We start from the raw sequence: 49,901 nt of genomic DNA on the forward strand, positions 1-49,901 counted from the left end.
GATCAGGCCCGCGGGACTGAGACCGACAGCGGGCGAGATCTCAGCCAACGTCCACGGCTGCAGTTGTTGCCGCTCGCTCAGCGTCGCCGCGATGCGGTCGACGAGAACATCCTGTTCCTCACGTCGTGGTCGTGCCACCTAGTTAGTAAACCATGATTCGCTAACCTGGGTTGGTCCGACGGTGTCAGGACGGACCTGGCCGGCCGCCGAGCACTCGCATTGGCGTCATTGCGCCAGGAACCCGGTGTCCGCACCGTCGCTGATCCCCACGTACAGCCGTCGCCACGGATCGGTGCCGACGAGCCGCCACTGGTGCCCGGTGCCGACGGTGTCCTCGGCGACGAGCACCACGCCGGGTTCGAGACGGAATCCCTCGCCGTCGCGGGTGACGAAATCGAGGACCCCCGACAGCGTGATCACGTACTGGCGACGAGGTGCGGTGTGCCAGTCGAGCGAGCCCCCCGAACCGGTCTCCTGGAATGCCGCGGAGGTGGTGTCGACTGCCGCCGACCGGGTGCCCCCGTCAGCCCACTCGATGCGGCCCTGCTCGACATGCGAGCGGCCGTCGTCGTCGCTGAAGAGTCGTATCGCCGAGATCATCATCCGACCCTAACGTGACGACGACGTGAACAGGTTGCTAGCGTGAGGCCCATGTGCCGTTGGCTCGCCTACTGTGGCTCACCCATCCACCTCGAAGACCTCCTCACCCGGCCGTCGCATTCCCTGGTCGACCAGAGCTTCGAGGCCCGGCAGCTCTATCTGCCGGGCGCCCCGATGACGTCGATGTTCCGCAACCACGCCTGGCCCACCAACGGCGACGGCTTCGGCGTCGGGTGGTACGGCGACCGCAGTTTTCCCGGCCAGTACCGCGACATGATGCCCGCATGGAGCAACCACAACCTGCAGCGTCTCGCCGAACAGATCTCCTCGCCGATGTTCCTGGCCCACGTGCGTGCCGCGCTCGGTGGCACCATCGACCGCGTCAACTGTCACCCCTTCCAGTATGGCCGCTGGCTGTTCCAGTACAACGGCGAGATCGAAGGTTTCAGCAAGCTCAAACGCGACCTCACCTTCGACGTCGATCCCGGGCTCTACCCGTTCATCGAGGGCAACGCCGACACCGAACTGTGCTTCTACCTCGCGCTGACCTACGGCCTCGACACCGACCCGAAGGGGGCGCTGGCAAAGATGGTGGGACGCGTGGAGCAGGCCCGTACCGACCACAACATCGACGATCCGTTCACCGCCACCATCTGCGCGGCCAACGGCGACGAGATCTACGCGGTGCGCTACTCGAGTAACCGACAGTCCAACACCCTGTACCACTCGTCGGGCCTGATGCGGTTGAGCGCCGGGGACGGTACCGGCCACATCGAACTGCCCGCCGACGGACGCATCGTGGTGTCCGAACCACTCGAACTGGAGTACTCCGACACCCACTGGGTCGAGATCCCCGAGTGGTCGATCGTGACCGTTCGTCCGGGCTCCGAACCGGTCGTCGAGGACTTCGTGCCGACGGTCCGGCCGCACTGAACCGCTGCGAGGCGACGGGCGATTATCACCCCCGCAGCCGCGGCCAATAGGATGGTGACCTGTGACTCCCGCCGACCTCGCCGCATTGCTGAGCGCCGTGACCCGGGCCGTCGTCTCCGACCACGGCCTCGATGACTCCCTGGTGCCCGATTCGATCGTCGTCGAGCGCCCCCGCAACGCCGACCACGGCGATTATGCGACCAACATCGCGCTGCAACTCGGCAAGCGCCTCGGGGTGGCCCCGCGCGAACTCGCCGGCTGGCTCGCCGACGCCTTCGCCGGTGCCGACGGCATCACCAAAGCCGAGGTCGCCGGTCCCGGATTCGTCAACATCTGGCTGGCCGCCGCGGCACAGAACACGGTGGTGGCCACCGTCCTGGAGCAGACCGGCGAGTTCGGGCGCGGCGGCGAACTGTCCGACAAGGTGATCAACCTCGAATTCGTGTCGGCCAACCCCACCGGCCCGATCCACCTCGGTGGCACCCGCTGGGCCGCCGTCGGCGACGCGCTCGCCCGGGTGCTGTCCGCCCGCGGCGCTGCGGTCACCCGCGAGTACTACTTCAACGATCACGGCGCCCAGATCGACCGCTTCGCCCGATCGCTGGAGGCCTCGGCGCTGGGTCGCCCCACCCCCGAGGACGGCTACGCCGGCGAGTACATCGTCGACATCGCCCGCGACGTCGTCGACCGGGTGCCCGGGGTACTCGACCAGCCCGAGGAGCAGCGCGTCGAGACGTTCCGGGCCGTCGGCGTGGAGTTGATGTTCGACCACATCAAGCAGAGCCTGCACGAATTCGGCACCGACTTCGACGTCTTCACCCACGAGAACAGCATGTTCACCTCCGGCCTGGTCGAGGAGTGCATCGCCGAGTTGCGGGCCAACGGCAACCTCTACGAATCCGACGGCGCGTGGTGGCTGCGCACCACCAAGTTCGGCGACGACAAGGACCGTGTGGTCATCAAGAGCGACGGCGAGGCCGCCTACATCGCCGGCGACATCGCCTACTACCGCGACAAGCGCAACCGCGGTTTCAACCTGTGCATGTACATGCTCGGCGCCGACCATCACGGCTACATCACCCGGCTCAAGGCGGCCGCCGCCTCGCTCGGCGACGACCCCGACACCGTCGAGGTCCTCATCGGACAGATGGTGAACCTGGTCCGCGACGGCAAACCGGTGCGGATGAGCAAACGGGCGGGCACCGTCATCACCCTCGACGACCTCGTCGAGGCCGTCGGCGTGGATGCCGCCCGCTACGCTCTGATCCGGTCGTCGCTCGACGTCAACATCGACATCGACCTCGACCTGCTGACCACGCAGTCCAACGACAACCCGGTGTACTACGTGCAGTACGCGCATGCGCGGCTGGCCGCGATCGGGCGCAACGCCGCCGAACTCGGGCTCTCGCCGCACATCGAGCACCTCGACCTGCTCGATGATCCGGCCGAAGGCGACCTGATCCGCACGATCGGCGACTTCGACGAGGTGGTGGCCACCGCGGCCGATCTGCGTGAACCGCACCGCATCTGCCGGTACCTGGAGACCCTGGCCGGTACCTATCACCGCTTCTACGCGCGGTGCCGGGTGCTGCCGCAGGGCGACGAGGAACCCGCCGACATTCACCGCGCGCGGCTCGCGCTGTGCGCGGCGACCCGCCAGGTCATCGAGAACGGCCTCGACCTGGTCGGCGTGAGCGCCCCGGAGCGGATGTGAACGCACACCCGGCCGGCCCGCGGCACGCCGAGATCCTCGCCGCGCCCCACCTGGCGCAACGTCCCAACGACCCCGCCGTCCTCGCCGCCATCCCGGCGCATGTGTGGCCGCGCAACGCCGCTCGCGACGACACCGGCGAACTGACGGTGGCCGGGGTCGGCGTGGGCGAACTCGCCGAGCGTTTCGGCACCCCGCTGTTCGTGCTCGACGAGGCCGACTTCCGCTCGCGCTGCGCAGACATGATGTCCGCGTTCGGCCCGTACGGCACGGTGCACTACGCGTCGAAAGCGTTCCTGTGTACCGAAGTCGCCCGTTGGGTGGAGCAGGAGGGCTTGTCGCTGGACGTGTGTTCGGGCGGTGAACTCGCCGTCGCACTGCACGCGGGCTTTCCCGCCGAGCGAATCGCGTTGCACGGCAACAACAAGAGCGCCGACGAGCTCGCCGCGGCGGTCGACGCCGGGGTGGGTCACATCGTGCTGGACTCGATGATCGAGATCGATCGTCTCGACGAGATCGCCGGTGCCCGTGGCGTGGTGGCCGACGTACTGATCCGGGTGACGGTCGGCGTGGAGGCGCACACGCACGAGTTCATCGCCACCGCGCACGAGGACCAGAAGTTCGGATTCGCGCTCAGCGGTGGCGTGGCCATGGACGCGGTGCGCCGGGTGTTCGCCACCGACAACCTGCGTCTGGTGGGCTTGCACAGTCACATCGGCTCGCAGATCTTCGACATGGACGGGTTCGAACTGGCCGCACACCGCGTGCTGGGTCTGCTGCACGACGTGGTCGCCGAGTTCGGAGTGGCCAAGACCTCGCAGATGTCGATCGTGGATCTCGGTGGGGGACTGGGTATCTCCTACCTCCCGGAGGAGGATCCGCTGCCCGTAGACGAGGTGGCGCAGACGCTCGCGGGCATCGTGCGCCGCGAGTCGGCCGCGGTGGGCTTGCCGATGCCGACGATCTCGGTGGAACCCGGGCGTGCGATCGCCGGGCCCGGCACCATCACGCTCTACCGGGTGGGCACCATCAAGGACGTCGCACTCGGCGGCGACGCGGTGCGCCGCTACGTGTCCGTCGACGGCGGCATGAGCGACAACATCCGCACCGTGCTCTATCAGGCCGACTACGACGTGCGGCTGGTCTCGCGCATCTCGCACGCCGACGCCGTGGTCAGTCGCGTCGTCGGAAAGCATTGTGAGAGCGGCGACATCGTGATCCGGGACTGCTGGCTGCCCGCAGACCTGACACCCGGCGACCTCATCGCGGTGGCCGCCACCGGCGCCTACTGCTACTCCATGAGCAGCCGTTACAACATGATCATGCGGCCCGCCGTGGTGGCCGTCGCCGACGGCGATGCCCGCGTGATCCTGCGACGTGAGACCATCGACGACTTCCTCAGGCTGGAGATGAGCTGAATGAGCGACAACCCCGACAACACCGACGGCGCAACGCCCGCCGCTCGGAGCATCGGCATCGCGGTGCTGGGCATGGGCAACGTGGGTGCCGAGGTGGTGCGGATCATCGAGGACAACGCCGACGACCTGCGTGCCCGCGTGGGCGCCCCGGTCGAATTGCGCGGCGTCGCGGTGCGGGATCTGACCCGACCGCGCAAGATCGCCCAGGAACTGCTCACCGACGACCCGGCCGAACTGGTGGCGCGCGACGACGTCGACATCGTCGTCGAACTCATCGGCGGAATCGACCCCGCGCGCGAATTGATCCGCACCGCACTGCAATCGGGCAAATCGGTGGTCACGGCGAACAAGGCGTTGCTCGCCGAGTACACCGGCGAACTCGCCACCGCCGCCGCCGGGGCCAAGGTGGACCTGTACTTCGAGGCCGCGGTGGCCGGAGCGATCCCCGTGGTGCGGCCGCTCACCCAGTCGCTGGCCGGGGACACGGTGGACCGGGTCGCCGGAATCGTCAACGGCACCACCAACTTCATCCTGTCGGCGATGGCCGAGACCGGCGCCGATTACGCCGACACCCTCGCCGAGGCCGGTCGGCTCGGCTACGCCGAGGCCGATCCCACCGCCGACGTGGAGGGCTACGACGCCGCCGCGAAGGCCGCCATCCTCGCCTCGATCGCCTTCCACACCAGGGTGACCGCCGCCGACGTGCACCGCGAGGGCATCACCTCGGTGACCGCGGCCGACCTGGTGGCCGCGAAGAAGTTCGACTGCACCATCAAGCTGCTCTCGATCTGCGAACGCGTCCGCGGCGAGGACGGATCGCAGCGGGTGTCCGCCCGCGTCTACCCGGCCCTGATCCCGCTGACCCATCCGCTGGCCACCGTCAACGGTGCCTTCAACGCCGTGGTGGTGGAGGCGGAGAACGCCGGACGGCTGATGTTCTACGGACAGGGTGCCGGCGGAGCGCCCACCGCGTCGGCCGTTCTCGGCGACATGGTGATGGCCGCGCGCAACAAGGTGCACGGTGGTCGCGGTCCGCTGGAGTCGACCTACGCCTCGTTGCCGATCGCCACGATCGACGACGTCCCCACCCGCTACTACGTGTCGATGCGTGTGGCCGACAAACCGGGTGTGCTCGCCCAGGTGGCCAACGAGTTCTCCAAACGGTCGGTGAGCATCGCCGCGGTGCGCCAGGAGGGCGCGGGAGACGACGCCCGGCTGATCGTGGTGACCCACCGCGCGCCGGACCGGGCACAATCGGAATGCGTTGCAGCACTGGAAGACATGGACGCCGTGATCAAGGTGTCGAGCGTCTTGCGATTGGAAGGAACCGATGACTGACGCCACCCCCGCGCCCACCTACGCGCCGGTGCACGCCGGCTGGCCGGGCCTGATCGAGGCCTACCGCTCCCGGCTCCCGGTCGGCGACGACTGGAAGGTGGTGACCTTGCTCGAGGGCGCCACCCCGCTGGTGTCGGCGCCCCACCTCTCGGAATTGACCGGCTGCGAGGTGTATTTGAAGGTCGAAGGCCTCAACCCGACCGGGTCGTTCAAGGACCGCGGCATGACGATGGCGGTGAGCAACGCCGTGAACAACGGCAAGACCGCCGTGCTGTGTGCCTCCACCGGCAACACGTCGGCGTCGGCCGCCGCCTACGCCACCCGCGCCGGAATCACCTGTGCCGTCCTGATTCCCGAGGGCAAGATCGCGATGGGCAAACTCGCCCAGGCGGTGATGCACGGCGCCAAGATCATTCAGGTGCGCGGCAACTTCGACGACTGCCTGGAACTGGCCCGCAAGGCCACCGCCGAGTTCACCGAGATCGAACTGGTGAATTCGGTCAATCCGGCCCGGATCGAGGGACAGAAGACCGCGGCCTTCGAGATCGTCGACGTGCTGGGGCGGGCTCCCGACGTGCACGCGTTGCCGGTGGGCAACGCCGGCAACATCACCGCCTACTGGAAGGGCTACCGCGAGTATCACGCCGACGGCGTGAGCTCCACCCTGCCGCGGATGCTGGGCGTGCAGGCCGCAGGCGCCGCCCCGCTGGTGAGCGGTGAGCCGGTGAGCAACCCCGAGACCATCGCCACCGCCATCCGCATCGGCAACCCGGCGAGCTGGCATCAGGCGGTGGCCGCCCGCGACGAGTCGAACGGTCAGTTCCGTGCCGCGACCGACGAGAAGCTGCTCGAGGCCTACCGGCTGGTCGCGGGCAAGGAGGGCGTGTTCGTGGAGCCCGCCTCGGCCGCCAGTGTGGCCGGACTGCTCGCCGCCCACGCCGACGGGTGGATCACCCCGGGACAGACCGTGGTGTGCACCGTCACCGGAAACGGACTCAAGGACCCCGACACCGCCTTGTCGGGAATGCCCGAGGTGGAGGCAATCGACGTCGACCCGATCGCGGTGGCCCATGCGCTCGGCGTGGCCTGAGTCATCGGCGGACGGCGTGATGGTCACCCCCGACACTGTGTATCGGCAACTGCCCGAGGGTATCTCGGCCCACGTGCGGGTGCCCGCGTCGAGTGCCAACCTGGGCCCGGGATTCGATTCGCTGGGCCTTGCTCTCGGCATCCACGACGAGGTGTCCGTCGAGACCACCGCGTCCGGCATTCTCGTCGAGGCCACCGGAGAGGGTGCCGTTCAGGTACCCACCGACGCCAACCATCTCGTTGCGCGGGCGTTGATGGCGGGGCTGGCCCACGCGGGCCTGTCGGCGCCCGGGCTGCACCTTCGCTGCATCAACGCGATCCCGCACTCGCGCGGACTGGGATCCTCCGCGTCGGCGGCGGTGTCGGGGCTTGCCGCCGCATCGGCGCTCATCGCCGCGTCGGGTCTCGCCGACCGGCTGAGCACCGACGAACTGGTGCAACTGTCCGGGGAGTTCGAGGGTCATCCCGACAACGCCGCGGCCAGCGTCCTGGGATCGGCGGTGGTCACCTGGTCGGAGGCGGGGGAGCTTCCCCGGTACGGCGCGCGTCGACTGACGCTGCATCCCGACATCCGGGCCACCGTGTTCGTGCCCGCCACCGAATCGTCGACGTCGGTGACCCGCGGGTTGCTGCCCGCGGAGGTGCCGCGCGCCGACGCGGTGTTCAACGTGAGCCGAGCCGCGCTGGCCGTGGTGGCGCTCACCACCGATCCGGGCTGCCTGTTCGTCGCCACCGAGGACCGGCTGCATCAGAAGTACCGGGCCGTGGCCATGCCCGAGACCATCGAACTCGTCGACGCCCTGCGTGGCCTCGGGCTTGCGGCGACGGTGTCGGGTGCGGGCCCGAGCGTGCTCGTGCTCGGTTGCGACCCGGTGGATGGTCGGGCGCGCGAGCACGCCGCGAATCTCGGATTCAGTGCCAGGGCGGTCGAAATCGCCGGTGGCGTGGAGATCGGATGATCCGGTGATGCGGCCGTGGCGTGTTGCCCGTATCATGCGAACGGGTTACGATAGTCTGGTCTAGCCGCGCAGGCTCGTTCCGCCGTGCTTCTCACCGATCACTGATCTGCCCATCCGGTCGGCCCCGGATGTCCGCTCAGTAGTCACAGATCTGAGGCATGACGCAGCATTCGAGCAGGCAGATTTCTGACGACCTTCCAGTTCAGGAGTAGTACACCGCAGCCGGACGACACGATCTTTTCTGCCGGTCCACCACGGACGGCAGATATCCCTCTGCAGGACACCGCCTGTCGAGCAGAATTCGACGGTGCACTCGTGCAGAAGGTGACACCACACCCTCGTGCAGCACTGTGGCTGTAGAGGAACGAAAGGACATCCGTGACCGATACGGACCTGATCACCGCACCACCCGCCGAGCGTGAGACCGGCAACGACGGTTCCACGGCGGCCACCACGACGAAGGCACGCACCGGACTGTCCGGCATGGTGCTCACCGAGCTCCGGTCGCTGGCCGGAGAACTCGGCATCAAGGGCACGTCGGGTATGCGCAAGGGCGACCTGATCGCCGCCATCAAGGAACGCCAGGCCGGCAACACCCCTGCGGCCGCCGCACCCGCACGTGCCACCACGCGTCGCACCAAGAGTGACAAGGCCGAATCGCCCGCGCCCGAACAGTCGGCCCCTGAGCAGACGGCCCCCGAACAGACCGCCACCGCCACCGCGCCCGCGCAGACCACGCCGGCACCCAGCGCTTCCGAGCCCGCCGCGGATGCCTCCACGGCCGAGCGTTCGCCGCGCACCGATCGTCGCGACGGTGACGAGGGACGCGACAACCAGCAGGGCGGTCAGGGCAACCAGCGCAACCGCACCCGTGGCCGCAACCAGTCGGGCCAGAACACGAACGGCCAGCAGAACAACCACGGCGGCCAGGGCTCGAACAACAACCAGGGCTCGAACAACAACCAGGGCTCGAACAACAACCAGGGCTCGAACAACAACCAGGGCTCGAACAACAACCAGGGTTCCAACAACAACCAGAACAACCGCGACGACGACAACGACGGCGGGGGTCGCGGTCGCCGCGGACGTCGCTTCCGTGAGCGTCGTCGCGGACGTGATCGCGAGTCCACGTCGGGCGAGCCGCAGATCTCCGAGGACGACGTCGTGGCGCCGGTGGCCGGCATCCTCGACGTCCTCGACAATTACGCGTTCGTGCGTACCTCCGGCTACCTCGCCGGGCCAAACGACGTGTACGTGTCGATGAACATGGTCCGCAAGAACGGACTGCGTCGCGGCGACGCCATCACCGGTGCGGTCAAGGTGCCACGTGAGGGTGAACAGCAGAATCAGCGCCAGAAGTTCAATCCGCTGGTCCGGCTGGACACGGTGAATGGTGGCGACATCGAGACCGCCCGCAAGCGTCCCGAATTCGGCAAGCTCACCCCGCTCTACCCCAATCAGCGGTTGCGCCTGGAGACCACCCCGGATCGCCTCGATACGCGCGTGATCGACCTGATCATGCCGATCGGCAAGGGGCAGCGCGCGCTGATCGTGTCGCCGCCGAAGGCCGGTAAGACCACGATCCTGCAGGACCTCGCGAACGCGATCACCACCAACAACCCCGAATGCCACCTGATGGTGGTGCTCGTCGACGAACGACCCGAAGAGGTCACCGACATGCAGCGCTCGGTGAAGGGTGAGGTCATCGCCTCCACCTTCGACCGTCCGCCGTCAGACCACACCTCGGTGGCCGAACTGGCCATCGAGCGGGCCAAGCGCCTCGTCGAGGCCGGCAAGGACGTGGTGGTGCTGCTCGACTCCATCACCCGCCTCGGTCGCGCCTACAACAACGCGTCGCCCGCGTCGGGCCGCATCCTGTCCGGTGGTGTGGACTCCACGGCGCTCTACCCACCCAAGCGATTCCTCGGCGCGGCGCGCAACATCGAGAACGGCGGCTCCCTGACGATCATCGCCTCCGCGCTGGTCGAGACCGGTTCCACCGGCGACACGGTGATCTTCGAGGAGTTCAAGGGCACCGGCAACGCCGAGCTCAAACTCGACCGCAAGATCGCCGACCGTCGCGTGTTCCCGGCGGTCGACGTCAACCAGTCGAGCACCCGCAAGGACGAACTGCTGATGTCGCCCGAGGAGTTCGCGATCGTGCACAAGCTGCGTCGTGTGCTGTCCGGGCTGGATTCACAGCAGGCCATCGACCTGCTGATCAGTCAGCTCAAGAAGACCAAGAACAACATCGAGTTCCTGATGCAGGTGCAGACCAACGCACCCGGCGCCATGCGGGACGAGTGACCCCCATCGCCCGCCGTCCCCGTACGCCAGTCCGCTACAAGACCGAGATGATCTGGGCGAGAAGGATCTTGACCACCATCGCGGTCGGGTAGACCAACGCGTAGCCCAGCGCTATGCGCGGGTCGTCCCCGCTGCGGGCATTGGCGAAGGCCAGATGGGCGGGATTGGTCTGTGCGCCGGCCAGGGCGCCTGCCATGCGGACACGACCGATCCGCAGCACCCACCGGCAGGCGGCGTACATCCCCACCGCCATCACCAGGGAGGTGGCCGCGCCGGTCACCAGGATGTCGACGATCGCGCCACTGGTGAACGCGTCGAGGATGAGCGAACCGGCCTTGGTACCCGCGAACGCGAGGAAGAGCAGTAGGCCGATCTCGGTGACCACCTGCGCGGACGTGACCGGCATGGACGTGGGAATCGGCCCGATACGACCCACCTTTCCCATCACCAGGCCGACGATGAGGGTGCCCGCCGCCGCACCCAACGACAGCGACCCCAGCCCCGGAATCGGAATCGGGATCAAACCGAGCAGCAGTCCCACGGCCAGGCCGAAACCCAGTGCCGGCGCATTGAGTTCGGTGAGACCGCGCGACGAATCACCGAGTTCGGCGGCGATCCTGCGCATCTTGTCCGGCGGCGCCACCACCCGAATCCGGTCTCCGAGCGCGATCACCGTGTCGGGGTTGGCGATGAAGTCGGTGTCGCCGCGGCGTACCCGCGTGGCCGAGCCGCCGTGGCGATCGAGTTCCAGATCACGGATGCGCCGGCCCGCGAGGTTCGGCGCCGAGACGGTGATACGACGAAAATCCAGCGCACTGCGATCGGCGGTGAGATCGTGCGTCGAGCGATGACCGATCTCGTCGATCAGCGCGTCGATGTCGGCACGCGGGCCGATCACGGTCACCAGATCGCCGGTCCGCAGAATCTGCTCGTCGTCGACGGGTGTCACCGGTTCGTGTGCGCCGTGCGCGATCCGGGAGAAGGTCAGGCGATGGCCGTGGCGCGACCGCAGACCGGCGACGCTCACGTCCGGGCTCTCGATGCGCACCGTCACGCCGATCACCTTCGGTGGGGTGTCCGGATCGTCGTTGCCGAAGCGGAACGCGAGCGCCACCATCACCAGCATCAGCAGAACGCCGAAGACGTAGGCGCAGGCATATCCCACGGTTGCCTCGGCCGAGCCACCGGCGGCCGCGAGCGCGGGCGTGTTGGTCACCGCACCGGCAAACGTGCCGGCAATGGTCTTGTGCGACAGACCGAATGACGAACCGACGAGGAACACCGTGATCGCCGCCGCGATCAACACCACGGTGATCGTGACCACGAGCTTCCACGCCGAGCGCAGTGATGCGAAGAAGCTCGGCCCGGCCACGAGTCCCGTGGTGAACGCGAAGAGCACCAGTCCCAGATTGCCGACGATCTCGGCCACCTTCATGTGGACGTCGAAGGCGGTGCCGACAGCGGTGATCACCAGCGCGGTGAACAGCACTGCGGCCGGGCCGAGCGCCACGCCACGAATCGAGACGCGACCCAAGGCGGCACCGATCCCGATCACGATCGCGAGATATAGCAGTGGTTGCTCGGCGAGCAACCGCGCAACCGCGGTCACCGGTCTACGACATCGCAGGTGTACATGCGACGAGTATCGACCCCGGTGCCCAACGACGCAGGTGGCAGAAGACCTTCTTCAGGTGTGATCTGCGTCCACCGGGTCAGGCGGTCACGTCACGCAGCAATTGGTCCCATGCCCAGAACATAGCCGGCTCGACCGGGCCGGTCTGGGTGATCAGCATGCTGCACCGGGCGTGACGGTCGTAGAGCTCGATCGACGCGGTGGGACCCCACACCCCCTGAGACCATGTCACCCAACACTGCGCCACCAGACCGAAGTTGATCATGGCGCGGCTGCTGCCCGACGCGAGAATCATCTGGCCGCGGTGCTCGCGCGCGGCGTCGAGCCGATCGTGGTGCATCTGTAGACAGCCGGGTGCCGCGGCCACCACGGTTAGCTCCAGAGCGTGCAGCGCCGCGTGCTCCAGCGCGGCGACGACCCGGCGGGTCTCGACCCTGCGGTATCCGTGCTCGGCGTACGCCGGCATCGACGCGAGGCGCCGCACGCCGCCGTCGGTGAGTACGTCGTCGAGCTGGGTCACCTGATCCTCGAGCGCGTCACTGGTGCAGCACAGCGTGGGTGCCGGGGCGGGCACGGTGCGGCCCGAATCGCCGAAGGCGCCCGCCGACAGGGTGATCGCCTCGAACCCCAGTCGATCGGACCCCTCGGTGAGATAGGTGGCGTGTGCGGTGTTTCCCTCGCGGTCGAACATCCGCAACGTTCCAGGTGTGTGCGCCTCGGGTTCGGTCACCAGCATCGTGCCCAGCCGCGACGGCTCGATGCGCAACGTGATCTGCGACGGCCGGCAGCGAATCGGACCACCGGTCACCACCGGGGCGGCGTACACGCCCACGTCGTTGACGATGACCGGGCCCGCCACCGTGACCCCGACCACTTGATCCAGCAGCGGCAGATGGGCACCCACGCCGACGACGTCGTCACCGATCACCGTGCCGCGGAAGCCGGGGTCGGCGAGCAACGCATGCAGATCGCTCTGCTTGCGTGCACGGGCACAACGACATTCGCGTTCGCGCGCACACGGCGCGGTGTTCTCGCCGGCGTCCGCGCGGTGCGGATGTGCGGGTTCATCGGGGGTGGCTGGCATCGTTGCCGTCCTTTTGTGTGTAGGTGTGCGATGGGCGCGCGGCTAGTAGACGTCGCGCAGATAACGTTTGTCCTTCTTGAGCCGGGCCACGACATCGGCGGCATCGTCGGGCCCTACATCGCCGTGCCGGGCGATGATCTCGTGCAGCGCGTCGTCGACGTCGCGGGCCATCCGGGTGGCGTCGCCGCAGACATACAGGTGGGCGCCCTCGTCGAGCCAGCGATACAGTTCGGCGCCGTGCTCGCGCATCCGGTCCTGGACATAGATCTTGTGGTCCTGGTCGCGGGAGAACGCGAAGTCGAGCCGGTCGAGTACCCCGTCGGCGACGAACTGGTTGATCTCGTCGGCGTAGATGTGATCGCAGGCGGCGTGCTGATCGCCGAAGAACAGCCAGTTCTCGCCGGTCGCGCCTCGACCGGCGCGCTCGTGCAGAAACGCGCGGAACGGTGCGATGCCGGTGCCCGGACCCACCATGATGACCTTCGCGGTGTCGTCGGCGGGCAGCCGGAACGACTTGTTGGGTGTGATGTACACACCGACGGTCTGGCCGTCGGTCACACGATCGGCGAGGTAGGTGGAGCAGGTGCCGCCGCGCTCACGTTCGCCGGTGCGGTAGCGCACGGCGGCCATGGTGACGTGCACGGTTCCCGGGTGGGCGCGCGGACTCGACGAGATGGAGTACACCCGATTGGCCAGCGGCCGCAGCTCGGCCAGCAACTTGTCGGGTGTGATCGTCAGCGCCGCATCGACGTTCAGCAGGTCCAGCACGTCACGGCCCCACAGATAGGCATCAAGGGCCTCATGGTCGCCGGTGGCGCTCAGGTGGGTGAGTTCGGGGTCACCGCTGCGGCTCGCGATGTAGTCGAGCAGATACTTCGAGGCCGTCGTGATCTCGTAGCGCGTGGTCAATGCCTCACGCAGTGTCCGCTGCTCCTTGCGGTCGACGATCATCGTGTCGCCGGGAACGCCCAGACGGTCGATGATGGCCTCCACCAGATCCGGGTCGTTCACCGCGCCGATGCTGATCCCGTCACCGGGTTCGTAGGTGATGCCGCTGTCGCCGAGCCCGATCACCAGGTGCCGAACCTCCTTGTCCGATCCGGGGCCCGACAGCACCGAATTGGCCACGACGGTCGCCGGATACGGGTTCTTGCGACCCCAGGGGGCAGTGCGGGACGCCGCCCGGGCCGTTGTGACGCCCGGCGCGGCGGCGGGCTTCTCCGGTGCGGCGGGTGTGAATGCGGGCTCATGCGGCGCGGCCAGCGCGGGGATCGCCGCACCCATCCAGTCCTGCGCCCGCTGCCGGAAGTCGACGTCGCAGTCCACGCGGTCGATCACCCGGGTGGCGCCGAGTTCGGCCAGCCGCGCATCGAGGTTCTTGCCCGATTGACAGAACCCGTCGTAGATCGAATCACCCAGCGCCACGAGTGCATACGACATGCCTTCCAGACGCGGCGCCTCCGGTGCGGCGATCGCCCGCCAGAACTCCTCGGCATCGTCGGGCATGTCGCCCTCACCGTAGGTGGACACCGCGATCAGCACACGCCGCTCGGCCGCGAAAGAAGCCACGTCCATCTCGGCCATGTCGCACACCCGGGGATCGAGTCCGTGTTCGGCGGCGAGCACTTTCGCGGCGTCGGCCACGAACTCGGCGTTGCCTGTCTGGGTTCCGTACAGGATCAGCAGCCGCTCGGCGGTCTGTTGCACCGGCATGCCGGGCGCGGTGACGTCCGTCGCTGTGCTCTGCACGCTCTGCGGCATCGTGATCCGGGTACCCAGGCCCGCGAGAAACCCGGCGAGCCAGGCCTTCTGGTCGCCGGTGAACGGGATGTCGGAGGGAATGTAGGGGAGTTGCACGTCATCCGGCCTTCTGCTCGGCGACCACGGTGGGCCGGGCGTCGACGTCCGCGGCGGCGGACCTGATCAGTGCGTCCACCACGGCCGGAACCGTCTGTGACGCGAAGAGTTCGTCGAAATCGGGGAGTGCGCCCAGGGCGTCGCGGTTGTGGCGATCGCGGTGCAGGATCCAGCCGTAGGTGGCCGGCGCATCCACCGACAGCACATTGCGACGCGTCAGGGCCTGCTTGTAGTCGTCCACCCGCTTCGCCGAGATGAGTGCGGCGATCTGATCGTGGTCGTAGCCGTCGAGGATGTCGCGGACGAACCGCGCCACCCGGGCGATGAGATCGGCGTCCTCGGTGAGGATCAGATTCTTTGCGGCACGGGCGATCCCCCGTTCGTCGGGGCCGGTGCCGGGTGTCCGCGCGGAAGTGGACCGCCCGAATCGCGACGCCGCCACCTCGCGGGCGAGTTCATACACGGTGAAGGCGCCGAGTAGCCGGAACGTCTCGGTGTCGTCGGTGTGACCGTAGGCCGGCAGGGCGCCACCGGCCACCGCGGTCCCCTCGCGCACATGGCATTTGAGAGCGCGAACCTGATCGGTGGCCATCGCCGACGCCAGTTCGTCGACGAGTCCGCGACGGCCCACCGACGCCAGCAGCGCCTCGGGGTCCTGGTAGGCGATCAACGCGCGCGGCATCGCGTAGCTGATGTAATGCCGTTCGGTTTCCCAGTTCTCGAGCAGGCGGGTGGCCAGGGCCGACGACGTGGCCTCGGCGTGGGCAAGGAGCATCTGGAGGACGGCCTGATGATGAATCGGCGCCAGCGGGTCGTCGACCCCGGTGATCGCGCCGACGATCACCGAGTCGGCGCTGATGCGCTCGGCCAGGATGCAGCCGGGATCGTACTGGTACAGGAAGCCGCCGCTCATGCCGTTGCCCAGTCCGCGCCCGAACGCTCCGAGATTGAGCACGGCGCCGTTGGTCATGTACTCGCAACCGAACTCGCCGACGCCCTCCACGACGGCGGAGGCGCCGGAGTTGCGCACGGCGAACCGGTCACCGGCCTCGCCTTCGACGAACAACCGTCCGCCGGTGGCGCCGAACAAGGCGAAGTTGCCGACGAGGACGTTGCCGCCCTCGGCGGGTGATCCGCCGCCGGGTGACCGCACCACCACGGCGCCGCCGGACATCGACTTGCCGACGCCGTCGTTACAGGTCCCGGTGTGGTCGAAGCGCATGCCGTCGTTGGCGAAGGCGGCATAGGACAATCCCGCCGATCCGGACGTGGTGACGACGACGGCATCGGGGGCGAGGTAACGACGGTCGCGATCGTCCCGGTACACCGCGGGCAACTCGTCGACGTCGTCGGGGGCGCGATGATTGAGCAGCCGTTCGATGTCGACGGCCAACTGGGCGCCGACACTCTTGTTGCGATTGCCCAGGACCACCGGTTGCGTGCGGACGCTGTCGGCGCGCTGCTCGACCAGAGCGGTGTGCACCTCATCGAAGAGCCGATCGTCGATCGCGTAGTCACGCTCGAGGTAGACCGGGTTGACGATCTCCGGTGCCTCGGCGTGGGCGAGGAGTGCGCTCGTGCGCAAGGTGCCCACGATCGACGGGTGATCGATCGGCTCGAGCAGATCGGTGCGGCCGCGCGCCGCGCGCAGGTCGCCGATGCCGAGACCCGCCAGGATCTCGCGCACCTCATGGGCGACGTTGAGCAGGTACTGCGCCATCGCCCGCGGATCCCCCTCGAAGACTTCGGGATTGGTGGTCAACCCGGCCGGGCACTTGATGTTGCAGTTCTTGGCCATCACGCAGCCGATCATCATCAGGGCGGCGGTGCCGAACTCGAAACTGTCGGCGCCGAGCAACGCCGAGACCACCACGTCGTGCCCGGTCTGATGGGCTCCGGACGTGCGCAGGACGACCTTCTGCCGCAGACCGTGGGCACTGAGTGCCTGATGCACCTCGGCCAGACCGAGTTCGGCGGCGCGTCCGGCGTAGCGCAGACTGGTGACCGCCGCCGCCCCGGTGCCGCCGGTGTTGCCGGCGACGTTGATCACGTCGGCGCCGGCCTTCGCGACGCCGACCGCGATGGTGCCGATGCCCTCCGACGATACGAGTTTCACCACCACGCGGACCCGCGCCGCCTTGCAGTCGTGAATGAGCTGGGCGAGATCCTCGATGGAGTAGGTGTCGTGATGCGGTGGGGGAGAGATGAGTTCGACACCGGGGGTGCCGCCACGGGCCGCGGCGATCTCGACGGTCACCTTCGGGGCCGGAAGTTGTCCGCCCTCACCGGGTTTGGCACCCTGACCGATCTTGATCTCGAGTTCGGAGAGCATCGGGTCGGCGAGATACCCCGCCCAGATGCCGAATCGACCGGAGGCGAACTGTTTGATGCGCGAGGCGCGGATCGTGCCGTAGCGGGAGAGATGCTCGCCACCCTCGCCGCTGTTGGAGAAGCCGCCGACCATGTTGGTGCCGTGTGCCACGGCCTCGTGTGCCGGCGCCACGAGCGCGCCGTGGCTCATCGCGCCGGAGGCGAAACATGCCGTGATCTCGTGGGCGGGTTGCACCTCGTCGAGCGGTAATGCAGTTGTGGCACTGCGGAACCCGAGGATGTCGCGCAGTGCGCTCGGGCGCACCGAACGGTCATCGGACAGTTGCGCGCTGAATCCGCGATAGGCGGGCGTGATCGTGAAGGTGTCGATCTGGTCGGGGGAGAGCTGCCGGAAGTCGGTGGCGGTGTAGGCGCGTGCGTCGAGGCCGAAGGCGTCGGTCAGTGCGGCCAGGGTGAGCGTGCGCAATGCGGTGGGATCGACCGACCCGGTGCTGAGAGGCCCGGTGCTCATCGTTCCGGTGCTCATCCTTCCGGTGCGGGCGGACGTGCCGGTGCGGGAGGGGAATCGGATGGCCTCGGCGGTCAGCGCACCGTAGGCGCGGACCGCGCTCACCCCGAACGAGTGGCCGGCACCGTCGGCGCGTTCCTTGAACAGGCCCAGCAGTGGCAGATCGCGGTCGGTGGCGAGCACGTCGTCGCGGGCGGTCGCTGCGCGATGGGCCCGGCCGCACGCGGCGACGATCGCGTCGAAGCCGGCACCGCCGACGGGGGATCGCAAGCCCGGAAACCATCGCGCGAGGTCGGTGTCGGTGGTGTCGAGGAAGTTCGGTTCGAAGAACTCGCCGCCGATGTAGCTCTCCACGGTGCACAGTCCCACCCGGCCCATCGTCTTCATCAACGACTTCTCGGCGGCTTTCGTCCATCGGCGAAATCCATCGGTGGGGTCGCCGGTCTCGGCGGCGCGGCGCAGTACCGAATGCGGATGTGCCGCGGCCGCACCGAAACCCAGGACCGCGGCGAGATGATGGGAGGACTCGATCTGGCCGGAGTCGGCGATCACCGAGACGCGCAACCGTAGCCCCGCGGAGATGAGTCGCTGGTTGACCGCCGACACCAGCACGATCATCGGCAGCGCCAGCCGATCGGGGCCGATCCCGCGATCACTGAGGATCGCGATGCCGCCGGTGGTGGCGGCGAAGTCCACCACGTCGTCGCCGAGACGGTCGATGGCGGTGACCATCGCGGTGCGGTCCGCGCCGACGTCGGTCACCGCGGCATCGACCGCACAGGTGGCGTCGAACACGCGCACCGGAGTCTCGGTCTGCCGCCGCAATACCTGCAGGTCGGCGTCGTCGAGTACCGGTGACGCGATCACGATCTGGCGAGCCGGGCGGGTGCGGTCGATGTGGTCTGCGCGCGGCCGGGCGCCGAGCGCCACCCGCAGCGACATGCCGTCGGCCTCGCGGATGCTGTCCAGCGGCGGGTTGGTGACCTGCGCGAAACGCTGCGAAAAGAACCGCGCCACACTGGGTTCGATGTTGGTCAGGGCATTGATCGCATTGCCGAAACCCATGGCCGAGACCCGTTCGGTGCCGTCGGCGAGCATCGGGTCGACGAAGTAGCGGAAGCTCTCCTGATCGAGGTAGTAGGCGCGATAGCGCTGTGTGTCGGTCAGTGTGTCGGGGGTGCCGGGTGACCCGATCTCTTCTGACGTTGTCGGCCGTCGGGTGCGCAGCTCGGCGAGGTCCACCTTGGCGGCAGCGAGCAGGGCTGGGTAATCGACTGCGGCAGCGAGCTTCTCGTACGCCTGCCGGGTGGTGTAGGTGCGGTGTTCGCGGTGATCGAAGTAGATCATGCCGCCCGCGGAGACCCGGCCGCGCGCGATCACCCGGTCGGGCGGGAACGACACCTGGCCGGCCTCGGAGAAGGCGCACAGGTACTCGGCGGTCTCCACCGTGCGCAGCGGACGTAGGCCCAGCCGGTCCAGGCGTGCGCCGACCACGGTGCCGTCGCCGAACACCACGGCTGCCGGGCCGTCGTTCTTCTCCTCGCACAACGAGAAGTACTCGAACATCGCTCGCACGCCGTCGGAGAGGGTGTGATCGTTCTCCCAGGCGGGCGGCATCATCGACACGATCGCGGTCACCAGGTCCACCCGATCGGACACCACGCGGGCCGCGACCGTCTGGTCGAGTCGGCTCGAGTCCGATTGGCCCGGCGGCCGGGAGATCGTGTGGCCCTCGGCTGCCGCCGCGGTGACCTGCGCGATGCGGTTCTTCTTGTCGGTGTTGAGTTCGCCGTTGTGCGCGAGGAACCGGAACGGCTGCGCCATCGTGGGATGCGGGTCGGTGTTGGTGGAGAAGCGGGTATGGAAGTAGAGGGTGTGGACCCGATGGTCGGCGTCGGCGAGATCGGTGAAGTAGTCGATGACCTCGGGCGAGGAGAGCCGGCCCTTGAGCACCTGGGTCCGCGCCGAGAGCGACAGCGGGTAGAGCCCGGCGAGGTCGGGTGAGGTGTAGGCGATCGACTCGATGTGCAGCAGCGCCTGCTGCACGAGGTGATCGAGGTCGGCCGGTTCGGGACACGGTTGCGGCGCAGCGAAGACCCATTGGCGGATGGGGAGTTGTGCCGCCGCGGCGGCCGGCGCCAGCACCGACGGGTCGACGGGAATGTCGCGGGTGTGCAACACGGTGAAGCCGCGGTCGTCCATGGTGCGTTCGATGAGGGCGGCGGCGTGTCCGGTGGCGGTGGGATCGTCGGGGAGAAAGAAGTTGCCCACGCAGAACCGGCCCAGATCGAGATCGCTGCGACCGGTGATCTTGCGGAAGAAGCGTCGCGACAGGTCCATGCAGATGCCGCCGCCGTCTCCCACGCCCAGCGCCGAGCGTCCACCCCGGTGCGGGACCGAGCACAGCGCCTCACGCGCCATCTCGATCACCTCATGGCGCTGCACGCCGTCCTTGCGGGTGATGAAACCCACCCCACAACTGCTCTTCTCGTCGCTCGGATCCCACAGCCGGTGCGGTTGCTGCACTCGCATCCCCTCGTCTCGGTGCCGAATGTCGCGGAACTGCCCGCCGACGTCCGGCCGGTCGCTCGGATGACGCCGCTGCGACGGTGGAGCGGTATCGAGGGAGAACTATAACTTAGGAAAGCCTTACCAAAATAGTCCCACCTGACCTGCGCCCGATCGGGAATGAACCGGCCCTGGTGCCGCGTTGGGCACGATGACGGATTCAGCACTCCATGGCGTGTGGCAGCGGCGCGATTTCCCCTGTTGCCGCAGGCGATGGCATACTGGTCGGTCGAGTCCGGTACCGGTTCACACCGCCGAATCGCGGCGGTGACCCGGCGACCACGAGAAAGGGACACCAACGATGAAGCAGGGAATCCATCCCGATTACCACGCGACCACGGTCGTGTGCGGTTGCGGCAACACCTTCGAGACCCGCAGCACCGCAGAGAACGGACGTATCAACGTCGAGGTCTGCTCGCAGTGCCACCCGTTCTACACGGGCAAGCAGAAGATCCTCGACACCGGTGGCCGCGTCGCCAAGTTCGAGAAGCGTTACGGCAAGCGCACCAAGAAGGCCGACGCCAAGTAGACCCCACGACGACGCCCGCCCGGTTCCCGCAAACCGGCCGGGCGTCGTTTGTCGTTTCAGCCACGGTTGTTGTTTCAGCCACGGTTGTCGTTTCCAGAGACGGTTGTCGTTTCCAGCCGCGTCGGCGATCAGGAGGAGCGGTGCCCACGAGCGCCCACAGCAACAGCGCCCACAGCAACGGGGGGGCCATCGACGACATCCTCGCCGAGCATGCCGGCCTCGAGCAGCAGCTCTCCGACCCCTCGTTGCACGACGACCCGGCCAATGCCCGGCGGGTGGGCAAACGTTTTGCCGAACTCGCGCCGGTGATGGCCACGTACACGAAGCTGCGGACAGCGCGCGACGATCTGGCCGCGGCACGTGAGCTCGCCGCCGACGATCCGGCGTTCGCCGAGGAGATCCCGGCCCTCGAAGAGTCCGTCACCGAACTCGACGCCACCCTCACCGACCTGCTGGCCCCACGAGATCCGCACGACGGCGACGACGTGGTGCTCGAGATCAAGTCAGGTGCCGGTGGTGAGGAGTCGGCCCTGTTCGCCTCCGACCTCGCCCGGATGTACCTCAAGTACTGCGAACGGCACGGGTGGAAGGCGCAAGTTCTCGGCGTCACCGAGTCCGACCTCGGCGGCTACAAGGAGGCCACGCTCTCCATCAAGTCGCGGGAGGCCACGCGCGACGGCGTTTGGTCGCGACTCAAATTCGAGGGCGGCGTGCACCGGGTGCAGCGGGTGCCGGTGACCGAATCGCAGGGGCGCATCCACACGTCGGCCGCAGGTGTTCTCATCTATCCCGAGCCCGAAGAGGTGGAGCAGGTCGAGATCGACGAATCCGATCTGCGCGTCGATGTCTACCGCTCGTCGGGCAAGGGCGGGCAGGGCGTCAACACCACCGACTCGGCGGTGCGGATCACCCACCTTCCCACCGGCATCGTGGTGACCTGCCAGAACGAGCGTTCGCAGCTGCAGAACAAAGCCCGCGCGATGCAGGTGCTGGCTGCGCGACTGCAATCGGCCGCCGAGGAAGAGGCCGAGGTGGCCGCGGCGGAGGGCCGCGCCGCGCAGATCCGCACCGTGGACCGCTCCGAGCGAATCCGCACCTACAACTTCCCGGAAAACCGGATCACCGACCACCGCATCGGTTACAAGGCCAACAACCTCGACGCGGTGCTCGACGGCGACATGGATGCCCTGCTCGACGCCCTGGTCGCGGCCGACCGGCAGGCCCGGCTCGACGCCGAATGACCGCCGCGCCGGTGTCGGCAGAGCTGCGCCGTGCCACCGCCGACCTCGCGGCGGCCGGGATCGACTCGGCGCGTGCCGACGCCGAGTGGCTGATGGCGCACGTCCTCGGCGTCGATCGCGGGCTGCTGCTGATGGCCGACGACCTCGACGACACCGCACTTCGCCGCTATCGCGACCTGATCGAACGCCGCAGCCGCCGCGAGCCGCTGCAACACCTCACCGGTCGCGCGGCGTTCGGCCCGGTCGATCTCGCGGTCGGACCGGGTGTATTCGTGCCGCGCCCGGAAACCGAGTTCCTCCTGGAGTGGGCCTGCCGGGCTCTCGCGCGGATCGACGCGCCCGCGGTCGCCGACCTGTGCAGTGGCAGTGGCGCGCTGGCGCTGTCCATCGCGGCCGCCCTACCGGGTGCGCGGGTGGCCGCGGTGGAGACCGACCCGCGAGCGCTGCGCTGGCTGCGTCGCAATGTCGAAGCCGGTGACCTGGGCGATCGGGTCACGGTGATCGCGGCCGACGTCACCGACGAGGCGGCCGTCGCCGGTCACATCGCCGACGGGTCCCTCGACCTCGTGGTGGCCAATCCGCCGTATGTGCCCGCCGCCGCGCAGGTGTCGCCCGAGGTGGCCGCCGATCCGGCACACGCGGTGTTCGCCGGAGGCGACGGCATGGCCGTGATCACCCCGATGGCCGGGGTGATCGCCACGATATTGCGCCCCGGCGGTCGGGTGGGCATCGAACACGACGAGTCGACATCGCGGCAGGTGGTCGAGGTTCTCGACGCGACCGGTGCCTACGACGAAATCATCGCGCACCGCGACCTCGCCGACCGGCCGCGGTTCGTGACCGCGCGACGTCGCCGAACCGACGGGCCGGACCGGCCGCCGACGCGGGCGTGACAGGATGATCGGGTGAGCATCGTCTACGACTGCAACGATCCGCAGACGCGCCCCGCGGGACTTCGTGCGGCGATCGGCGCGGCCAAGGGCGGCAGTCTCGTGGTGATGCCGACCGACACGCTCTACGGCATCGGCGCCAACGCCTTCGATTCCGAGGCGGTGTCGGCGTTGCTGGCCGCCAAGCACCGCGGACGGGACATGCCCGTGCCGGTCCTGGTGGGCTCGTGGCACACCGTCGACGGGCTGGTCCTGTCGGTGTCGCAGGCCGCCCGCGACCTGGTGGAGGCGTTCTGGCCCGGGGGACTGAGCATCGTGGTGGAGCAGGCGCCGTCGCTGGCCTGGGATCTCGGCGACACCGACGGCACCGTGATGCTGCGCATGCCGCTGCATCCGGTGGCGATCGAGGTGTTGCGCGCGGTGGGGCCGATGGCCGTCTCGAGCGCCAACGTGTCCGGCCGCCCGCCCGCCACCACGTGTGCCGAGGCCCGCGAGCAACTCGGCGACTCGGTGGCGGTGTACCTCGACGGCGGGCCGGCCCCCAAGGCGGAGGCCTCGACCATCGTCGATCTCACCGGGGCCGAGCCCCGAGTGCTGCGGGTCGGTGCGGTGAGCGTGGACGCGGTGGCCGAGGTTCTCGACGTCGACCCGGCGACGCTGGTGCCGACATGATCGTCGACGGCGTGGAAGCCGGCGGACCCGCGGCCCTGTCGGGCGCCGACCCCGAGATCGCCGAGCTGATCGCGCGGGAGGCCGTGCGCCGAACGTCGACGCTGCAGCTGGTCGCAGGGAAGACCGTGGCGTCCGACGCCGTTCGTGTCGCGTTGTCGTCGGTGCTCGGCGACGCCTACGCCGAGGGATATCCGGGGGCGCGCTTCCACGGCGGCTGCGAGGTGGTCGACGAGATCGAGCAACTCGCGATCGCCCGGGCCACCACACTGTTCGGCGCCGAGTACGCCAATGTGGCCCCGCACTCGGGCAGTTCCGCCAATCAGGCCGTCTACGCCGCTTTCGCCCAGCCCGGCGACCCGGTGCTGGCTCTGAAGCTCGGTCACGGCGGCCACCAGACGCACGGATCGCGCGCCAACTTCTCCGGCCGCTGGTTCGGTTCGCTGCACTACGGTGTCCGTGAGTCCGATGAGCTCATCGACTACGACCAGGTTCGCGACATGGCGCTGCTGCATCGTCCGCGCCTGCTGATCGCGGGCTCGGCCACCTACTCCCGGCTCGTCGACTACGCGGTCCTGCGCGAGATCGCCGACGAGGCCGATTGTGTGCTCTGGGTGGATGCGGCGCATCTGGGTGGCCTGATGGCCGCGGGGGCGGCCCCGTCGCCGGTCGGGTACGCCGACGTCATCACCCTGACCACACACAAGGTGCTGCGCGGGCCACGCGGCGGCATCATCCTCGCGGCGGCCCGGCACGCGAACGCGCTGCAGAAGGCGGTGTTCCCGTTCCTTCAGGGCGGTCCGGCACTCAACGTGATCGCCGCCAAGGCGGTGACCTTCGCCGAGTCGGCGACGCCCGGATTCAGCGCCCATGTGGCGGCGGTCGTGGCCAGTGCGCGAGAGCTGTCGCAACAGCTTGACCGGCGGGGGCTGCGCAGCGTGTCCGGTGGCACCGACACGCACCTGGCCGTCATCGACGTCTCCGCGTTCGGTCTCACCGGCATCGAGGCGCAGCGCCGGCTGGGCGCGGCCGGCATCGTCGTCGACAAGGCGGTGTTGCCGTTCGACAACCAGCCACCCGCCGTCGGTTCCGCCGTCCGGATCGGCACACCGATCGTGACGCTGGCCGGTGCGCGGGAGAAGGACATGGCGGTGATCGCCGACTGGATCCATGACGCGCTGCGCGTGCCGGTCTCCGGCGACGGCGGCGGTGCACACGCCCGAATCCGCGGCGAGGTCGCCGCCCTGCTCGGCGGGTAGCCTTGGGCGCGATGTCCGGCCCCGTCTCGATCCCCGACCCCGTCTCGATCCCGGACCACGGCGCGGCGCTGCTGTGGGCGGCGTCGGGAACCGGTGGCGCCGGTGTCCCGCTGCGCGAATTGCTGCTGGTGGGACTCACCGCCGCGGCCATGACCTATCTGCTCACCTCGATCGTGCGGGTGAGCGCGATCCGTACCGGAGCGGTGGCGGTGCCGCGAGTGCGTGACGTGCACACCATCCCCACCCCGCGGCTCGGTGGGATCGGCATGTTCGCCGGTGTGGTGGCCGCGATCGCGCTCGCCGCCAACCTGCCCGCACTCAACCGCGGGTTCGCCTACACCAACGACATGACGGCGGTGGTGACCGCGGGAGCGATCATCGTGATCGTGGGAGCCATCGACGACCGGTGGGGCCTCGACGCCCTCACCAAGTTCGTCGGACAGCTCACCGCGGCCGGGGTGATGGTGGTGATGGGTGTCAGCTGGCTGCAGGTGCCGGTGCCGTTCGGCAACATCGGCACGGTGGTGCTCGATCCGTTTCAGTCCGGGTTACTGACCGTGATGATCACGGTGGCCACCATCAACGCGGTCAACTTCATCGACGGACTCGACGGTCTGGCGGCCGGACTGGGACTGATCGCGGCATCGGCGATCTGCATGTTCTCGCTCGGCCTGCTCCGCGACCAGGGCGGCGACGTCAGCTATTACCCACCCGCGCTGATCTCGGTGGCTCTCGCCGGGGCCTGCCTGGGCTTCCTGCCACACAACTTCTCGCCCGCACGGATCTTCATGGGCGACTCCGGTGCCATGCTCATCGGTCTCATGCTCGCCGCCGCCTCGACCAGTGCGTCCGGACGTATCGCCATCAACGCCTACGGGCCGGCCGACGTGTTCACCCTGCTCTCGCCGCTGATCCTGGTGGCGGCGGTGGTGTTCGTGCCCATGCTCGACATGCTCATGGCGGTGATCCGCCGCACCCGTGCGGGCGTCGGCTTCTACACCCCGGACAAGATGCACCTGCATCACCGACTGCTCGAACTGGGACATTCGCAACGACGTGTCGCCCTGATCATCTACCTGTGGGTGGGGGTGTTGGCCTTCTCGGTGGCGGCGAGCACGCTGTTCCCGATGTCGGTGGTTCTCCCGGCATTCGCCGCCGGTCTGGTTCTGGCGATGCTGGTGACCATCGCGCCGCGGGTGCAACGACGAGTCGCCCAGGTCCGCACCGAACGCGCACTGCGCTGACCGGACACGGCCGATGTCCCGTGTGCCGGGGACGGGGGCAGGGACGGGGGAGCCCCCGGTAACCTGGCGGTCGGTTAGGTAACCCAACGGTAAAGTGGTGTACTATCCCGTGTAGTAGTCGCGTGGCTCAGATCACCCGCAGGATCGTCACGATCCGTCGGCGATTTCGCCCGTGACCGACCTGATCACCGCCGGACCCCCTGATGGATACCTGAGACGGTGTTGATAAGGTCACTGCAAACGCAGAGCGTACGCTCGGCGGCCCCGCCGCAGATCGCACGTTCGCTGCCTGATGCCTGGCGCATCGAGGTGCCTGATGTGAGGAGACCAATGGCGACGTCCGCCCCCGACTCGGCCTCCGTGTATTACCCGCCCGCGCCGACCAGTCTGGTGCGCCCCGGAATCATCGCGGCTGTGCTCAGCGTGATCATCGGTGCCGTCGCGGTGTATCTCGGACACTGGCTTTTCGCGCTCTTCTTCGTGATCGGGGTGGTGGCCATCTTCGTGAACGCGAAGATGGTCATGCTCACGGTCGATCGCGTCGCCAACGCGGAGAACCCACGTAAGAAATCGTTGGCCACCAACTCTGCCGCGCGACTGGGTGTGATCACCGTGCTCGCCCTGGCATGTGCCTACCTCGTCCGGCCCGACGGGCTGGGCGTGATGTTCGGACTCGCCCTCGGCCAGGTGGTCCTGGTCCTCAACGCGGTGATTCCGGTGATGAAAGGACTTCGGAAGCAGCTATGACCGGATCGACATACGGCGACGCGCTCTATCTGGCCGAAGCGAAGATCGAGGTCGGCCACCACCAAGAGGTGCAGTGGCTGGGCATGACGTGGAATATCGACACGATCATCGCCGCGGCGGCAGCCGGCCTCATCGTGATCCTGCTGGCGTTCTTCGTCCGGTCCAGGATCACCTCCGGAAAGCCCAACGCGGTCCAGTTGTACTTCGAGGTCATCACCGTCCAGATGCGCAGCCAGATCGAGAACGCGATCGGCATGAAGGTGGCGGGATTCGTTCTGCCGCTGGCGGTTACGCTCTTCACCTACATCCTGATCGCGAACTGGTTCTCGGTGCTGCCGGTGCAGTACGGCACCGCGGACGGCAGCACGCACGAAGTGGTGAAGCCCGCGGCCAGCGACGTGAACTTCTGCTACGCGCTCGCGATCTTCGTGTTCTGCTGGTACATGGCGGCCGGTATCCGTCGGCGTGGCTTCTTCGGTCACTTCAAGAAGTTGGTCAAGGGTCACGTGGTGGCACTCGCGCCGATCAACATCATCGAGGAGATCGCCAAGCCGGTCTCGCTCTCCCTCCGTCTTTTCGGCAACATGTTCGCCGGCGGCATCATGGTGGCCCTGATCGCGCTGTTCCCGGCGTACATCATGTGGGCACCCAACGCCATCTGGAAGTCCTTCGACCTGTTCGTCGGTCTGATCCAGGCGTTCATCTTCGCCCTGCTGACCATCCTCTACTTCAGTCAGAGCATGGAACTCGACGACCACTGATCCGATGTCCGGCCGAACCGTCGGTCGGACCACAGACCTGGCAATCCGATTGCCAGTATCACCCGAAAGGAAATCACTCCAATGGCAGATCCGAATCTGATTGGTCTGGGCGCGCTGATCGGCGGCGGCATCATCATGGGTGGCGGTGCCATCGGCGCCGGCATCGGTGACGGTATCGCCGGTAACGCACTGATCGCCGGCATCGCCCGGCAGCCGGAAGCCCAGGGCCGTCTGTTCACGCCGTTCTTCATCACCGTCGGTCTGGTCGAGGCCGCGTACTTCATCAACCTCGCGTTCATGGCGCTCTTCGTGTTCGCGACCCCGATCAGCGCCGTTTCCTGACCGGGGCGGTATCGACGGGCCCTGATATCTCCACAAGGGAAGCGCAACAATGAATCTCGCTGCAGAGAACTTTCTGATTCCGAACGGCACGCTGATCGCGTGTCTGCTGATCTTCGTGATCGTGCTGATCGTGATCCGTACGATCGTCGTGCCACCGATCCTCAAGGTGCTCGACGAGCGTGACGCACGCGTCGTGAAGACGGCGGAAGACAACAACGCTGCTGCGGCGAATTACGAAGACGCCGACAAGGAATATCGGGCCCGGATGAAGGACGCCCGCGCCGACGCGACGGGAATCCGGGACGACGCGCGTGCGAAGGGGAACGAGGAGCTGTCCGATGCGAAGCGGCGCGCGACCGACGAGGCCGACGCCGCTCTCGCAAAGATCTCGTCGGAGCTGAAGGTGGAGGCCGACAACGCCGTCACCGAGGCCAAACGGGATGTGGACAGGTTGTCGACCACGCTGGCCGGCCGAGTCCTCGGCATCGACGGTGCCAAGGCGGATGCCGCCGCGGCGAAGCAGACTGAGACGGTGAAGTAGCAGTGGACATATTCATCGGGCAGCTGATCGGCTTCCTGGTCATCGTGGCCTTGTTCTGGCGGTACGTACTCCCGCCGCTGCGCAGGGCGGTCAAGAATCAGCAGGATCAGATCGGCCAGCAGATGGTCGACAGCGACGCGGCGAAGAACCGGGTGATCGATGCCCAGGCGGCACACGATCGGTCGATCCAGCAGGCCAAGACGGAGGCCGAGGAACTGCACAACGGGGCCCTCGACGACGCCAAGGGCATTTCCGAGGACCTCAAGAAGCAGGCCGACGCCGAGGTCAAACGCATCAGCGAGCACGGCACCGCGCAGAGTGAGCTGCTGCGCACCAGCATGGTGCGCCAGCTGCGCTCCGAACTGGGACTCAACGCCGTCGACGGCGCAGGCAAGGTGGTCCGCGATCACCTGTCCAAGCCGGGCAACCAGTCCGACACCATCGATCGCGTCATCGACGAACTCGAGGCCATGTCCACCGGCTCGCAGCCGTCCACCGGGGTGCCGCACTCCAGTGCGCTGATCGGCCTGCGCTCGCTGCACGCCGCCAGCCGCGAGGCGGCACGGGCGGTGGCCACCGAGTTCGACTCGGCCGCCGAGTCGCTCGACAGCGAGTCGCTGGTCACGGCGAGCCACGAGATGACCAAGGTCATCGCGTTTCTCAACGGTCAGCATCTTCTCCGCAAGAAGCTCACCGAGGACGAGGAGAACGCCGAGGGCAAGCGGCAGCTCGTGCACACGCTCTTCGACGGCAAGGTGTCGCCGATCGTCGTCGACGTGGTGGCATCGGCGGTCAGCCAGCGCTGGTCGCAGTCCACCGACCTGATCGTCGCGCTGCGCAGGCAGAATGCCCTGATCGTGCTGACCGCCGCCGAGCGTGACGGCACCATCGAACAGACCGAGGACGAGCTCTTCCGGGTGAGTCGACTGCTGGACTCCAATCCGCAGCTCGCGTCGTTGCTGTCGGACTTCACCCGGTCCGCCGACGACCGCAACGAACTGCTCAAGAGCCTGATCGGCGACCAGGTGGGAGGGCACACCTGGTATCTGATCTCCCACGCGATCGAGCTGCTGCACGGACAGCCGGTGGAGGTGATGGCCGACCTGCTCGCGCAGCTGGCCGCGGCACGCCGCGGCGAAACAGTGGCCCATGTGGTGTCGGCGGCCGAACTGAGCGATGCTCAAAAGGAGCGACTGGCCACCGTGCTCGGCGGGATCTATCACCATGCCATCTCGGTGCAGACCGAGGTCGACCCCTCGATCCTCGGCGGCCTGCGGATCGGCGTCGGCGACGAGGTCATCGAGGCCGACGTGGCGACGCGACTGGCCAAGGCGGCGCAGTCACTACCGAACTGACCCCCCGCGCGGCCGTCGCCCACACCTCGACGGCCTGCCGGATCACCCACCGATACGACTTACCCAACCGGATCAGAACCAGGAAAGACGAGAACCCATGGCGGAGTTGACGATCTCAGCGGACGAGATTAAGGGAGCGATCGAGCAGTACGTCTCGTCGTTCGAAGCCGAGGCCACCCGCGACGAGGTGGGCATCATCACCGACACGGCCGACGGCATCGCCCACGTCAGCGGGCTGCCCGGCGCGATGGCCAATGAGCTGCTGCAGTTCCCCGACGGTGTGCTCGGCGTGGCACTCAACCTCGACGAGGACGAGATCGGCGCGGTCATCCTCGGTGACTACGAGTCGCTGGAAGAGGGCCAGTCGGTCAGCCGTACCGGCGACGTGCTGTCGGTGCCCGTGGGCGACAAGTTCCTCGGCCGTGTGGTCGACCCGCTCGGCGCGCCCATCGACGGCCTCGGCGACATCGAGGCCGAAGGTCAACGTGTGCTCGAGCTGCAGGCCGCGACCGTGCTCGAGCGCCAGCCGGTCGAGGAATCACTGGCCACCGGCATCAAGGCCATCGACGCGATGACCGCCATCGGTCGCGGACAGCGTCAGCTGGTGATCGGTGACCGCAAGACCGGCAAGACCGCGGTCTGCGTCGACGCCATCCTCAACCAGAAGGCCAACTGGGAATCGGGCGACGAGAGCAAGCAGGTCCGCTGCATCTACGTCGCGATCGGCCAGAAGGGCTCCACCATCGCCGGGGTCAAGACGGCGCTCGAAGAGGCCGGCGCGATGGAGTACACCACCATCGTCGCGGCCCCCGCGTCCGACTCCGCCGGCTTCAAGTGGCTGGCCCCCTACACCGGTTCGGCCATCGGGCAGCACTGGATGTACGAGGGCAAGCACGTCCTGATCGTGTTCGACGACCTGACCAAACAGGCCGAGGCGTATCGCGCGATCTCGCTGCTGCTGCGTCGCCCGCCGGGTCGCGAGGCCTACCCCGGAGACGTGTTCTACCTGCACTCGCGTCTGCTGGAGCGTTGCGCCAAGCTCTCCGACGACATGGGCGGCGGGTCGATGACCGGACTGCCGATCATCGAGACCAAGGCCAACGACGTCTCGGCGTTCATCCCCACCAACGTCATCTCGATCACCGACGGACAGGTCTTCCTGGAGTCCGACCTGTTCAACAAGGGTGTGCGCCCGGCCATCAACGTCGGTACCTCGGTGTCGCGCGTGGGTGGTGCCGCGCAGACCAAGGGCCTCAAGAAGGTGTCGGGTTCGCTGCGTCTGGAGCTCGCGCAGTTCCGTGAGCTCGAGGCATTCGCCGCATTCGCCTCCGACCTCGACGACGCGTCGAAGGCGCAGCTCGAGCGTGGCGCCCGCTGGGTGGAGATGCTCAAGCAGAACCAGTTCAGCCCGTACTCGGTGGAAGACGAGATCGTGTCGATCTACCTGTGCGGACAGGGACACTACGACTCGGTGCCGGTCGACGACATCCGCAACTTCGAGACGCAGCTGCTCAGCCACCTGCACCACAACGCGACCGGTGTCTACGACTCGATCGCCGGCGGACAGGTGCTCACCGACGATCAGGCCGAGGCCCTCGTCGACGAGACCAACAAGTTCAAGAACAGCTACCTGACCCATGACGGGCAGCGCGTGGTCAACGAGGCCGAGGCCAACGCCATGGACGCCGACGAGGTCGAGCAAGAAGAGATCAAGATCCGGAAGTGACAGCGAAACCGACACCGTCGAGGAAGGGGTGAGGGCTCATGGCCAGCATTCGTGAGCTGCGCTCACGCATCCGGTCGGTTCAGTCGACCAAGAAGATCACCAAGGCGCAGGAGCTGATCGCGACATCGCGCATCACCCGCGCGCAGGCACGGGTGGCGGCCGCCAAGCCGTACTCGCAGGAGATGACCAAGGTGCTCTCCGAGCTGGCGAGCGCCGCGGGATCGCTGGATCACCCGCTGCTCAAGGAACGCGACGAGCCCAAGCGTGCGGCGATCCTCATCATCACCAGCGACCGCGGTATGTGCGGCGGCTACAACGCCAATGTTCTCCGCTCGGCCCGTGAGTTGATCGCGCTGATCCGCTCCGAGGGCAAGGACCCGGTGCTGTTCGTGATGGGGCAGAAGGGCGTGGGATTCTTCAGCTTCCGCGGTACCCAGCTCGACGATTCGTGGACCGGCTTCTCGCAGGCACCCGAGTATTCCGACGCGTCGACGGCCACCGATTTCCTGGTGAAGCTGTTCCTCGCCGGTTCGGGCGAGCAGGTGGATCGGCCCGACGGTGAGGGTTCGCTCGAAGGGGTCGACGAGATCCATCTCGTGTACACCCGGTTCGTGTCGATGCTGACGCAGACACCCGAGGTTCGCCGGGTGGCGCCGTTGGTGGTGACCGCGCACGAGGAGGGTAGCCCCGAGGTCTCCGAGGAGTCGCGCAACTACACCTTCGAACCCGGCGCCGAGTCGCTGCTGGAGGCTCTGTTGCCGCGGTACGTGGCAACGCGTGTGTACGCCGCTCTGCTGGATTCGGCCGCCTCGGAGTCGGCGGCGCGTCGTACCGCGATGAAGGCGGCCACCGACAACGCCGAGGAGCTCTCGAAGTCGCTCTCGCGCGAGGCCAACCAGCTCCGCCAGGCGCAGATCACCCAGGAGATCAGCGAGATCGTCGGCGGCTCGAGCGCGCTGGCCACGTGACGACAGCCGACATCCGCACCGGAACAAACTTCGATCAACAGGAAGTGACCCAAGCATCATGACCGCAGTAGCAGAATCCCCCAGCACGGAGTCGACGGGATCCTCCGACGGCCGTGTCGTCCGCATCATCGGCCCCGTCGTCGACATCGAGTTCCCGCGGGGCTCGATCCCAGACCTGTTCAACGCCCTGCACGCAGAGGTCACCCTCTCGTCGGTGGCCAAGACCCTGACCCTCGAGGTCGCCCAGCACCTCGGTGACAACCTGGTGCGCGCCATCTCGATGCAGCCCACCGACGGCCTCGTGCGCGGCGCGCCGGTCTCCGACACCGGCTATCCGATCCGGGTGCCCGTGGGCGACCAGGTCAAGGGGCACGTCTTCAACGCCCTCGGTGACTGCCTCGACAGCCCCGGCCTGGGTCGCGACGGCGAACTGTGGGGTATCCACCGCAAGCCCCCGGCCTTCGACGAGCTCGAGGGCAAGACCGAGATCCTCGAGACCGGCATCAAGGTCATCGACCTGCTCACCCCGTACGTCAAGGGCGGCAAGATCGGCCTGTTCGGCGGTGCCGGCGTGGGCAAGACCGTGCTCATCCAGGAGATGATCACCCGTATCGCGCGCGAGTTCTCCGGCACGTCGGTGTTCGCCGGTGTCGGCGAGCGCACCCGTGAGGGCACCGACCTGATCCTGGAAATGGAAGAGATGGGTGTGCTGCAGGACACCGCCCTGGTGTTCGGCCAGATGGACGAGCCGCCGGGCACGCGTATGCGCGTGGCCCTGTCGGCGCTGACGATGGCGGAGTACTTCCGCGACGTCAAGCACCAGGACGTGCTGCTGTTCATCGACAACATCTTCCGGTTCACCCAGGCGGGTTCGGAGGTCTCCACCCTGCTCGGTCGTATGCCGTCGGCCGTGGGCTACCAGCCCACCCTGGCCGATGAGATGGGCGAACTGCAGGAGCGGATCACCTCCACCAAGGGCCGTTCGATCACCTCGCTGCAGGCCATCTACGTGCCCGCCGACGACTACACCGACCCGGCCCCGGCGACCACCTTCGCCCACCTCGACGCGACCACCGAGCTCTCCCGTCCGATCTCCCAGCTGGGTATCTACCCGGCCGTGGACCCGCTGACGTCGACCTCGCGCATCCTGGAGGCCTCGATCGTCGGTGACGAGCACTTCCGTGTGGCCAACGAGGTCAAGCGCATCCTGCAGAAGTACAAGGAGTTGCAGGACATCATCGCCATCCTCGGTATGGACGAGCTCTCCGAAGAGGACAAGGTGACCGTGCAGCGCGCCCGCCGCATCCAGAAGTTCCTCGGACAGAACTTCCTCGTCGCCGAGAAGTTCACCGGTGAAAAGGGTTCGGTGGTGCCCCTGACCGAGACCGTCGAGGCCTTCGACCGCGTGTGCAAGGGCGAATTCGATCACCTGCCCGAGCAGGCGTTCAACAGCTGCGGTGGACTCGACGACGTGGAGGCCGCTGCGGCCAAGATCGCCGGAAAGTAGCGACACACCATGGCTGACAAAACCTTCCACGTCGAGGTGGTCTCCACCGACGCCGAGCTCTACGACGGCGAGGCGACGTTCGTGATCGCCCAGACCACGGTCGGCGAGCTGGGCGTGCTGGCCAATCACGAACCGTTGCTCGGCCAGCTCGTGCCGGGTGGTTTCGTGGTGATCGTCGAGGAGAGCGGGACGCGAAAGGCGGCCGCCATCGAGGGCGGTTTCCTGTCGGTGACCGGTGAGTCGGTGACGATCCTCGCGGAGGCGGCGGAGTGGGCCGACGGGATCGACATCGCCGTCGAGCGTGCCGCGCTCGAGGCATGCGAACCGGGCACCCCCGAGTACGACCACGCACACGCACGCCTGCGGGCCGCGGAGCAGCTCGTCAAGTGATTCCCGGCGCGCACGCCCGCGGCCGCGCAACTCGGCACAACTGAACACGATCACACGGCCGGCCACCCGAACCTCGGGTGGCTGGCCGTGTCTCATCGCGGGGTGGCATGCTGGAGGCAGTCACATCGCACGGCCACAGCCTGTCGACAGCCCGTCCGACGGCCGGCGATGTCTATCCGCACGAGTGTGAGGAGGTGCGGCCCGGGTGTCGGTGGTGATCGTGCTGCTGGGCGTGCTCCTGGTGGTGACCGTTGTGCTGTGCGGCCTGCTGGCCTATCGGCTGCAGCAGCTCCGTAGCGCCGGCAGCGCCGCGCTGCTGCGCACGTTGCCGGCAGCCGTGGACGAGGGATGGCGGCATGGCACGGTGCACTACACCGACGAGTCGCTGCGCTACTTCCGGCTCACGTCGTTGCGGCCGGGACCCTCACGCACCCTGTGCCGCGGATCGATCGACATCGTGGGACGCCGCGAACCCGCCGGCAGCGAGACCGAGATCCTGTCGGGCATGACGATCCTGCACCTGCGCGAAACGCGGCAGGACGGAGCACGCGGAGGACCGGGCGCCACCACCGACCTGGAGCTGGCCATGAGCCGCGACGGCGTGACCGCGTTCCAGGCGTGGCTCGAGGCCGGGGCGCCGACCCGCGCGCAGCGTCGCCGGGGCTGAGTCAGTCGCCGCCCGGCGCGGTATCGCCGCCGGGCCGGGAACGTTGCCCACCGGGCACCCAGGTCACGTCCCCGTCCCCGTGCGGTGGCCGGTTGGCCACCCGCGACAGGATGAACAACAGATCCGAGAGCCGGTTGAGGTAGCGCGCGGGAAGCACCGACGTCGTGTCAGGGTCGGCGTCGATGGCGGCCCACGCCGACCGTTCGGCCCGTCGGGTCACGGTGCGGGCCTGATGCAGCAGTGCGGCCAGGGGCGTGCCACCGGGCAGCACGAACGAGGTCAGCGAGGGAAGGTCCGCGCCGAACGCGTCGCACCATGCCTCCAGCGCGTCGATGTAATCCTGCGTGATCCGCAGCGGCGGGTACTTCGGATCGGCCACCACCGGGGTGGAGAGATCGGCCCCGGCGTCGAACAAGTCGTTCTGCACGGTGGTGAGGACGTCGACGATCTCGGTCGGCACGTCACCGCCGAGCACCAGCGCCACACCGATCGCGGCGTTCGCCTCGTCGCAGTCGGCGTAGGCGATCACCCGGGCATCGGTCTTGGGCACCCGCGAGAAATCACTCAGGCCGGTGGTCCCGTCGTCACCGGTGCGGGTGTAGATGCGCGTCAGATGCACTGCCATACGTCAAATCTAGTTCGTCATGCCCACGGCATTGGTCTGCCGGACGCACGTGCCGGATAAGCTGACGGGCGTGAGCGATCGGTTTCTGGTGAGCGGGGGAGCGCGCCTGTCGGGTGAGGTGTCGGTGGGTGGGGCGAAGAACAGCGTGCTGAAGCTGATGGCTGCGGCGCTGCTGGCCGAGGGCACCACCACTCTCACCAACAGCCCGGAGATCGCCGACGTCCCGTTGATGGCCGACGTGCTGCGCGGTCTGGGGGCCGTGGTCACCATCGACGGGGACACCGTGACGATCGAGGCGCCCGCCGAACCGAAGTATCACGCCGACTTCGACGCGGTGAAGCAATTCCGTGCGTCGGTCTGCGTGCTCGGACCCCTGATGGCCCGATGTCGGCGCGCCGTGGTGGCGCTACCGGGCGGCGACGCCATCGGTTCCCGGCCCCTCGACATGCATCAGGCCGGATTGCGTGCGCTGGGCGCACACAGTTCGATCGAGCACGGCTGCGTGGTGGCCGAGGCCGATGCCCTCGTCGGCGCTCCGGTGGCGCTGGAGTTCCCCTCGGTGGGCGCCACCGAGAACATCCTGATGGCCGCGGTGCTCGCCGAGGGTCAGACGATCATCGACAACGCCGCACGTGAGCCGGAGATCGTCGATCTGTGCGTCATGCTGCAACAGATGGGCGCGCGTATCGACGGCGCAGGCACGTCCACGCTGACGGTGGTGGGAGTCGATCGGCTGCATCCGGCCACCCACCGCGTGGTGGGTGACCGCATCGTCGCAGCCACCTGGGGTATCGCCGCGGCGATGACCCGCGGTGATGTCACCGTGCGCGGCGCCGACCCGAAACACCTGCAGGTGGTGCTCAACAAACTCGTCGACACCGGCGCGATGGTGGAGACCATGCCGCTGGGATTCCGGGTCCGCCACGACCACCGGCCGACGGCGGTCAATGTGTCCACCCTCCCGTACCCCGGTTTCCCGACCGATCTGCAGCCGATGGCCATCGGACTGGCCGCGATCGCCGATGGCATGTCGGTGATCACCGAGAACGTCTTCGAAGCACGGTTCCGTTTCGTCGAGGAGATGGTGCGCCTGGGCGCCGACGCCCGCACCGACGGCCACCACGCGGTGATCCGCGGCATCGAACAGCTCTCGAGTGCGCCGGTGTGGTGTTCGGACATCCGCGCCGGCGCCGGACTCGTGCTCGCCGGACTGGTGGCCGACGGCACCACCGAGGTACACGACGTCGAACACATCGACCGTGGCTACCCGCACTTCGTGGAGAATCTGCGCAGCCTGGGCGGCGCGATCGACAGAGTGACGGGATAGCCATGGGCGACGTCGACCGCACCCACCCGCACACACACCCGGCCGACAACGAGCGGTCCGGTGTCGACATCGCGGAGTGGTCGTCGCGTTTCGACCTGCTCTCCGACCCGCACCGCCTGGAGATCCTGCTCGTGCTGCACCGCGATCCGGGAATCTTCGTGGGCGACATCGCGATCGCGGTGGGCCGCACCGAAACGGCCGTCTCGCAGGCGTTGCGTGTCCTGCGGCATCAGGGGTGGGTGTCCTCGACCCGGGTGGGGCGTTCGGTGAGTTACCGGCTCGAGGACGAGACGGTGCATCAGTTGCTGCACTGGATCGGGGCGGCACACAATCCGCCGTCCTGACCGGATCGTCGGTTCACACCTGACCCAACGGATAGTCTGACGATCACAACATCTGAATATGTGGACAGATGTCGTGGCCGGTCCTACCGTTGCCCTATCGCGCGCCGTTGTCGGCAGGCGCGACGCTCGGCGACTCGAAGGGGCACTGCTCATGTCCACCACGTCCACAACCGTCACCGCCATGCATATGAGCGACGGCATCATCAACGCGCAGACGTCCGCGCTGTTCGGTGTCATCGCCGTGGCTGCCCTGGCGTTGTGTGCCTGGCGCGCCCGCGCCGACCTCGACGAGAAGACGGTGCCGATGGCCGGACTGGTCGCGGCATTCATCTTCGCGGTGCAGATGATCAACTTCCCGATCCTGCCCGGCGTCAGCGGCCACCTGCTCGGCGGTGCGCTCGCCGCGATCCTGGTGGGCCCTTATACCGGTGCACTCTGCGTCGCGATCGTGCTGGTGGTGCAGAGCCTGCTCTTCGCCGATGGCGGTGTGACCGCGCTGGGCGCCAACATCACCAACATGGCACTGATCTCCACCTTCGTCGGGTACGGCGTCGCGGTGGGACTGTACGGACTCGTCCGGACGCGCACCGACCGCCCGGCCGGCCTCGGCGCGGTTGCCTTCCTTGCCGCGCTGTGCGGAACAGTCAGTGCGGCAACAGGATTCGTCATCGAGTACGCGATCGGCGGTGCCGCCACGGCGTCGCTCGGGACGGTGGCCACCTACATGTGGGCAACGCACCTGCTCATCGGGATCGGGGAGGGCCTGATCACCGCGGTGACCGTCGTGGCCGTCGCGCGAGCCCGGCCCGACCTCGTCTACCTCCTCCGCCGCAGCCGTGTCCGTTCCACCAGCGCGATCGGAGCCTCCGCATGAACACCCGCACGAACGCCACCGCCCCCGGACCCGCCCGCACCCGGGTGCGCCGGCGCACCTTCCTCATCGCCTTCGCAGCGGCAGCCCTGCTGATCGCGGGATTGGTCTCCTACTTCGCGAGTTCCTCGCCCGACGGCCTCGACTCGGCCACCCTGCGCGGATGCGAGACGGTCACCGTCGACGGTGTCGAGCACCTCCGCGGCGACTGCATCGCGCAGCAGGCCACCGACCACGCGATGGCATCGTCGCCGCTCGCCGACTATGCGGTGAGGGGTGTCGCCCACACCAACGGCATCGCCGGTGTCATCGGCGTGCTGGTCACCCTGGCCGTGGCCGGCGGCGCGTTCTGGCTCATCGCACGCACCCGCACCACCGGCGGCGGGTCGGCGACCGTCGAGGGCAACTGAGTTCATGGGTGCAGGGCACGCACATCCCCTCTATCGCGTGGGTGGCTCGCGCGTGCACCGCGCACCCACCGAGGTCAAACTCGTCTGCCTGGTGGTGTTCGTGTTCGCGGTGGTGGCCACCCCTCGCGAGATGTTCTGGCCCTACCTGGTTTTCGCGATCATCCTGCTGACCGTGTGGCGCCTGGCGGCGGTGCCGGTCGGATGGATCGCGCCGCGGATGCTGATCGAGGCGCCATTCGTGGTGCTGGCCGTGCTGCTGCCCTTCGCCGAAGGGGGCGATCGCGTGCCGGTGGCAGGTCTGTCGCTGTCGGTGTCCGGGCTCTATGCGGCGTGGGGCATCGTGATCAAGGGAACTCTCGGCGTTGCCGCGTCGCTGACCTTCGCGGCCACCACGCAGGCGCGGGACCTGCCACTCGCGCTGAGTCGCCTCGGCGTGCCGTCGACCATCACGCCGATCATCGTGATGATGCTGCGCTACCTGGACCTGCTCTCCTCCGAGGTCCGCCGGATGCAGGTGGCGCGCATCGCGCGCGGGGATTCGCCGCGGATGGTGCACCAGGCCGGTGCCATCGCCACGTCGGTGGGGGCGGTGTTCCTGCGGTCCTACGAACGCGGTGAACGTGTGCACCTGGCGATGGCCTCGCGCGGCTTCTCGGGGACCGTTCCGGAGATGCCCGGGATCACGGGATCGGCACGCGCCAGCGCCTCCCAGTGGCTGACGGTCATGCTCCCGGCGATCGCGGCCACGGTGGTCGCCGTGACCGCGTGGGTCGTGTACCGAACGGGGGCATGATGAGTGGGGGAGCCCTGTGACCGACCCGCCGGCGGTGGACATCCGCGATCTCCACTTCGCCTATCCCGACGGTCACACCGCGCTCGACGGCATCGACCTGCGCATCGCGGTGGGCGAACGTGTCGCGCTGCTCGGGCCCAACGGTGCGGGCAAGACCACGCTGATGCTGCACCTCAACGGCGTGCTGTTGCCCACGTCGGGGTCGGTCTCGATCCTCGGCTCGCAGGTGGGGCGCGCAACCCTCAAACTTGTTCGGCGCCAGGTGGGACTGGTCTTCCAGGACCCCGACGACCAGCTCTTCATGCCGACACTCGCCGAGGACGTGGCGTTCGGCCCGGCCAATTTCGGCGTCACCGGTGACGAGCTCGTCCGCCGGGTCGACGAGGCACTCGCGGTGGTGTCGATGACCGATCAGGCCGATCGGAGCCCGCACCACCTCTCCGGCGGTCAGCGCCGCCGTGGCGCACTGGCCACCGTGCTGGCCTGCCGCCCCGACGTCCTGGTGCTCGACGAACCCTCGGCGAATCTGGACCCGGTGGCCCGCCGCGAACTCGCCGACACCCTGCTCGCACTCGACACCACGATGCTCGTGGTGACCCACGACCTGCCCTACGCAGCGCAACTGTGTGATCGCGCGGTGGTCGTGGACGGCGGACGGGTGGTCGCCGACGCCGGCGTCGACGAGATCCTCGCCGATGCGACATTGCTCAGCAGGCATCGGCTCGAGATGCCCTGGGGATTCGACATCGAGGGTCTGCGGCGCGCCCGCTGTGCCCGCACCACGAACCCCGGCGTCCTCGGTGTCCCCGACTGACGGTGTCCGCGACTGAGGGTCGCAACGCACCTGCCCGAGCGGACAGGTACCCACCCCACCTCTCCGTCAGTGCGCGGGACAGTTACGGACGGTTCTGGCGCACAACACTTCTGGACTTCGATGTGACGCGCGTAACGTCGCGTTCGCTCACCCACTCCCGACGACGCGTGTGTCGGCAGCAGAAGAAGGTCAGGTCACAGACATGCAGGTAGACGAACTACTCAAGCCGTTTCCGATCAAGGAGTTCCATCCGTTCCCGCGCGCCATGATGGGTCCGGGCGCGCACGAGATGATCGGCCCCGAGGCGCTCAAACTCGGATTCACCAAGACCCTCATCATGACCACCGGTCTGCGGGGCAGCGACACCGTCCACAAGATCGTCGAGTCGTGCAAGTACCACGGCCTCGAGGTGGTGCTCTACGACCAGGTGGAGTCCAACCCCAAGGACTACAACGTGATGGACGCGGTGTCGCTGTACAACTCCGAGCAGTGCGACTCGTTCATCTCGATCGGCGGCGGTTCCGCGCACGACGCCTGCAAGGGTGCGCGCATCTCGGTGGCGCACGACGGCCGCAGCGTCAACGAGTTCGAGGGCTTCAACAAGAGCGAGAACCCCAAGAACCCGCCGCACATCGCCGTGTCCACCACTGCCGGAACGGGTTCGGAGACGTCGTGGGCCTACGTGATCACCGACACCACCACCGACCCCGACAAGCCGCACAAGTACGTCGCCTTCGACGACGCCGCGGTCACCACGCTGGCCATCGACGACCCGGTGCTCTACTACGACTGCCCGGTGGCCTATACCGCGCAATGCGGCTTCGACGTGCTCGCCCACGCTTCCGAGCCCTACGTGTCGCGGCTGAACTTCCCGCCGTCGATGGGCAATGCGCTGCACGCGGTGCGGATGACCGCACGCCACCTGCGCGAGGCCACCTGGAACCCCACCGAACTCGCCGGCCGCGAGGGAATGATGTACGCCCAGTACATCGCGGCGCAGGCGTTCAACTCCGGTGGCCTGGGCATCATCCACTCGATCAGCCACGCGGTGTCGGCGTTCTTCGACACCCACCACGGACTCAACAACGCGATCGCCTTGCCGCGCGTGTGGGCCTTCAACATGCCCGTGATGTACGAGCGTTTCGCCGACATGGCCGAGGCGATGGGCGTCGACACCCACGGGATGACCAAGGTGCAGGCCGCCGACGCGGCGCTCGAGGCCGCGATCCGGTTGCTGCGCGACGTGGGCATCGTGGAGCGCTTCGCCGACGTCAAGCAGGACAGCTACCCGAAGAACCGGCTCGGCCAGGGCCCCACCAAGTTCTACGAGGAGCGCAAGGACATCACCACCGACGCGGCGACGATCGACGCGCTCACCAACCACGTGCTCGGTGATGCCTGCACCCCGGGCAACCCCAAGGAATGCACCTTCGAGACAGTCCGACCCGTGGTCGAGCACTGCGTGAACGGTGACCTCGACGAACTGCTGCCCTAGCAGTCACGACCCCGGATGGCGGATTCCGTTGCCCCAAGACGGAATCCGCCATCCGGTACCACCCCCACACGACATTCCCGAGCACAGGAGACGCCGATGTCCGTGCAGTTCGCCGCCGACGCCACATCATCCGGGAGTAGTACCTCCGTCCCAGACGTGGAACCCACGGACACCGAGTTCGCCGATGTCGACGACGTGATCGCACGGTTCGCCGACGCCGGATATCTCGCCGACCAACGGCTGGCCACCACGGTGTTCCTGCAGAGCCGCCTGGGCAAGCCCATCCTGCTCGAGGGGCCGGCCGGGGTCGGCAAGACCCAGCTCGCCAAGACCCTCGCGGATGTGACCGGACGAGAGTTGTTGCGGCTGCAGTGTTATGAGGGTCAGGACGAGACCACCGCGCTCTACGAATGGGACTACGGCAAGCAACTGCTCTACACGCAGGTCCTGCGGGAGAAGATCAGTCAGGTGGTGGCCGACGCCACCACCCTCGCCGATGCGGTCGACCGAATCGGTGCCGAGGAGAGCGTCTTCTTCTCCGAACGCTTCCTGGCGCCGCGACCACTGCTCGAGGCGGTGCGCTCGGAGCGGCCCGTGGTACTGCTGATCGACGAGGTCGACCGCGCCGACGAGGCACTCGAAGCGGTGCTGCTCGAACTGCTCGCCGAATACCAGGTGTCGGTACCCGAGATCGGCACCTTCGTCGCCACCCATCAGCCGATGATCGTGTTGACCTCCAACAACACCCGCGATCTGTCGGCGGCACTGAAGCGGCGCTGTCTGCATCTGTCGCTCGACTATCCCGACGCGGCACGCGAACTCGAGATCATCAAGTCCAAGAACACCGGGTTGTCGGAGACGTTGGCCACCAAACTCGTCGAGATCGTGCGTGGACTGCGGGATCTGGATCTGCGCAAGGCGCCGAGCATCTCCGAGGCCATCGACTGGGCGCGCACGCTCGCGGTGCTCGGCGCCGACGAGCTCAGCGCGGACGTGTTGTCGCAGACCGCGAACGTGGTGGTCAAGTACGACCGCGACCTGACCCGCGCGCTCGACGCGTTGCCGCGGCTGGTGGATCCCAACGCCGAGGTGCCCACCCACCTGCACGGCCACGATCACTCCCACGGGCACACGCACTCCCACGGGCACGATCACTCCCACGGGGATGATCACGGCCACGGGGACGATCACAGCCACCGCCCGGAGCATTCGGGCAAGGCGGCTCGGGCGGCCAAGGACGAACCGGGCCGCCACGGCACGGAGTATTACGGCGCACCGGGCGCCCAGAGCGATGCCGGAACCCACAAGGTCAGCGCGGGGCAGGGAAGCCGGTCGTTTCGCGCGGGCAACGCGCGCAAGCGCCCGGTCTAGGGCGGGGCGCGACGATGGAGGGAGCCGTCCACCGGTTCGTCCGGCTGCTGCGCCTGCACGGCGTCCGGATCGGGGTGTCGGAGGCGATGGACGCCATGGCGGCCGTCGGCACCGCCGAGATCCTCGCCGACCGCGCGCTGTTGCGTTCGGCGCTGGAGGCCTGCCTGATCAAGGACCGCCGCGACGAGGACACCTTCCACGAGGTGTTCGACAGGTTCTTCTCGCTGCGGCCGGTCCTCGACACCGACGACGGTCACGGTCACTCGCATTCCCACGACGACCTGTCCGACACCGGTGAGCTGCAGGAATACACCTTGTCCGACGAGGTCAGCGATACCCCGCAGCAAGGCCACAGCCACGGCCCGCCGTCGAACATCCGCCAGTACTTCGACCCCGAGGACCTCGCCGAGCAGTACAACCTGCACCAGGAGGCCAATCGGCTCGACATGGCGTCGCTTACCGACGAGATCGTGCTCTCCGCCGACGAGGTACCCAACGCGGAGGCGGCGGCGCGTGTCCAGCTGACGGTGTCGCGGCTGCACAACCCCGGCCGCCCGGGGGAACTGGTCACCAGCAACGCACCGCAACTCGACGCGGAACTGTCGGTGGCCCAGGAGATGGCCCTCATGGACTGGCTCGACGACACCGATCCCTCAGGGCCGCAACCGGATTCGGCCGAACTCGCGGCGCTGCGCAGCGCCCTGGCCGGCTTGCTCGACGGTCTGCCGGAAATGCTGCGGGACCACCTCGAACAGCTCATGGCCACCGACCACGAGATCGAGGAACGCGAGATCAAGGCGACGGTGCGTGAGGCGATCCACGAGCACGAACGCGCCAGCCTCGAAGAATCGATCCGCCGGCTGATCCGCAGCCTGCACGGCGCACCGCGCGCCCGCCGCAAGCTCGCCGCGCGCGGCACCGTGGACGCCGCCCGCACGATGCGCGCCAACCTGCGCTTCGACGGGGTCCCGTTCCGGCCGATCACGGTTGCGAAGGTGGCCGACCGGCCCAGCCTGCTGATCTTGGCCGACGTCTCGCTGTCGGTGCGTTCGGCAGCCCGCTTCACCCTGCAGCTGGTGCACGGTCTGCAGAGCATGGTGGCCCACGTGCGGTCCTTCGCCTTCGTCTCCGACCTGGTCGAGATCACCGACCTCTTCGCCGAACACCCTCCCGAGGAGGCGTTGTCGCTGGTGGTGTCCGGGCTGCCCGCCGGTGGCGTCCTCGACACCGACGCCGACTCCGACTACGGGTCGGCGCTGAGCACCTTCCTCGAGGAGTACGGCGGCGCGATCACGCGGCGGACGACGGTGATCGTGCTCGGCGACGGCCGCAACAACGGCCGCGACCCGAACCTGGAGGCCTTCGAGGAGATCTCCCGGCGCGCGCGGGAGACCATCTGGATCACCCCCGAACCCGCCTACTCGTGGGGACTCGGTGCCTGTGACCTACCGGCCTACGCCACGATGTGCGACAGGGTGCACGTGGTGCACGACCTGACCGCGCTCGAGCAGGTCTCGGTCGACTCGTACGGCACGTGACCCGCATCACGCCGCGTAGGATTTCGGCGAGGGGCGTCGCAATCCGTGCGCGCCCCACCCATGGCCGCGACGGGACAGGTGAGATGCGTGCGGATCCAGGTCGACGACGGTGACACCGTGACGTCCGCCGCCGCATTCGGAACCGCCGCCGGGCGCCGCGCGGCCGGCGGGGTCCGCATCGCCAAGTTCCACACGCCGGAGGTGATCGTCGGACCGGGGTCGCTCGACGAGATCCCGCGCGCGGCCGCCGGGCTCGGCATGCGCCGGCTGCTCGTGGTCTCCGACCGTCGGCTCGTCGCCACACCCTGGTATCCCGAACTCACGCAACGACTTCGGGCCGAAGGCCTGAACGTGTCGTCGTTCACCGGTGTTTCCCCCAACCCCCGCGCGCCGGAGATCACCTCCGGATTCGACCAGTACGAGCAGAGCCGCGCCGAGGGGATCGTGGCTCTCGGCGGCGGGTCGGTGATCGACGCCGCCAAGGGCATTGCGATCCTCGCGGCCAACGGCGGGCACATCCTGGAGTACGAGGGCATCGACCGGGCTCGGCGCCCGCTGCCACCGCTGGTGGCCGCTCCCACCACCGCCGGCAGCGGGTCGGACGTCTCGCAGTTCTGCATCATCAACGACGTCGACCGGATGACCAAGGTGACGATCATCGGACGCGGACTGGTGCCCGATGTCTCGGTGATCGATCCGCGCACACTCGCGACACTGCCCCCGGAGGTGGCCGCCCAGTCGGGCATGGATGCCATCACCCACTGCATGGAGGCCTACGCGTCACTGGCGCACACCCGCCTCACCGACAAGGCGGCACTGAGCGCCATCGCCACCGCATGGCGCAGCATCGAACGATTCGTGGACAACCCGGCCGACGCCGATGCCGGAACCGACATGGCCTATGCGGCACTGGAGGCGGGAATGGCCTTCACCAACGCGATCCTGGGAGCGACGCACGCGATGAGTCATCCCGTCGGCGGGCTGTGCGACGCGCCGCACGGCGCCATCAACGGTGTGTTGGCCCCGCATGTGATCCGCTTCAACGCCGAGGCCGACCCCACACCGTATGTCGACCTGGCCCGGGCCGTGGGCCTGCCCGAATCCGGTGCTGCGGCCACGGCCGACCGTCTGGCCGACGCGATCACCGCGTTGAGCCGCAGGATCGGCATGCCCACCGGCCTCGGTGAGGTCGGGGTGCGGGCCGAACACATCGACACCCTCACCACCAACGCGATGCTCGACGCGTGCATGACCACCAATCCCCGCCGACCCGATGCCGCCGACGTCGCCCGCATCTACCGGGAGGCGTTGTGAGTCCGCGGCGCATCGACACCATCTCCGACGTTGCGACCTCCGACGGTGCGACCGGGGCGGCCGAACTCGACTCGCTGGTGGGCCTGCACTCGGTGAAGGGTTCGCACTATGCGCAGTTCCGGGGGGTGGAACAGCGGCTCACGCGTGTGGTGGGTGCGCTCGACCGCATCTCGCGTGCCCTGGTGCAGACCGCGGAGGGACCCGAGACGCTGGTGCTGTCGGTGGTGCGCGCGGTCCGCGAACACCTCGACGCCGACTGGGTGGTGTTCGCCCTGTGCGACGGCGAACTCGACCGCACCGGACCGCGGCACCTGATGATGAACGGCGAGGGCACCATCTACGCCTTCGAGGGGGTGCAGGCCGCACGCACCCCCAGTCACCTGCCCGACGAGGTGCTCAACCGGCTCAACGACATCCTCCGCAATCAGATGGGGGAGCTGATCCGGCCGGTGGTCGACGACCATCACCTGCACGTGCCGGTGCACCTCGACGGGCGTGTGGTCGGCGGGTTGTCGGCGTGGACGCCCGAACATCATCTGGTCGATTCGGCGGATCTGGTGGTGATGCGCATTCTGGCGCGCCAGGCGGTGGTGGCACTGCTCAACGCCGCCCTGCTCGAGGAGAGCCGCCACCAGCTCGCGCGCGCCGAGGACGCCTACGCCAAAGCGCGCGAGCAGGCCACCGACCTCGCCGTGCGCAACGCCGAACTGCAACGCACCCAACGTGAACTGTCGGCGGTGATGCGCCAGCGGCTGGTCACCGAGGAACGCGAACGCATCGCCCGCGAACTGCACGATTCGGTGACGCAGTCGGTGCTGTCGGCGGGCGTGCAGATCGAGGTGTGCCGGATGGAGTCGGATGCGGCCACGGCCGAGCGGCTCGAGGTGGCCGGGCGCCTGACCCGCGACGCGGTCGAGCAGTTGCGGTCGGTGATCTACGCACTCAATCAGTCACCCTCGGTCGAGGGACTGAGCCTCGGGGAGGTCCTCGACGAACTGTGCTCGATGCACATGCCCGCCGACCTCGAGACCGACGTCCGGGTGCTCGGTCGCGCCCGCGATCTGCCCGACGACGTCCAGCACGCCATTCTGCGTATTGCGGGTGAGGCACTGTTCAACACCGCGGTGCACGCCGAGGCCACCTCGGCGCGCGTGGTGTTGACCTACGCCGACGACGGGGTGGGGCTCTCCGTCGACGACGACGGCACCGGCGATCCGAGTCACCTGCGCCGGGTGATGCGCGCGGCGGTCTGCGGCGATCTGGCGGGGCGCCACCGCGGCCTGGCCAACATGTCCACCCGCGCCGACGACCTCGGGGGCGAACTGCGGATTCGCCGATCCCGACTGGGCGGCATCCGCGTCGCCGTCGAGATACCCGATCCCACCGCGCGCTGCCCGAGGAGGTCACCGTCATGAACCCGGCCGACATGAACACCCCAGGGATGAACACCACAGGGATGAACACCACAGGGATGAACACCGCAGGGATGAATGTCACCGCCACCGACGCGGTGCGCACGATGCTGGTGGACGACCATGCGTTGCTACGCGCCGGAATCCGGTCCCTGCTCGACCGCGAGCAATCAATAACCGTTGTGGGCGAGGCAGACTCGTACGAGCACGCGCTGGCCGAGGTGGCCCACTGCCGACCCGATGTGGTGGTGGTGGACCTCAAGCTCACCGCGGGCACCGAGTACGAGGGGCTGCGGCTGATCACCGAGATCGCCGGTCGGCATCCCGAGGTGGCGAGTCTGGTGCTCACCACCTTCCTCGATGACGATCTCGTGGTGCGTGCGGTGAAGGCGGGCGCGCGTGGTTACGTGGTGAAGGACGTCGACACCACCGAACTGGTCCGCGCCATCCAGGCGGTGTCGGGTGGCGGGAGCGCCTTCGACCCGCGCAGTGCCGCGATCGTGCTGCGCACGGTGTCGGGGGAGGGGGACGGACCCGAGGCGCTCACCGAGCGCGAGCGGGAGGTGCTGCGTCTGCTCGCCGACGGGATGAGCAACAAGCGGATCGGCCAGACGCTGTTCATCTCCGAATCCACGGTGAAGTTCCATATCCGCAACATCATTCGCAAGTTGGGCGTGTCCAAGCGCACCGATGCGGTCTACATCGCCAGCAAACGAGGTCTCATCTGAGCGACGCGGGGGTGAGCACCAGCCAACCCCCGTGGTCGGCGAAGGTCGTCGCACCGCCGTGCCGGACCGCTCCGGCCCAGCGGAGAAGATCCTCCTCGCCGAGCCGGGTGAGGTGCCCGAAGTGCTCACTCGGCCGGTCCTCGAACGGCACGGCGACGACCACGCGACGTCGGGCCACGCGTAACGCCTCGTCGAGGGCAACGGGGACATCCGCGGGATCGAGGTGTTCGAGCAGGTGGATGAGGGTGACGGTGTCGACGCTGCGGTCCGGGAGGGGAAGGGACCGGGCATCGCCGACAAGTGCATTGACATCGACGCCGCGCCGTCGGGCAGCGGCGTCGAGCAGCCCGATGGCACCCGGCGAGATGTCGTACGCGCAGACGTCATAACCGTCCTCGGCGCACTGCAGGGCCAGCAATCCGAAGCAGCAACCGACCTCGAGGACACCTGTGCCGCGCAGGAGTGTCCGGGCACGGCGATGCACCGGAGCGAACTGCGCATGACCTGACCGCAGGTCCCGTAGCGAGTTCTCGTAGAAGGCGGCCCAGGCCGCGTCCTCGTTCGCCGCGGCCGAACGGATGAGACCGACGGCGGCCTCTTCGAACTCCCACTGACCGGTCAGTGCGCCCGCCTCCACGAGCCCGACCAGCGCGGACACCATCACATCGTCGGAAATGGTGTCGGCACCGAACCGATGGACGATGTCGACTCCCGCCGGCGTCAGCCCTGCAGGCGGAGTCCGCCGCCAGGCCAGGGCCCCCGATGAGGTGAACCCGGCCGGCGGGACGGCGCGCCGACGCACCCGGATGACCGTGGTGCTCGGTGCTCCGGTGCTGGTGATGACGGCGGAAGAACTCATGGCCCGACGCTAGGTCCGCGACCACGCCCCGGTAACTGACCTCGGGGGCCGGATCACTGACCTAAAGGACAGTCATGGGACAGCATGGGGCGGCTGCGCCCCATACACGGGGGCGGGCGCGCGGCAAACGGCGTCGTTTCATGGCGCAGATCACACGAGCGGGGGCAGGCCCTGATGCGGAATATTCATCCACTCCTGGTGGTTGAAAGCCACGTGACCAGCACAAACACGTGCGGCCACGCGGTCTGAACAGGCGATTTGACCCGCGCTCGCCGATTGCGTAACTTTCTTCGAGTCAGCGCGCCACGGCGCCGCCCCGGACAGCCCACGAGGGACAACCTCGACGGGAGTGAATGGGGAAGGGAAACCGGGTTCTGCGCAGACCGCCCCCGAGAAATCGACACGGGTGCCTCGTGCGCCCGAGACGTGATCTCGGACCGCCAGACACCTCCCCGACGAGAACAACCAGGGAGTTGCGACCGCCGAGAGGGTCTGGTAAGCTGGAAGAGTTGCCTCGGAGCGGGTGACGAAGACAGTGAAACAACTGAATTCATCGGAGTTCGCCTCCTGTGGGGGTGGTGCCGGTGGGTGTGTGTTCTTTGAGAACTCGATAGTGTATTGATGGATTGTTTGATGCCAGTTAGTGCTGGCATCAGTTTTTGATGCCAGTTTTTTGGATTGTTTTTGTTTGGTCAGGTTTTTGTCTCTCTGGCTGAGATTGTGTTGAAACTTTTGGTTTCAGTGTTTTTTCATGGAGAGTTTGATCCTGGCTCAGGACGAACGCTGGCGGCGTGCTTAACACATGCAAGTCGAACGGAAAGGCCCTGC

General features: G+C 67.8%; 43 protein-coding genes and 1 rRNA gene (1 of these 44 running past the window's edge). 36 read left to right on the top strand and 8 right to left on the bottom strand.

Going from position 1 to position 49,901, the window contains the following annotated elements; genetic code table 11:
• Window positions 1-138: the 5' end (the start) of a TetR/AcrR family transcriptional regulator gene (locus ACWDSI_RS03435; RefSeq protein WP_449745983.1), read on the bottom strand. Its footprint begins 411 nt before the window's first position; 138 of the gene's 549 nt are visible here — the first part of the coding sequence; it begins with the start codon at window positions 136-138; its stop codon lies beyond the left edge, outside the window.
• 87 nt (window positions 139-225) lie between these two features.
• Window positions 226-600: a cupin domain-containing protein gene (locus tag ACWDSI_RS03440; RefSeq protein ID WP_449745982.1), complete on the bottom strand. Its 375-nt coding sequence runs from the start codon at window positions 598-600 to the stop codon at window positions 226-228.
• Window positions 601-651: 51 nt separating this feature from the next.
• Between ACWDSI_RS03440 and ACWDSI_RS03445 the strand changes: the two genes are divergently transcribed.
• From ACWDSI_RS03445 to rho, 7 genes are all read left to right on the top strand, one after another.
• The gene (locus tag ACWDSI_RS03445; RefSeq protein WP_449755655.1) at window positions 652-1,533 is read left to right on the top strand and encodes a class II glutamine amidotransferase; all 882 of its coding nucleotides are present in this window, start codon (window positions 652-654) and stop codon (window positions 1,531-1,533) included.
• A 61-nt stretch (window positions 1,534-1,594) separates the two neighbouring features.
• Window positions 1,595-3,247: an arginine--tRNA ligase gene (gene argS / locus ACWDSI_RS03450; RefSeq protein WP_449755656.1), complete on the top strand. Its 1,653-nt coding sequence runs from the start codon at window positions 1,595-1,597 to the stop codon at window positions 3,245-3,247.
• The gene (gene lysA / locus ACWDSI_RS03455) at window positions 3,244-4,662 is read left to right on the top strand and encodes a diaminopimelate decarboxylase (RefSeq protein ID WP_449745979.1); all 1,419 of its coding nucleotides are present in this window, start codon (window positions 3,244-3,246) and stop codon (window positions 4,660-4,662) included. Before argS ends, lysA begins: the two co-directional genes overlap by 4 nt.
• The gene (locus ACWDSI_RS03460) at window positions 4,663-6,000 is read left to right on the top strand and encodes a homoserine dehydrogenase (protein WP_449745978.1); all 1,338 of its coding nucleotides are present in this window, start codon (window positions 4,663-4,665) and stop codon (window positions 5,998-6,000) included.
• Entirely contained in the window at window positions 5,993-7,090 is a 1,098-nt protein-coding gene (gene thrC, locus ACWDSI_RS03465) for a threonine synthase (protein ID WP_449745977.1), read from the top strand. The genes ACWDSI_RS03460 and thrC overlap by 8 nt, the downstream gene beginning before the upstream one ends.
• 19 nt (window positions 7,091-7,109) lie before the next feature.
• Window positions 7,110-8,048 (top strand): homoserine kinase, encoded by a 939-nt coding sequence (gene thrB, locus ACWDSI_RS03470; protein WP_449755657.1) that lies wholly within the window; start codon window positions 7,110-7,112, stop codon window positions 8,046-8,048.
• Window positions 8,049-8,426: 378 nt separating this feature from the next.
• Window positions 8,427-10,355 (top strand): transcription termination factor Rho, encoded by a 1,929-nt coding sequence (rho, locus tag ACWDSI_RS03475; RefSeq protein ID WP_449755658.1) that lies wholly within the window; start codon window positions 8,427-8,429, stop codon window positions 10,353-10,355.
• Window positions 10,356-10,389: 34 nt separating this feature from the next.
• On the opposite strand, the gene ACWDSI_RS03480 is transcribed toward rho, so the two are convergent.
• From ACWDSI_RS03480 to ACWDSI_RS03495, 4 genes are all read right to left on the bottom strand, one after another.
• On the bottom strand, window positions 10,390-11,964 hold the full coding sequence (locus ACWDSI_RS03480; RefSeq protein WP_449755659.1) for an aspartate:alanine exchanger family transporter: 1,575 nt from the start codon (window positions 11,962-11,964) through the stop codon (window positions 10,390-10,392).
• Window positions 11,965-12,067: 103 nt separating this feature from the next.
• Window positions 12,068-13,072 (bottom strand): heme transporter, encoded by a 1,005-nt coding sequence (locus ACWDSI_RS03485; protein ID WP_449755660.1) that lies wholly within the window; start codon window positions 13,070-13,072, stop codon window positions 12,068-12,070.
• A gap of 42 nt (window positions 13,073-13,114) precedes the next feature.
• Window positions 13,115-14,929 carry a sulfite reductase subunit alpha gene (locus tag ACWDSI_RS03490; protein WP_449755661.1) on the bottom strand — a complete coding sequence of 605 codons (1,815 nt, stop codon included), beginning with the start codon at window positions 14,927-14,929 and terminating at the stop codon, window positions 13,115-13,117.
• A 1-nt stretch (window position 14,930) separates the two neighbouring features.
• On the bottom strand, window positions 14,931-20,300 hold the full coding sequence (locus ACWDSI_RS03495; RefSeq protein WP_449755662.1) for a glutamate synthase-related protein: 5,370 nt from the start codon (window positions 20,298-20,300) through the stop codon (window positions 14,931-14,933).
• Window positions 20,301-20,637: 337 nt separating this feature from the next.
• Between ACWDSI_RS03495 and rpmE the strand changes: the two genes are divergently transcribed.
• From rpmE to ACWDSI_RS03575, 16 genes are all read left to right on the top strand, one after another.
• Window positions 20,638-20,865, top strand: a complete 228-nt coding sequence (gene rpmE / locus ACWDSI_RS03500; protein WP_449745972.1) for a 50S ribosomal protein L31 — start codon at window positions 20,638-20,640, stop codon at window positions 20,863-20,865.
• A 140-nt stretch (window positions 20,866-21,005) separates the two neighbouring features.
• A complete protein-coding gene (gene prfA / locus ACWDSI_RS03505) occupies window positions 21,006-22,106 on the top strand; it encodes a peptide chain release factor 1 (protein WP_449755663.1) in 1,101 nt (366 codons plus the stop codon).
• On the top strand, window positions 22,103-22,999 hold the full coding sequence (gene prmC, locus ACWDSI_RS03510) for a peptide chain release factor N(5)-glutamine methyltransferase (protein WP_449755664.1): 897 nt from the start codon (window positions 22,103-22,105) through the stop codon (window positions 22,997-22,999). Before prfA ends, prmC begins: the two co-directional genes overlap by 4 nt.
• 12 nt (window positions 23,000-23,011) lie before the next feature.
• Complete coding sequence (locus tag ACWDSI_RS03515) at window positions 23,012-23,668, top strand: L-threonylcarbamoyladenylate synthase (RefSeq protein WP_449745969.1); 657 nt, start codon at window positions 23,012-23,014, stop codon at window positions 23,666-23,668.
• On the top strand, window positions 23,665-24,924 hold the full coding sequence (locus tag ACWDSI_RS03520; protein ID WP_449755665.1) for a serine hydroxymethyltransferase: 1,260 nt from the start codon (window positions 23,665-23,667) through the stop codon (window positions 24,922-24,924). Before ACWDSI_RS03515 ends, ACWDSI_RS03520 begins: the two co-directional genes overlap by 4 nt.
• A gap of 11 nt (window positions 24,925-24,935) precedes the next feature.
• Window positions 24,936-26,168: an MraY family glycosyltransferase gene (locus ACWDSI_RS03525; RefSeq protein WP_449745967.1), complete on the top strand. Its 1,233-nt coding sequence runs from the start codon at window positions 24,936-24,938 to the stop codon at window positions 26,166-26,168.
• A 330-nt stretch (window positions 26,169-26,498) separates the two neighbouring features.
• Window positions 26,499-26,915, top strand: coding sequence for a hypothetical protein (locus ACWDSI_RS03530; RefSeq protein ID WP_449755666.1), 417 nt, complete (start codon window positions 26,499-26,501; stop codon window positions 26,913-26,915).
• Window positions 26,912-27,676, top strand: a complete 765-nt coding sequence (atpB, locus tag ACWDSI_RS03535) for a F0F1 ATP synthase subunit A (protein WP_449755667.1) — start codon at window positions 26,912-26,914, stop codon at window positions 27,674-27,676. Before ACWDSI_RS03530 ends, atpB begins: the two co-directional genes overlap by 4 nt.
• A gap of 81 nt (window positions 27,677-27,757) precedes the next feature.
• Window positions 27,758-28,018 (top strand): F0F1 ATP synthase subunit C, encoded by a 261-nt coding sequence (locus tag ACWDSI_RS03540; protein ID WP_449745964.1) that lies wholly within the window; start codon window positions 27,758-27,760, stop codon window positions 28,016-28,018.
• Between the two features lie 49 nt (window positions 28,019-28,067).
• Complete coding sequence (locus tag ACWDSI_RS03545; RefSeq protein WP_449755668.1) at window positions 28,068-28,559, top strand: F0F1 ATP synthase subunit B; 492 nt, start codon at window positions 28,068-28,070, stop codon at window positions 28,557-28,559.
• Window positions 28,560-28,561: 2 nt separating this feature from the next.
• Entirely contained in the window at window positions 28,562-29,914 is a 1,353-nt protein-coding gene (locus ACWDSI_RS03550; RefSeq protein ID WP_449755669.1) for a F0F1 ATP synthase subunit B/delta, read from the top strand.
• Between the two features lie 97 nt (window positions 29,915-30,011).
• Window positions 30,012-31,640 carry a F0F1 ATP synthase subunit alpha gene (gene atpA, locus ACWDSI_RS03555; protein ID WP_449755670.1) on the top strand — a complete coding sequence of 543 codons (1,629 nt, stop codon included), beginning with the start codon at window positions 30,012-30,014 and terminating at the stop codon, window positions 31,638-31,640.
• Window positions 31,641-31,678: 38 nt separating this feature from the next.
• Window positions 31,679-32,608 (top strand): F0F1 ATP synthase subunit gamma, encoded by a 930-nt coding sequence (locus tag ACWDSI_RS03560; RefSeq protein WP_449755671.1) that lies wholly within the window; start codon window positions 31,679-31,681, stop codon window positions 32,606-32,608.
• Between the two features lie 58 nt (window positions 32,609-32,666).
• Window positions 32,667-34,115, top strand: a complete 1,449-nt coding sequence (gene atpD, locus ACWDSI_RS03565; protein ID WP_449745959.1) for a F0F1 ATP synthase subunit beta — start codon at window positions 32,667-32,669, stop codon at window positions 34,113-34,115.
• A gap of 9 nt (window positions 34,116-34,124) precedes the next feature.
• On the top strand, window positions 34,125-34,505 hold the full coding sequence (locus ACWDSI_RS03570) for a F0F1 ATP synthase subunit epsilon (RefSeq protein WP_449755672.1): 381 nt from the start codon (window positions 34,125-34,127) through the stop codon (window positions 34,503-34,505).
• 205 nt (window positions 34,506-34,710) lie between these two features.
• A complete protein-coding gene (locus ACWDSI_RS03575) occupies window positions 34,711-35,172 on the top strand; it encodes a DUF2550 domain-containing protein (protein ID WP_449745957.1) in 462 nt (153 codons plus the stop codon).
• A 1-nt stretch (window position 35,173) separates the two neighbouring features.
• On the opposite strand, the gene ACWDSI_RS03580 is transcribed toward ACWDSI_RS03575, so the two are convergent.
• Window positions 35,174-35,797 (bottom strand): cob(I)yrinic acid a,c-diamide adenosyltransferase, encoded by a 624-nt coding sequence (locus ACWDSI_RS03580; RefSeq protein WP_449755673.1) that lies wholly within the window; start codon window positions 35,795-35,797, stop codon window positions 35,174-35,176.
• A 70-nt stretch (window positions 35,798-35,867) separates the two neighbouring features.
• On the opposite strand from ACWDSI_RS03580, the gene murA reads away from it, so the two are divergent.
• The 12 genes from murA (at window position 35,868) to ACWDSI_RS03640 (ending at window position 48,214) form a co-directional block, all read left to right on the top strand.
• Window positions 35,868-37,124 (top strand): UDP-N-acetylglucosamine 1-carboxyvinyltransferase, encoded by a 1,257-nt coding sequence (murA, locus tag ACWDSI_RS03585; protein WP_449745954.1) that lies wholly within the window; start codon window positions 35,868-35,870, stop codon window positions 37,122-37,124.
• 2 nt (window positions 37,125-37,126) lie between these two features.
• Window positions 37,127-37,468: an ArsR/SmtB family transcription factor gene (locus tag ACWDSI_RS03590; RefSeq protein ID WP_449755674.1), complete on the top strand. Its 342-nt coding sequence runs from the start codon at window positions 37,127-37,129 to the stop codon at window positions 37,466-37,468.
• Between the two features lie 151 nt (window positions 37,469-37,619).
• Window positions 37,620-38,342 carry an energy-coupling factor ABC transporter permease gene (locus ACWDSI_RS03595; RefSeq protein WP_449755675.1) on the top strand — a complete coding sequence of 241 codons (723 nt, stop codon included), beginning with the start codon at window positions 37,620-37,622 and terminating at the stop codon, window positions 38,340-38,342.
• Entirely contained in the window at window positions 38,339-38,749 is a 411-nt protein-coding gene (locus ACWDSI_RS03600) for a PDGLE domain-containing protein (protein WP_449755676.1), read from the top strand. The genes ACWDSI_RS03595 and ACWDSI_RS03600 overlap by 4 nt, the downstream gene beginning before the upstream one ends.
• A gap of 4 nt (window positions 38,750-38,753) precedes the next feature.
• On the top strand, window positions 38,754-39,542 hold the full coding sequence (cbiQ, locus tag ACWDSI_RS03605) for a cobalt ECF transporter T component CbiQ (protein ID WP_449755677.1): 789 nt from the start codon (window positions 38,754-38,756) through the stop codon (window positions 39,540-39,542).
• A 16-nt stretch (window positions 39,543-39,558) separates the two neighbouring features.
• Window positions 39,559-40,356, top strand: coding sequence for an energy-coupling factor ABC transporter ATP-binding protein (locus ACWDSI_RS03610; protein ID WP_449755678.1), 798 nt, complete (start codon window positions 39,559-39,561; stop codon window positions 40,354-40,356).
• A 202-nt stretch (window positions 40,357-40,558) separates the two neighbouring features.
• Complete coding sequence (gene mdo, locus ACWDSI_RS03615; protein WP_449745948.1) at window positions 40,559-41,851, top strand: NDMA-dependent methanol dehydrogenase; 1,293 nt, start codon at window positions 40,559-40,561, stop codon at window positions 41,849-41,851.
• 96 nt (window positions 41,852-41,947) lie between these two features.
• Complete coding sequence (locus tag ACWDSI_RS03620) at window positions 41,948-43,222, top strand: AAA family ATPase (RefSeq protein ID WP_449755679.1); 1,275 nt, start codon at window positions 41,948-41,950, stop codon at window positions 43,220-43,222.
• A gap of 14 nt (window positions 43,223-43,236) precedes the next feature.
• Window positions 43,237-44,760, top strand: a complete 1,524-nt coding sequence (locus tag ACWDSI_RS03625; protein WP_449755680.1) for a VWA domain-containing protein — start codon at window positions 43,237-43,239, stop codon at window positions 44,758-44,760.
• A 93-nt stretch (window positions 44,761-44,853) separates the two neighbouring features.
• Window positions 44,854-46,074 (top strand): iron-containing alcohol dehydrogenase, encoded by a 1,221-nt coding sequence (locus ACWDSI_RS03630; protein WP_449746226.1) that lies wholly within the window; start codon window positions 44,854-44,856, stop codon window positions 46,072-46,074.
• 11 nt (window positions 46,075-46,085) lie between these two features.
• On the top strand, window positions 46,086-47,489 hold the full coding sequence (locus ACWDSI_RS03635; protein WP_449746225.1) for a MadS family sensor histidine kinase: 1,404 nt from the start codon (window positions 46,086-46,088) through the stop codon (window positions 47,487-47,489).
• 71 nt (window positions 47,490-47,560) lie between these two features.
• A complete protein-coding gene (locus ACWDSI_RS03640) occupies window positions 47,561-48,214 on the top strand; it encodes a MadR family response regulator transcription factor (RefSeq protein ID WP_449746224.1) in 654 nt (217 codons plus the stop codon).
• Here ACWDSI_RS03640 and mftM read toward each other — a convergent pair.
• On the bottom strand, window positions 48,207-49,073 hold the full coding sequence (mftM, locus tag ACWDSI_RS03645; RefSeq protein ID WP_449755681.1) for a mycofactocin oligosaccharide methyltransferase MftM: 867 nt from the start codon (window positions 49,071-49,073) through the stop codon (window positions 48,207-48,209). The genes ACWDSI_RS03640 and mftM overlap by 8 nt on opposite strands.
• A 748-nt stretch (window positions 49,074-49,821) precedes the next feature.
• Between mftM and ACWDSI_RS03650 the strand changes: the two genes are divergently transcribed.
• Window positions 49,822-49,901, top strand: a 16S ribosomal RNA gene (locus tag ACWDSI_RS03650); the annotation flags it as partial.

The organism is Gordonia sp. NPDC003429, assembly GCF_053588575.1.

Bases quoted from the DNA above. Each gene is read 5' to 3' on its own strand.
- ACWDSI_RS03440 (WP_449745982.1), bottom strand. From the start codon at position 600: ATGATCTCGGCGATACGACTCTTCAGCGACGACGACGGCCGCTCGCAT.
- ACWDSI_RS03445 (WP_449755655.1), top strand. From the start codon at position 652: ATGTGCCGTTGGCTCGCCTACTGTGGCTCACCCATCCACCTCGAAGAC.
- ACWDSI_RS03460 (WP_449745978.1), top strand. From the start codon at position 4,663: ATGAGCGACAACCCCGACAACACCGACGGCGCAACGCCCGCCGCTCGG.
- thrC (WP_449745977.1), top strand. From the start codon at position 5,993: ATGACTGACGCCACCCCCGCGCCCACCTACGCGCCGGTGCACGCCGGC.
- thrB (WP_449755657.1), top strand. From the start codon at position 7,110: ATGGTCACCCCCGACACTGTGTATCGGCAACTGCCCGAGGGTATCTCG.
- ACWDSI_RS03485 (WP_449755660.1), bottom strand. From the start codon at position 13,072: ATGCCAGCCACCCCCGATGAACCCGCACATCCGCACCGCGCGGACGCC.
- ACWDSI_RS03495 (WP_449755662.1), bottom strand. From the start codon at position 20,300: ATGCGAGTGCAGCAACCGCACCGGCTGTGGGATCCGAGCGACGAGAAG.
- rpmE (WP_449745972.1), top strand. From the start codon at position 20,638: ATGAAGCAGGGAATCCATCCCGATTACCACGCGACCACGGTCGTGTGC.
- prmC (WP_449755664.1), top strand. From the start codon at position 22,103: ATGACCGCCGCGCCGGTGTCGGCAGAGCTGCGCCGTGCCACCGCCGAC.
- ACWDSI_RS03520 (WP_449755665.1), top strand. From the start codon at position 23,665: ATGATCGTCGACGGCGTGGAAGCCGGCGGACCCGCGGCCCTGTCGGGC.
- ACWDSI_RS03525 (WP_449745967.1), top strand. From the start codon at position 24,936: ATGTCCGGCCCCGTCTCGATCCCCGACCCCGTCTCGATCCCGGACCAC.
- ACWDSI_RS03530 (WP_449755666.1), top strand. From the start codon at position 26,499: ATGGCGACGTCCGCCCCCGACTCGGCCTCCGTGTATTACCCGCCCGCG.
- atpB (WP_449755667.1), top strand. From the start codon at position 26,912: ATGACCGGATCGACATACGGCGACGCGCTCTATCTGGCCGAAGCGAAG.
- ACWDSI_RS03540 (WP_449745964.1), top strand. From the start codon at position 27,758: ATGGCAGATCCGAATCTGATTGGTCTGGGCGCGCTGATCGGCGGCGGC.
- ACWDSI_RS03545 (WP_449755668.1), top strand. From the start codon at position 28,068: ATGAATCTCGCTGCAGAGAACTTTCTGATTCCGAACGGCACGCTGATC.
- atpA (WP_449755670.1), top strand. From the start codon at position 30,012: ATGGCGGAGTTGACGATCTCAGCGGACGAGATTAAGGGAGCGATCGAG.
- ACWDSI_RS03560 (WP_449755671.1), top strand. From the start codon at position 31,679: ATGGCCAGCATTCGTGAGCTGCGCTCACGCATCCGGTCGGTTCAGTCG.
- atpD (WP_449745959.1), top strand. From the start codon at position 32,667: ATGACCGCAGTAGCAGAATCCCCCAGCACGGAGTCGACGGGATCCTCC.
- ACWDSI_RS03570 (WP_449755672.1), top strand. From the start codon at position 34,125: ATGGCTGACAAAACCTTCCACGTCGAGGTGGTCTCCACCGACGCCGAG.
- ACWDSI_RS03580 (WP_449755673.1), bottom strand. From the start codon at position 35,797: ATGGCAGTGCATCTGACGCGCATCTACACCCGCACCGGTGACGACGGG.
- ACWDSI_RS03590 (WP_449755674.1), top strand. From the start codon at position 37,127: ATGGGCGACGTCGACCGCACCCACCCGCACACACACCCGGCCGACAAC.
- ACWDSI_RS03595 (WP_449755675.1), top strand. From the start codon at position 37,620: ATGTCCACCACGTCCACAACCGTCACCGCCATGCATATGAGCGACGGC.
- ACWDSI_RS03600 (WP_449755676.1), top strand. From the start codon at position 38,339: ATGAACACCCGCACGAACGCCACCGCCCCCGGACCCGCCCGCACCCGG.
- cbiQ (WP_449755677.1), top strand. From the start codon at position 38,754: ATGGGTGCAGGGCACGCACATCCCCTCTATCGCGTGGGTGGCTCGCGC.
- mdo (WP_449745948.1), top strand. From the start codon at position 40,559: ATGCAGGTAGACGAACTACTCAAGCCGTTTCCGATCAAGGAGTTCCAT.
- ACWDSI_RS03620 (WP_449755679.1), top strand. From the start codon at position 41,948: ATGTCCGTGCAGTTCGCCGCCGACGCCACATCATCCGGGAGTAGTACC.
- ACWDSI_RS03625 (WP_449755680.1), top strand. From the start codon at position 43,237: ATGGAGGGAGCCGTCCACCGGTTCGTCCGGCTGCTGCGCCTGCACGGC.
- ACWDSI_RS03640 (WP_449746224.1), top strand. From the start codon at position 47,561: ATGAATGTCACCGCCACCGACGCGGTGCGCACGATGCTGGTGGACGAC.
- mftM (WP_449755681.1), bottom strand. From the start codon at position 49,073: ATGAGTTCTTCCGCCGTCATCACCAGCACCGGAGCACCGAGCACCACG.